A 42,959-nucleotide genomic window follows, 5' to 3' on the forward strand; every position below is an offset into this window, starting at 1 on the left:
CGTTCGTTTCTGAACCCTTCCTTGTCCGCCACGAGCGCGTCGTAGTCGCCCGCAAGCGGGCTCCTACGGTGCTCGCATCATAGGGCGACATGAAAGCGGCCTCGGTATTTCCGGAGCGAGGCACTAGCCTGCCAGCCCTTTGCGCTCGCGGCGCCGCGCGTGCAGGGTCGGCTCGGTGTAGCCGTTCGGTACGACGCGGCCGTTGAAGATCAGGTCGCGGGCGGCCAGGAAGGCGACCCCGTCGAAGTCGGGGGCCATCGGCCGGTAGAGGGGGTCGTCGGCGTTCTGGGCGTCGACGACGGCGGCCATCCGCCGCAGGGTCTCGACGACCTGCGCCTCGGTGACGATGCCGTGGCGCAGCCAGTTGGCGACGTGCTGGCTGGAGATGCGCAGCGTCGCCCGGTCCTCCATCAGGCCGACGTCGTCGATGTCGGGCACCTTCGAGCAACCGACGCCCTGGTCGATCCAGCGCACGACGTAGCCGAGGATCCCCTGGCAGTTGTTGTCGAGCTCGGCCTGGATCTCCTCCGGGGTCCAGGTCGGGGCGGCGACGACCGGGATCTCGAGCAGGGTCTCGAGCCGGGCGCGCCGGCCGCCGGCGGCGATCTCGCGCTGGCGCGCCGCCACGTCGACCTGGTGGTAGTGCAGCGCATGCAGGGTCGCCGCGGTCGGCGAGGGCACCCAGGCGCAGCTCGCGCCGGCCTGCGGGTGGGCCTGCTTGGTCGCGACCATCGCCTGCATTCGGTCGGGCATCGTCCACATGCCCTTGCCGATCTGGGCGTGTCCGGGCAGGCCGCAGGCGAGCCCGTGGTCGACGTTCCAGTCCTCGTAGGCGAGCAGCCAGGGGGCGGACTTCATCTCGCCCTTGCGCCGCACGGGGCCGGCCTCCATCACCGAGTGGATCTCGTCGCCGGTCCGGTCGAGGAAGCCCGTGTTGATGAAGATGACCCGCTCGCGGGCGGCGTGGATGCATGCCTCGAGGTTGAGCGTCGTGCGCCGCTCCTCGTCCATGATGCCGATCTTGAGCGTGTTGCGCGCGAGGCCGAGCGCCTCTTCGATGCGCGCGAAGAGGTCGACCGCGAAGGCGACCTCGTCGGGGCCGTGCATCTTCGGCTTGACGATGTAGAGGCTGCCGGTGGCCGAGTTGCGGTGGCGGGCGAGGCCCTTGAGATCGTGCAGGGCGGCGAAGGCGGTGACCATGCCGTCGAGGATCCCCTCGGGGATCTCGTCGCCGGTGGCGGTGAGGACCGCGTCGGTCGTCATCAGGTGGCCGACGTTGCGCACCAACATCAGCGAGCGGCCCGGCAGCCGCCGCTCGCCGCCATCGGGCCGCGTGTAGCGGCGGTCGGGTTCTAGCGTGCGTGTCAGCATGCGCCCGCCCTTGCTGAACTCGGTGGTCAGGTCGCCCTTCATCAGGCCGAGCCAGTTGCGGTAGACGGCGACCTTGTCGGCGGTGTCGACGGCCGCGACCGAGTCCTCGCAGTCCTGGATGGTCGTGATCGCCGATTCGAGCACCAGGTCCTTGACGCCGGCGGGGCTCGCCTGGCCGATCGGGTGGCCGCGGTCGATCTGGATCTCGATGTGCAGGCCGTGGTGGACGAGCAGCACCGCGCTCGGCGCCTCGCCCGGGCCTTGGTAGCCGGCCAGTTGGGCCGGGTCGGCGAGCGCGGTGGTGCTGTTGTCGGGCAGCGCGACGACGAGCCCGCCGGCCTCGATCCGGTAGCCGCTGGCGTCGGCGTGGGAGCCGCGCACCAGCGGCACCGCCTCATCGAGGAATCCGTTGGCGTAGGCGACGACGGCCGCGCCGCGCCGCGGGTTGTAGCCGCCTTGGCGCTCGCAGCCGTCGTCCGCGGGGATCGCATCGCTGCCGTAGAGGGCGTCGTAGAGGCTGCCCCAGCGGGCGTTGGCGGCGTTCAGCGCGTAGCGTGCGTTGCTCACGGGGACGACGAGCTGAGGCCCGGCGAGCTGCGCGATCTCGGGGTCGACGTCGGTGGTCGACACCGTGAAGGCCTCGCCTTGCGGGATGAGGTAGCCGATCTCGGTGAGGAAGGCCCGGTAGGCGGCGACGTCGTGCGGGAGGCCGCGATGGGCGCGATGCCATGAATCGAGATGCGCCTGCATCGCGTCGCGCACCGCCAGGAGCTCGCGGTTGCGCGGCGCCAGGTCGCGGACGATCTCGTCGAGCTTGGCGAAGAAGTGCCCGGCGTCGATGCCGGTGCCGGGGGCGATCTCCTCGGCGACGAGGTCATAGAGGGGGCGGGCGACGCGCAGGTCGCCGATGGTGACGCGCTCGGTCATGGGGTGGTTCTCCGTCCTGACTCGTGGTGATCGCCGACGAGATGGGGGCGCGGCGGCGCGCCCGCAGCCCAGGGGGCGATAAATCGATCAACGGATTCGATTGGCGCGGCCAATGCGGGCGATGGCCGACGCCTCGCCGGTCGTTCAGCCCGCTTGGGCGTAGAAGGCCGCGATCCGCGCCCAGGCCTCCTCGGCCGTCTCCACGTAGGCGAAGAGTTTGATGTCCCCTGGGCCGATCGCGCCCTCCTCGACCAGGGCCTCGAAATCGATGATGCGCCGCCAGTAGGCCTCGCCGAACAGGAGCACGGGCACCCGGTCGACACGCCGAGTCTGGATCAGGGTCAGGGTCTCGAAGAGCTCATCGAGGGTGCCGTAGCCGCCCGGGAAGGCGACCAGGGCGCGGGCGCGCATCAGGAAATGCATCTTGCGCACTGCGAAGTAGTGGAACTGGAAGCTCAGCGCCGGCGTCACGTAGGGGTTCGGGTGCTCCTCCTGGGGCAGCACGATGCTCAGCCCGATGCTCTTGCCGCCGACGTCGGCCGCGCCGCGATTGGCCGCCTCCATGATCCCGGGACCGCCGCCGGTGACGACGACGAAGTCGCGATGGCCGTCGACCTGCGAGACCCGGGTGATGAGCTGGGCCAGGCGGCGGGCCTCGTCGTAGTAGCGCGCCTTCTCGGCCAGACGCCGGGCGACGGCGAGGCGTTGCGCGAGGGCCTGGTCGTGCGGTGCGGCGCGGGCCGCCGCCTCGGCCGCGGCGAGGCGTTCGCCGGCGGTCTGCGGGTCGGCGATGCGGGTGCTGCCGAAGATGACGACCGTCGAGTCGATCCCTTCCTCCTGCTGGGTCAGCTCGGCCTTCAGCAGCTCCAATTGGAGGCGCATCGCCCGCAGCTCCGGGCGCAGCAGGAACTCGGTGTCGGTGAAGGCGAGGCGATAGGACGGCGAACGGGTCTGTGGCGTGTCCGGTGGCACATGGGCCGCGGTGCCCGCGTCGTCGCGGGCGCTCGGGAAGACGGTCGGGTTCGTGTCTCTCTTCGTCATCCGGGGGCTCCTCGCTATCGCGGCGATCCCGTTCGGGCCGGCGACAGCGCTCGACATGTCGGTGCGACGGAAGATGGGGGCGGGCAGGGGGCGAGGCACGGTGGTGGCGCCGCGTGGGTCGCGGACACGAAAAAGGGCCGGGTGTCGCCACCTGGCCCTTCTGCGTCTTTTGGTACCGGGGGCCGGACTCGAACCGGCACGGTGTCGCCACCGTCAGATTTTGAGTCTGATGCGTCTACCAGTTTCGCCACCCCGGCATCATCCGACGCAGTATAGCGGTTTCCCGTCACAGGGCAAGCACGCACGGACGGCTGACGCGGGCGTCGCTGCGGTATCATCGGCGGCCATGCACCTCACCGATTTCCATTACGAACTGCCGTCGGAACTGATCGCCCAGCGGCCCCTGGCCGAGCGGGGGGCGAGCCGGCTGCTCGCGCTGGACGGCCCGACCGGGCGGCTGCGCGACCTCGTCTTCCTCGACCTGCCCAGGCTCCTGCGCCCTGGCGATCTGCTGGTCCTCAACGACACCCGCGTGATGCGGGCGCGCCTGCTCGGGCGCAAGCCGACGGGCGGGCGCGTCGAGGTCCTGATCGAGCGGCTGCTCGGGCCGGAGGCGGCCCTGGCCCACTGTCGGCCCGGCCGGTCGCTGCACGAGGGCACCGAGGTCGATATCGACGGGGGCGGCCGGCTCGTCGTCGCCGGGCGCGAGGGTGCGCTCTTTCATCTGGTCGCGCGCGATGGCGACCTGCCGGCGTTGATGGGGCGCTGCGGCCATGTGCCGCTGCCGCCGTACATCGAGCGGCCGGACGATGAGGCCGATGTGGAACGCTACCAGACCGTCTACGCCGCGCGCGAGGGGGCGATCGCGGCGCCGACGGCGGGCCTGCATTTCGACGAGGCGATGCTGGCGCGGCTCGGCGCGCTCGGGGTGGGGCTGGCGCGGGTCACGCTGCACGTCGGGGCCGGGACCTTTCAGCCGGTGCGGGTCGAGCGGATCGAGGCCCACCAGATGCACGCCGAGTGGGTCGAGGTCGGGGAGGGGCTCTGCGGCCAGGTCGCGGCGACCCGGGCCGCCGGCGGGCGGGTCGTCGCCGTCGGGACGACCTCGGTACGCAGTCTCGAGACGGCCGCGGCCGATGGGGCGCTGCGGCCCTATCGCGGCGACAGCCGGCTGTTCATCCGCCCCGGCTACCGGTTCCGGGTGGTCGATGCGCTGATCACGAACTTCCACCTGCCGGAATCGACGCTGCTGATGCTCGTGAGCGCCTTCGCCGGTCACGCGCAGGTCATGGCCGCCTACCGGCATGCGGTGGCGCGGCGCTATCGCTTCTTCAGCTACGGGGACGCGATGTTCCTGACGCGGCGGTCGTAAAAAAGGCGCGACGGGGTACGCCGCGCCGAAGAATACCACCAAAGGAGGATGGAGGAGTGTGCCGAACCGCGGCGATGCGATTCGGCACATCGGTATTTTCTTAACTACCGATAAGGGTGTCAACCGATTCGCCGGCGACGGATCAGAGTATTCTCTCTACCTATTTTACTTATTGAAATGTACAACAATTCAATGGGTTGCGATTTCGGGCGGCGCTTGCTCTCCCCCCTGCGTTGCCGGCTGTCGGGTTACGCCCCGGGGGCTAACCCGACCTACGGCCCCGGCGACCTCGCCACGGTCCGCGTCGGGTGAGGCGCGCCGGCACGGCGGTCTCCCGAAGGGATGCTCGGGCGCGTGCCGAAACCCGACATCGAGGGCGCGTCAAGGTCCCGGATAGGGGAGGCCGCAGCCACCGAGACCGCAGTAGCCGCCCGGGTTCTTGGCCAGGTATTGCTGGTGGTAGTCCTCGGCGTAATAGAAGGGCGGCGCCAGGCGGATCTCGGTCGTGATCCGGGCGCGCCCGGCCGCGGTCAGGACCCTCTGGTAACGCGCCAGGCTGGCCTGCGCGGCGGTCTCCTGCTCGGCATTCTCACAATAGATCGCCGAGCGGTACTGGGTGCCGACGTCGTTGCCCTGGCGCATCCCCTGGGTCGGGTCGTGGGCCTCCCAGAAGGTCCTGAGCAGGTCCTCGTAGCCGATCCGTTGCGGGTCGAAGACCACCCGCACGACCTCGGCATGGCCGGTGAGTCCGGAGCAGACCTCCTCGTAGGTCGGATTGGGCGTCAGGCCGCCGGCGTAGCCGACGGCGGTGCTGTAGACGCCAGGCTGCTGCCAGAAGCGCCGCTCGGCGCCCCAGAAGCAGCCGAGCCCGAACAGCGCGAGGACCAGTTCGGGCGGGAAGGGCGGGGCGATCGGGTGACCGTTGACGAAGTGGCGGTTGGTGACCGGCATCGGCCCCGGGCGGCCGGGCAGGGCCTGGTCCGGGGTCGGCAGGGCGGTCTTGGGGCGCGGGCTGAACATCGGCGTCTCCTGCGGCGCGGCGCGCGGGTTTCGTTTTCGGGGCGCTGACGGCAAAATGCGGCCTTTCCCGGCCGAGCCAAGCGAATGCCCCCCCAGCCTTACCGGCTCTTGACGATCGATCTCGACGACACCCTCTGGCCCTGTGCCCCCGTGATCCGGGCCGCCGAGGAGGCCCTCCACGCCTGGCTCGGGCGGGTCGCCCCGCGCCTGACCGAACGTCACGACATCGAGGACCTGCGCCGCCAGCGCCGTGCCCTGATGGCCCGCCGGCCGGACCTGGCCCATGATCTGTCGGCGGTGCGTCGCGAGGCGCTCGCCGAGCAGCTCCTCGCCCACGGCTACCCGGCCGCGCTCGCCGACGAGGGCCTGGCCCTGTTCCGCGCCGAGCGCAACCGGGTGACGCCTTACCCGGACGTGCTGCCGGCGCTGCGCGCGCTCGCCGGGCGCGTGCGCCTGGTCTCGATCACGAACGGTAACGCCGAGGTTGCGCACAGTCCGCTGCGCGGCCTCTTCGAGCGGTCCCTGACGGCTGCCGAGGCCGGCGCCGCGCGGCCCGATCCGGCCCTGTTCCGCCTGGCCCTCGACTGGGCCGGGGTCGCGCCGGGGCAGTGCCTGCACCTGGGCGACGATCCCTATCTGGATGTCGAGGCGGCCCGCGCCTGCGGGCTCGCGGCGATCTGGGTGAATCGCACCGGGCGGCCCTGGCCGGCCGAGCTCGCGCCGCCGCTCGCGATCGTCGCCGACCTCGCCGCGCTGCCGCGCTGGTTCGCCGGAGAGACCCATGCGCTTTGAACTCCTGGCCCGCGACGGTGCTGCACGCCGCGGCCGGCTGACCTTCGCGCGCGGCATCGTCGAGACCCCGGCCTTCATGCCGGTCGGCACCTATGGCACCGTCAAGGCGATGACCCCCGAGGAGCTCGCTGGGCTCGGCGCCCAGATCATCCTCGGCAACACCTTCCACCTGATGCTGCGCCCCGGCACCGAGGTGATCCGCCGCTGCGGCGACCTGCACGGCTTCATGCACTGGCCCGGGCCGATCCTGACCGACTCGGGCGGCTTCCAGGTCTTCAGTCTCGGGGAGCTGCGGCGCATCAGCGAGGCCGGCGTGCACTTCAAGTCGCCGATCGACGGCAGCCCCGTCTTCCTCGGCCCCGAGGAGTCGATGGCGGTGCAGCGGGCGCTCGGTTCGGACATCGTGATGATCTTCGACGAGTGCACCCCGTATCCGGCCGATGCCGAGCGGGTGCGCGCCTCGATGGAGCTGTCGCTGCGCTGGGCGGCGCGCAGCAAGGTGGCCCACGGCGATAACCCGGCGGCCCTCTTCGGGATCGTCCAGGGCGGCATGGACGAGGCGTTGCGCGCCGCCTCGCTGGAGGGGCTCCAGGAGATCGGCTTCGACGGCTATGCCGTCGGCGGCCTGTCGGTCGGGGAGCCCCCGGCCGAACGGCTGCGGGTGCTCGACTCCCTCGCCGGGCGCTTGCCGCCGGAGCGGCCCCACTATCTGATGGGGGTCGGCACGCCCGCGGACATCGTCGCGGCCGTCTGCCGCGGCATCGACATGTTCGACTGCGTGATGCCGACCCGCAACGCCCGCAACGGCCACCTCTTCACGCACCAGGGCGTCGTGCGCATCCGCAACGCCCGCTACCGCGACGACGAGGGGCCGCTCGATCCGCTCTGCGACTGCTACACCTGCCGTCATTACAGCCGCGCCTATCTCCATCACCTGGACCGCTGCAACGAGATCCTCGGGGCGCGTCTCAACAGCCTGCACAATCTCCACTACTACCAGACCCTGATGCGCGGGCTGCGCGAGGCGATCGCCGCCGGGCGCCTGGCGCGCTTCGTCGCGGACTTCGAGGCGTGCACCGCGGCAGGCCCCTGAACCACCGGCGCACGACGCGTCCGTTCCGATCAGCCGCGGGGATACAAGGTCGGGTTGGCCCCCGGGGCGTCACCCGACGGCCGGCCACGCGGCGCCTTCCGAGGCCGCCGTCTGGTTACGGCGCGCACCAGCCTGTCCTTTGTCGGCGACCGCCGTGCCGGCGCGCCTCACTCGACCGACGGGCTGCCGCCCGCAGGGCGTACCTTCAACTTTCGTTGCGCTGTGTCATAATGTCGCGCTGAATTCACACGGTCTGGCAGGGGCTTTCGGGACGACCCGGGGGCCGTGCGCGCCGGACACCGTCATCACCCGAGGACCCTAGCCAATGAGCTTCTTCATCTCGAACGCCTGGGCGCAAGACGCCGCCGCCGCTGGACCGGCCGACCTCGTCATGAGCCTGCTCTTCCCGATCGGCCTGCTCGTCCTGCTCTACTTCCTGATGATCCGCCCGCAGATCAAGCGTCAGAAGGAGCACACGAAGATGGTCGCCGCCCTGGCCAAGGGCGACGAGGTGATCACGGTCGGCGGCGTCGTCGGGCGCATCGCCGAGATCGGCGAGACCTTCGCGATGGTCGAGATCGCCGACGGGGTCCAGGTGAAGGTTCGCCGCCATGCGGTCGAGGCCGTCCTCCCGAAGGGTTCGATGAAGGACCTCTGACGCCTCGCCGACTCCCGTCGTTCCGCCGGCGGTCGGTTCGGTCGCCGGCCGCCCGACCCGGTCGTCGCGGGCCCCTCCCCGGTCGCACCGCGGATGCCCTCATCAAGGGGTTCCAGATGAACCAATATCCATTGTGGAAGAATCTGCTGATTCTGGGCGTCGTCCTGTTCGGCATCCTCTTCGCCCTGCCCAACGTCTTCTCGCAGGACCCTTCGATCGAGATCGCGGCCGCCCGCGGTCACGAGGTGACCGCGGCGACCGCCGACGAGGTCCGCGCCGTGCTGGAGAACGCCGGGGTGCCTTACAAGGTGGTCGAGCCCTGGTCCGAGGGCAAGGTGCTGGTGCGCTTCCCGACCACCGGCGATCAGCTGCGCGGCCAGGAGGCGATCGAGGCCCGCCTCTCCGATCGCTACAACAGTGCGATGACGCTGGTCGCCGATCTGCCTGGCTGGTTGCGGGCCATCGATGCCCAACCGATGTACCTCGGTCTCGACCTGCGCGGCGGCATCCAAGTCTTGATCGACGTCGACATGGAGGCGGCGGTCGAGCAGGGGCTGGAACGCTACACGGGTGATATCCGCAGCCTGTTGCGCCAGGAGCGGGTGCGCTATCTGACGGTGATGCACGAAGGCGGGCAGATCACGGTCAAGTTCGATGATGCCGAAGACCTCGCCGAGGGGCAGGAAGTCGTCGCTCGCGAATTCCGCGAGCTCCAGCTCGATACCGAGAGGGACGGCGAGCGGTTCGAGCTCCACGCCCGACTGAGCCCCGCCGACGAGGAGCAGCTACGCACCTTCGCCCTCCAGCAGAACATCACGACGCTGCGCAACCGGGTCAATGCCCTGGGTGTCGCCGAGCCGATCGTCCAGCGTCAGGGTGAGCGGCGGATCGTCGTGCAACTGCCCGGCGCCCAGGATCCGGCCCGCCTCAAGGAGATCCTCGGCGCGACCGCGACCCTCGAGTATCGCCTCGCCGATACCGAGGGCAGCGTCGCCGACGCCGTCGAGGGGCGCGTGCCGGTCGGCAGCCGGCTCTACTACGATCGCGAGGGGCAGCCTATCCTGCTCCAGCGCAGCGTCATCGTCACCGGCGATCAGATCACGAACGCCTCGTCCGGCTTCGATCAGACCAGTGGTCTGCCCGCCGTATTCGTCAATCTCGATAGCCGCGGCGCCCGGCGGATGCGGCAGGTGACGACCGAGAACGTCGGCAAGCCGATGGCGGTCGTGTTCATCGAGAACCGGACGGTCACGCGGATGATCGATGGTGAGCCCGTCAAGCAGACGGTGCGCACCGAAGAGGTCATCAGCATGGCCAACATCCGCGAGCCCTTCGGTCGGCGCTTCCAAACGACCGGTCTCGACAGTGCGGAAGAGGCGCACACGCTCGCGCTCTTCCTGCGCGCCGGCGCCCTCGCGGCACCGATCCAGATCGTCGAGGAACGCACGATCGGCCCGAGCCTCGGTCAGGAAAACATCGATCAGGGCGTGACATCGGTCCTCTTCGGCCTGGCCGCGGTGCTGGTCTTCATGGCCCTCTACTACCGCGTCTTCGGCCTGGTCGCCAATCTCGTGCTCCTGACCAATCTGGTCCTGATCGTCGCGATCATGTCGCTGCTCCAGGCGACGCTGACGCTGCCCGGCATCGCCGGCATCGTCCTGACCATGGGCATGGCGGTCGATGCCAACGTGCTGATCTTCGAGCGCATCCGCGAAGAGATCCGCAACGGCAGTTCGCCGCAGGCGAGCATCAATGCCGGCTTTGCGAAGGCCCTCTCGACCATCGTCGACGCGAACATCACGACGCTGATCGCGGCGGTGATCCTGTTCAGCTTCGGCACCGGACCGGTCAAGGGCTTCGCGGTGACCCTCTCCGTCGGCATCTTCACGTCCTTGTTCACCGCCATCCTCGGTAGCCGTGCGGTGATCAATCTCATCTACGGCGGTCGGCGCCTCAGCAAGCTGGCCATCTGACGGAGACCTCGCCCATGCGGCTGTTCAAGACACTCGACATCGACTTCATGGGCTGGCGTCGGCCGGCCGTCATCGCCTCCGTCGTGATCTCCGTGCTGCTGGTGGGCTCGATGATCGTGCGTGGTTTCGACTTCGGCCTGGACTTCACCGGCGGGACCGTCATCGAGGTCGGCTACGAGGAGCCGACCGAGCTGGCGACGGTCCGCGAGGCCCTCGAGGGGGGCGGCTTTTCCGGCGCCATCGTCCAGTATTTCGGCTCGCGCCGCGACGTGGTGATCCGCCTGCCGCTACAGGCGGCCGGGCAGGATCCGAGCGCAGAGCTCAGCGATCGGGTCTTCCGCGCCCTGAGCGCCGCGAGCGACGGCGAGGTGGAATTGCGGCGCGCCGAGTTCGTTGGCCCGCAGGTCGGCGAGGAGTTGCGGGAGGACGGAGGGCTGGCGATGCTGTTCGCGTTGATCGGCATCCTCATCTACGTCGCCGTGCGCTTCGAGTGGCGGTTCGCGGTCGGGGCCGTCATCGCGACGATCCACGACGTGGTCGTCACGATCGGCGTCTTCTCGGTCTTCCAGATCGAGTTCAACCTGGCCGTGCTGGCCGCGGTGCTTGCGGTCATCGGCTATTCGGTCAACGACACGGTCGTCATCTTCGATCGGATCCGCGAGAACTTCCGTCGCATCCGCAAGGGGACCGTCATCGAGATCGTCAACCGCTCGATCAACGAGACCCTGTCGCGCACCATCATCACCGGCGGTACGACCTTGCTCGTCGTCCTCGCCCTCTACATCTTCGGCGGCGAGGTCCTGAGCGGCTTTTCGCTCGCGCTGATCATCGGCATCCTGATCGGCACCTACTCGAGCATCTATGTCGCGACGGCCACCGTCGTCTGGCTGGGGATCAGCAAGGCCGACCTGATCCCGCCGCCGAAGGAGGGGGCCGGCGCGGATGCGCGCCCGTAGGGACGCGCCGGACGATGCAACCCTTGCCGCGCGGGGCTCCGGCCCCGCGCTGGCGTTCGGCCAGGACGACCGAGACACGGTCCGCAGCGGCGGGCGCGGTCTGCCCCGCCTGCGTCGTCCGACGCGGAGTCGGCTCGCGATCGCGGGAGATCCACCCCTCGCAGGGCCCCGGATTTTCGACGGCGATCGATGGGCCTCGCGTCGCGTCGCCTGCGGGCCGACATTGCCCCGCGGCCAAGGGCGCCCGATCTGTGTCACCTTCGTGACGATTCGAAAACGACCGGCGCATCTTCTTTTGAACTACGAAACACGCACGGCGGATCCGTTCTGATCCGCCGGCGTCGCCTGCGCCGATGGCACGGCCCGTAGGTCGGGTTAGGCGCGCTGGCACGGCGGTCCCGGTAAAACAAAGGATGGCGCGCGCTGTAACCCGACAGGGGCCTCGGAGGGCGCCACGGTGTCGGCCGTCGGGTTACGCCCCCGCGGGGGACTAACCCGACCTAAGGGCCGCGGCGCCGTGCGAGGGGGCGGGGTTGGGCGCCGTGGGGCGAAACGAAATATTTCCTATTGAAATAAAGGCCGCCGTCTGCATTGACGGTTGCCCCCCCTGTCTCAACAATCTGCGGGCCTTGCCGTAGCCGCATCGCGGCGGGCTTGTCTGCTTGTCAATTCGGCGCCGCGGTCGTCCAGCCAGCCAGAGCCGGAGCGCGCGTGCCCTGCTTATCTGCCGTCCATTCGCTGCCGCGGGCGCCTGAGTGGGCGGATTCTCGTGCGGTTGGACCGCGCCGAATCGGCAAACCGAGTGTCCTCTAATGGAAAGGGTAACTACATGCAAGAAGATTCGGTGGCGGCCATCAAGGGCCATCCGCTGTATGCGGAGCTGGTGGCCAAACGCAAACGCTTCGCCTGGATACTGACGATCCTGATGCTGGCGATCTATTACGGCTTCATCCTGGTGATCGCGTTCGAGCCCCAGTGGCTGGCGCAGCCCATCGCCGAGGGGGCGGTTACGACCATCGGCATCCCGATCGGCGTCGCGATCATCGTCAGCGCCTTCATCCTGACCGGGATCTACGTCTATCGCGCCAATGGCGAGTTCGATCGCATGACCCGCACGATTCGGGAGGACCTGCTTTGAGACGCATCGGTCCCTGGGGCCTTCTGGCCCTCCTGCTCATCCCCGTCGCCCTGGCCGCGGCACCGGCGCTGACCGGCGCGGTCGAGAAGCAACCGGTCAATACCAGCGCCGTGGCCATGTTCCTCGTCTTCGTCGCGGGGACCCTGGGCATCACCTACTGGGCCTCCCGGCGGACCCGCACCGCCAGGGACTTCTATACCGCTGGCGGCGGCATCACCGGCTTCCAGAATGGTCTGGCGATCGCCGGGGACTATATGTCCGCAGCGTCCTTCCTCGGTATCTCGGGGCTCGTGTTCGCCTCCGGTTACGATGGGCTCATCTACTCGATCGGCTTCCTGGTCGGCTGGCCCATCATCATGTTCCTGATCGCCGAGCAGATCCGCAATCTGGGCAAGTTCACCTTCGCCGATGTCGCCTCGTACCGCTTCGGTCAGACCCCGATCCGCACCATGGCGGCGACCTCGTCGCTGGTAGTCGTGGCCTTCTATCTGATCGCGCAGATGGTCGGCGCCGGCAAGCTCATCGAACTGCTGTTCGGCCTCGACTATTGGATTGCCGTGGTCGCCGTCGGCGTGCTCATGATGGTCTATGTGATCTTCGGCGGCATGACGGCCACCACATGGGTGCAGATCACCAAGGCGGTACTGCTCCTCGCGGGGGCGACCTTCATGGCCGGCGCGGCCCTCATGCACTTCGGCTTCTCGCCGGAGGAGATGTTCAAGCAGGCGGTCGCGCACCATGGCAGCGGCGAGTCCATCATGGGGCCGGGCACCCTGGTCAAGGATCCGATCAACGCCATCTCGCTCGGCCTGGCGCTGATGTTCGGCACCGCTGGTCTGCCCCATATCCTGATGCGCTTCTTCACGGTGCCGAACGCCAAGGAGGCGCGCAAGTCGGTCTTCTACGCGACCGGCTTCATCGGCTACTTCTACGTCCTGACCTTCATCATCGGCTTCGCGGCGATCGCGCTGCTCACCCAGCACCCGGAGTGGTTCAAGGGGGGCGCCCTCGTCGATGGCGTCGTGGCCGATCCCAAGGGCCTGGTCGGCGGCACCAACATGGTCGCGATCAAGCTCGCCGAGGCGGTCGGGGGGAGCATCTTCCTCGGCTTCATCTCGGCGGTGGCCTTCGCCACCATCCTGGCGGTGGTCGCGGGGCTGACCCTGGCCGGCGCCTCGGCGATCTCCCATGACCTCTATGCGAGCGTCATCGCGCGCGGCCGCGGCAACGAGGCGACCGAGATCCGCATCTCGCGGATCGCGACCTTCGTCCTCGGTTTGGTCGCGATCGCCCTGGGCATCGCCTTCGAGAGCCAGAACGTCGCCTTCATGGTCGGGCTCGCCTTCGCGGTCGCGGCCAGCGCCAACTTCCCGGTCCTCGCCGCCTCCATCTTCTGGGGCAAGATGACCACCCGCGGGGCGCTTTTCGGCGGCTTCGCCGGGCTGTTGAGCGCGGTGGCGCTGACGGTCCTGTCCAAGGCGGTCTGGGGCGACGTGCTCGGCAACCTGGGCGCCGATGGCAAGCCGGTGGGTCTGGTCCCGTTGGACAACCCGGCCATCGTCTCGATCCCGGTCGCCTTCTTCTGCATCTGGCTCTTCTCGGTCCTGGATCGCTCGGAGCGGGCCAAGAACGAGCGTGCCGCCTACGAGGCCCAGAAGGTGCGTTGCGAGACCGGTATCGGTGCCGACGGGGCCGTCGCGCACTGAGGCCGACCCGGCCGCGGACAGGGATGTCCGCTTCGGGAGCGCCGAGCCCCAGCTCGGCAATCCTCGCTGCGCGTGCTCAGGCTCCAGCACTCGCAGCCTCCCGGGGTAGCGAATCGGCCAAGCGAAGGGTGATGGATTGCAGCACGGCAGGGGCTTGGCTCGAGCTGAGCCGAGCTGGGGCTCGGCGTTCCCAGAGGGCTCGGCGTTCCGGGGGGCGGTATTGTTCAACGGCCGCACCGTTTCGGCCGGCGAAGCAGTTGTCGGCACCGGTTGGTGCCTCCGAGCGGGCGGCCTGCGCGGCGCCCGGCGGACGGGGTCAGGCGGGCAGCGTCTCGTCGAGGAAGGGCCGGATCCGGCCCAGCATCGCCTGATGGACCTTGAGGTTCCCGGCGACTAGATTGCCGGTATGGAGGAAGTTGCCGCCGCCGGCGAGGTCGGTCACGGTGCCACCGGCCTCGGCGATCAGCACGGCACCGCCGGCCAGATCCCAGGGGGCGAGGCCCAGTTCCCAGAAGCCGTCGAGGCGCCCGGCTGCGACATAGGCGAGATCGAGCGAGGCCGATCCGGGGCGCCGGATCCCGGCCGCCTCCTGCATGATGGCCCGCAGCATACCGAGGTAGCGGTCCATGTACTTCTGGTCGCGGAACGGAAAACCGGTCCCGATCAGCGCGCCGTCGAGCCCCGGGCGCTTGCCCACGCGCAGCCGTCGATCGTTGAGGTGGGCCCCTTGTCCGCGCACGGCCGTGAACATCTCCTCCGAGAGCGGGTTGTAGACCAGCCCGAGCTCCAGCTTGCCGCGGTGCTTCAGGCCGATCGAGACCGCGAACTGCGGGAAGCCGTGGAGGTAGTTGGTCGTGCCGTCGAGCGGATCGATGATCCAGACCGTCTCGCCATCGCCGTGCTGGCCGCTCTCCTCGGCGAGGATCGCATGGGACGGATACTTGCCGCGCAGCTCGTTGACGATCGCCGCCTCGGCGGCGCGGTCGACCTCGGTGACGAAGTCGTTGCGGCCCTTGTCGTGGACGGCGAGTTGGTCGGCGCGATCGAAGTGACGCAGCAGCACCCGGCCGGCCTGACGCGCGGCGCGGGTGGCGATATTCAGCATGGGGTTCATGCGCGACACGATACCCGAACCGCCTCGCGGGCGAAAGCTTGACAATCGCCCCCTGTTTTTCTGAACTGGCACGCCCCAGGAGTGCCGCCGATGAATAGCGTTCAATGACCGATCCAGAGACCTCTCCGCTCGCGCGGATCCGCTTCGTGCTCGTCGAGACGACCCACACCGGCAACATCGGTGCCGTCGCCCGGGCGATGAAGAACATGGGCCTGCGCCGGCTGCATCTGGTCAGCCCGCGCCAACCGCCCGACGCCGAGGCGATCGCCCGCGCCTCCGGCGCCGACGACCTGCTGGCCGCCGCCGAGGTCCATCCCGACCTGGTCTCGGCGCTGGCCGGCTGCCGGCGCGTCATCGGCTCGAGCGCCCGTCATCGGGCCGTCGCCTGGCCGCTGGTCGAGCCCCCGGCGGCGGCGCGGCTGCTGCTGGAGGAGGCGCGCCATGGGGACGTGGCGCTGGTCTTCGGCCGCGAGTGTTCGGGGCTCAGCAACGACGAACTGGCCCGCTGCCAGTATCTCGCGCACATCCCGACCGACCCGGACTTCAGCTCGCTGAACCTGGCGGCGGCGGCCCAGGTCTTCGCCTACGAGTTGCGCCGGGTCTGGCTGGAGCAGGCCGACGCGGCGCCGGCGGCGGCCCCGCGCGACCTGGCCCCGAGCGAGGCGCTGGAGGGCTTCTTCGCGCACCTCGACCAGACGCTGCTCGACATCGGTTTCGCCGACCCCGAGCAGTCGAGCAAATTGGGCCGGCGCCTGCGCCGGCTCTTCCAGCGCGCCGAGCCGGATCGCACCGAGCTCAACATCCTGCGCGGCATCCTGAGCGCCGCCCAAGGCCGCAAGTCGCCGGGGCGTTTCGCCCGCGCCGCGGCGCCGGCGCCGCGCGAGGAATGACGAGACCGCGGCCCGGGGAGGGCCATGCCATGTTCGAGCGACTGCGCGAAGATATCCACTGCGTCTTCGACCGCGACCCGGCGGCGCGCACCGTCCTGGAGGTCGTCACGACCTATCCGGGGTTCCACGCGATCCTGATGCACCGCCTCACCCATTACCTTTGGGGACGGGGCCTCAAGTGGCTGGCGCGGGTGCTGGCGAATGTCGCCCGCCTGTTCACCGGCATCGAGATCCATCCGGCGGCCGAGATCGGTCGGCGGTTCTTCATCGACCACGGGATGGGCGTAGTGATCGGCGAGACGGCCGTGATCGGCGACGACTGCACCCTCTATCACGGCGTGACGCTCGGTGGCACCAGCTGGCAGAAGGGCAAGCGCCACCCGACCCTCGGGCGCGACGTCGTCGTCGGGGCCGGGGCCAAGGTGCTCGGGCCGATCCGGATCGGCGACGGGGTGCGGATCGGCTCGAACGCCGTCGTCGTCAAGTCGGTCGACGCCGGGGCGACCGTCGTCGGTGTCCCGGGTCACGTCATCGAGCGCCCGAGCGGCGAGCAGTCGCAGCGCCGGGTGGACACCGCCAAGCGGATCGGCTTCGACGCCTACGGCGCGACGCGCGATGCCCCCGATCCGGTCGCCCATGCCGTCAACCGGATGCTCGACCACATCCACCTGATGGATCAGCGGTTGGAGGCCATGTCCCAAGCCTTGGAGCGTCACGGCATCGGCGGCCACTTCAGCCATCTGCCGGAACTGGAATCCTGCGAGATCCACTCGACCGCGCCGGCCGAGCACGATACCGGCTGCTGAGGTGCGCGCGAGCGGTCTCAGCCCTGGTCCCAGGTCACGTTTGCCTGGGCCTTGGCCGCGGCCTTGAGCAGCGCGATCAGCGGCAGGGCGCGGTGCGCGAGGCTGACGTGGACCTGCTCCTCGTCGCGCGCGCCCTCCTGCGGTGGATCGAGTGGCCGGTCGGGATGCTCGCCGACCGCGGCCTCGAGCCGCGCGAGGGCCTCCGGGATGTCTTCGGCGAGGAGGGCGCCGGGGATGGCGCCGCTGTGGCCCATCAGCCCGAGCAGGGTCTTGGCGACGTGGCCGAACATGGTGATGTCGGCATAGGCGGATGTCTTGAAGGTGATCAGCATTGTGACCTCGCTCGTCTGCGTCTGGCGGTGGATGGCCTCTCGGTGCCCGGTGTGGCAGGCCTTGCGGGGATCGCATCGGGGCCGCCAGGTCGCCCCTGACGTCGCCCTCGCTCGGTGAGATGGGGGCGGGTCGGGCGGCACCCACCCGGCGGCCCCAGGCCCGACCGCTCAGGCGGGGGTGGTGCGGAAGTCGCCCCAGAGGGCCTGGATCGCGGCCAGGGCCGCGAGCGGGGCCGTCTCGGTGCGCAGGATCCGCGGGCCGAGGCGCACGCCGGTGAAGCCGTGCGCGCGGGCCGCGGCGCGCTCCCGCTCGCTCAGGCCGCCCTCGGGGCCGACCAGCAGCGTCAGCGGGCCGGATGGGGGCGGCAGGTCGCTCAGGGCGCGCTCGGCGCGCGGGTCGAGCAGCAGGCCGCCGGGCTGGCGCTCGCCCAGCCAATCGGCCAGGCGGGCCGCCGCGGCCAGCCGCGGCAGTCGGCGCCGCCCGCTCTGTTCGCAGGCCGCGATCAGGATGCCCCGCCAGTGCTGGGCGCGCTTGGTCAGCCGCTCGCCGTCGAGGCGCACGACCGTGCGCTCGGTGAAGAGGGGCTGGACCTCGGCGACGCCCAGTTCGACGGCCTTCTGGAGCGCGAACTCGAGGCGCTCGCCCTTGGCGATACCGATCCCGAGGCGCAGCGTCAGCGGCGGCACCGGCTCGACCTCGCCGGCCGCCTCGATCGCGACGGTCGCCCCGCGGCGGTCCGCATCGAGCAGTCGGGCGCGGTAGTCGACGCCGTCGCCGTTGAAGAGGACGAATTCGGCCCCGGCGGCGAGGCGCAGGACCCCGAGCAGGTGCTGCGTGGGGCCGCCGGGCAGGCGCACCTGTTGGCCCGCCGCGAGCGGTGCGTCGACATGGATGCGGGTCTCGCGCAAGGTCCGCTCCGCGCGCGCTATCGCAGGCCGCGCCAGGCGCCGACGGCGAGCAGGCCCCAGGCGAGGAGGAGCGCGACCCCGCCGAACGGGGTCACGGCGCCCCAGGCGCGCGCGCCGGTGAGGACGAGGGCCAAGAGGCTCCCGCTGAAGACCAGGGTGCCGACGAGGAAGGTCCAGGCCGCCGCGCCGATGAGGCCCAGGCCGGGGCGCTGCAGCGCCAGCAGGCCGCAGACGAGCAGCGCGATCGCGTGCATCCCGAGATAGGTCGTCGCCGTCTCCCAGGTGGCGATGAGGCCCTCGGCGAGGTGGTCGCGCAGCGCATGGGCGCCGAAGGCCCCGAGGGCGACCGAGAGCAGGCCGCCCAGGGCACCGAGGACGAGCCAAACCCTGGCCATCCCGGCCCCGGCGCGGGCCTCGGTGCGGGCGGTCGTCTGGGACGTCTGGGGGTGGGTCATGCGGGTCGGGCGCGGCGCGCGTGGTGGAGTGGATGGGCCTATTTTGACAGCAAGCGTCGGCCGGCACTACCGCGACGGCGGCGGGTCAATCGGGGACGCCGGCGCGCATCCAGCGGCGGACCTCGGGCAGGTGGCGGCGGCTGACCTGGAGGCGCTCGGGGCAGCCGCGCAGGGTCACGAGGGTCGTCCCGTCCAAGGTCCGCTCCAGGCCGGTCACGCGGTCGCGGGCCACCAGCGTGTTGCGGTGGATGCGCAGGAACCGTCCGGGGAATTCGTCCTCGAGCGCCTTCAGCGAGTCGTCGAGCAGCAACTCGCCGCCGTCGTAGTGGACCGTGACGTATTTCTGCTCGGCGAACAGGTAGTGGATCTCCTCGAGGGGCACCCGCTTCAGCCCGCCGCGATAGCGGGCGCTCAGGTGGCGGCGGGGCGGCGCGGTCGTCGCCTCGGCGAGCCCGAGGGCCTGGCGCTGTGGGCGCGTCGTGATCGGCAGTCGCGCGAGCGCCTCGGCGAGGCGCTCGCGGCGCACCGGCTTGACCAGGTAGTCCCGGACCTGGTGGGCGAACGCGGCGAGTGCATACCGGGTGTAGGCGGTGACCAGGATCACGGCCGGCGGGGGGTCGAGCTCGGCGAGGCGGGCGGCGCACTCCAGGCCGTCCATGCCGGGCATCTGCACGTCGAGCAGGACCAGGTCGACCGGGACCTCGGCGCAGAAGGCCAGCGCCTCGTCGCCATCGGCCGCCTCGCCGACGACGGCGTGTCCGGCGTCGAGCTCCTCGATCAGCCGACTGAGCCGTGCGCGTGCCGGGGCCTCGTCGTCGACGACGAGGATCTTCATGGGCGCGCCCTCCACGGGTAGGGGAAGATCAGACTGATCTGGTAGGCGCCCTCGCTGCGCGTCTCGATCACCTGGGCGGCGCCGGGAAACAGGCTGCTCAGCCGTTGCCGGATGTTGCGCAGGGCCATGCGGTTGCCGCTCGTGTGGCGGCCCGCCTCGCCCTCGGCCGGCAAGGTGTTGCGGATCGTCAGCCGGACCTGGCCGTTGCGGTAGTGTCCGGCGATACGGATCAGCCCGGGTCGGCGCGCGGGCTCGATGCCGTGGTAGATCGCATTCTCGACGAGCGGCTGGAGGATCAGCGGCGGCAGTGGCGCGCTACCGGGCAGGCCCTCGATGTCCCACTGGACATTGAGGCGCTCGCCGAGGCGCTGGCGCTCGATGTTGAGGAAGCGGTGCGCGAGTTCCAGCTCGTCGGCCAGGGTCGAGGCCTGGTCCTCATCGGCCAGGCTGGCGCGGAAGAGGTCGGCGAGGTCCTCGACCATCTCCTCGGCCAGGCGCGGATCGGTGCGGGTCAGGTGGGCGATGGTGTTCATGCTGTTGAACAGGAAGTGGGGCCGGATGCGGGCCTGGAGCTTCTGGAAGCGGGCCTCGGCCTCGGCTTCGATCTGGCGGCGCCAGAGGGCGTGCAGGGTCAGGTAGCGGATCAGCAACGCCGCGCCGATGGCGCTGATACCGAGCGTGCGCACGAGGAGGTCGCCGGTGCCGCCGGGCGGGAACAGCTCGGTCCGCAGCGGCGGCGGGACCAGGGCCGCGGCCGCGAGACCGGTCAGCGCCGCGACCCCCTGGATCGACAGCCAGGCGAGGAGCGCGGCGTCGCGGTCGCCGCGGCGCGCCAGCCACGGACGGGCCAGGCATAGGAGCGCGGCGCTCGCGAGCGTGATGGTCTGGGTGTAGAGGGAGAGGGGACCGAGCTGCTCCCAGAACCGGGCGAGCGGGCCGCCGGAGGCCAGGGCCAGCACGATAGCCAGCAGTTCGGCGGTCAGGACGACGCCGAGGACCATCGGCAGGCGGCAGAAGTCGGGGATCAGGCCGTGGCGTGGCGGTGATCTGGGTAGGGAATCCGACGGCATGGCGTCCTGTGGTCCCATCACACGGGTAAAATAGTCAATTTACCACCAGGCTGAGCCATCCATGAACGACCAGAATCCACTCGTCAAGCCTTGGGCCGGTCGCTTCGACGCGCCGACCGATGCCTTCGTCGAGGCCTTCACCGCGTCGGTCGGCTTCGACCGGCGGCTCTACCGCCACGACATCGCCGGGTCCATCGCCCATGCGACCATGCTCGCCCAGCGCGGCGTCCTCAGCGACGCCGAGCGCGCCGCGATCGTCGCCGGCCTGGGGGCGATCCGCGCCCGCATCGAGGCCGGCGACTTCGCCTGGTCGGTGCCGCTGGAGGACGTCCACATGAATGTCGAGGCGGCCCTGACCGCGGCGATCGGCGACGCCGGCAAGAAATTGCACACGGGGCGTTCACGAAACGACCAGGTCGCGACCGACATCCGCCTCTGGCTGCGCGAGGAGATCGACGCCATCGCCGCCGAGCTCGGGCGCCTCCAGGAGGCCCTGCTCGCGCTCGCCGAGCGCGAGGCCGAGACCATCCTGCCCGGCTTCACGCACCTGCAGGTCGCCCAGCCGATCACCTTCGGTCACCACATGATGGCCTGGCTGGCGATGCTCGAGCGCGATGCCGAGCGGCTCGCCGACTGCCGGCGGCGCCTCAATGTCATGCCGCTCGGGGCGGCGGCCCTGGCCGGCACCACCTACCCGATCGACCGCGAGCAGACGGCCCGCCTGCTCGGTTTCGACCGCCCGGCCGAGAACTCGCTCGACGCCGTCGCCGACCGCGACTTCGCGATCGAATTCACGGCGGCCGCGGCGATCCTGATGATGCACCTGTCGCGCTTCTCCGAGGAGCTGATCCTTTGGTCCTCGGCCCAATTCGGCTTCATCGAGCTCTCCGATGGCTTCTGCACCGGCTCTTCGATCATGCCGCAGAAGAAGAACCCGGACGTGCCGGAGTTGGTGCGTGGCAAGAGCGGGCGGATCTTCGGCCACCTGATGGCGCTGCTGACCCTGATGAAGGGTCAGCCGCTCGCCTACAACAAGGACAACCAGGAGGACAAGGAGCCGCTCTTCGACACGGTCGACAACGTCCGGGGGTCGTTGAAGGTCTTCGCCGATATGATGGGGGCCGTGACCTGCGATCGTGACCGGATGCGCGCCGCGGCCCGCCAGGGCTTCGCGACGGCGACCGATCTCGCCGACTACCTGGTGCGCAAGGGGGTCGCCTTCCGCGACGCCCACGAGATCGTCGGGCGGGCGGTCGCCCATGGGATCCGCGAGGGGCGGGATCTGGCCGAGATGGGCCTGGAGGAGTTGCGGGGGTTCTCCGGCGCGATCGACGACGACGTCTTCGCGATCCTCTCGCTGGAGGGCTCGGTGGCGGCCCGCGACCACATCGGCGGCACGGCCCCGGCCCAGGTCCGCGCGGCCATTGCCCGCGCCCGCCAGCGGCTCGCCGAGCGGGCGCGGGGCTGAGCGCCGGTCAGGGCGCGCACCGCCTACGCTGACGGCGTCGCGCCCCGGCGCGCGGGGCGTGGCGACTAGCCTGTGGTCTTGTCGGTGACCCGGATCGCCAGGCCCTCGCCCATCCGGGCGATGGTCTCGTGGATGGTGCAGGCCTCGGCCGCCCGCTTCAGGGCCGCCATGCGCTCGCCGACCTCGGCGTTCGGCAGGTGGATGTCGACGACGAAGTCCTTCAGGTGGGCCGGCTTCTCGCCCTTCTCGAACGACAGCTCGATCGTCATCCCGCTGCTGTCGAGGCCCGCGCGGTTGCAGTACTGGACGACGAAGGCGGCGACGCACGAGGAGATCGAGGCGACGAAATAGTCCGGCGGCGTCGGGTGGCGGCCCTTGCCACCCCACTCGGGGGTCGGCATCACATCGTTCAAGATGCGGTGCTGGCCGACCTCGGTCTCGAAGACCATGTCTCCGGTGTGGTGGGTCTTGATCGTTGGCATGGACGGTTTCACTCCTGACTGAGTTATTTGGCATCGAGGTGCGAAATGATACCGTGAACGGCGCGGCGCGGTCGTTGCGGTATCTTCAGCGGCCGGTGACGCCACGGCCGTGGCCGATTCCTCGCCGTGATCAGGTCGATCGGGTCGGGGTGGCACTCGTCGGGTCTGCGCCACGCGCTTGCTGCGGCTCCGCTGCGATGGCAGAGTAATTCCATGAGCTCGAGTGTCGCCCTCTACGAAGCCCTGACCAGCGCCCCGGACGAGCGCGCCCGCGCGCGCGTGATCGCCGAGGCGTTCGAGCGCCTGGAAGAACGCTATCCGCACCTGCCGGACCTGGCCACCCAGGGCCACGTCCGCGAGAGCGAGTTGCGCTTGCAGAAGGAGATCGAGCGGGTCCGCGCCGAGCTGAAGCTCGACATCGAAGAGGTCCGTGCCGAGATCGAGCGGGTCCGCGCCGAGCTCAAGCAGGACATTGAGCAACTCCGCGCCGAGCTCAAGCAGGACATTGAGCAACTCCGCGCCGAGCTCAAGCAGGACATTGAGCAACTCCGCGCTGAGCTCAAGCAGGACATCGAGCAACTCCGCGCTGAGCTCAAGCAGGACATTGAGCGCGTCCGCGCCGATGTCGAGCAGGTTCGCGCTGCCTCGCGCGAGAGCGAGCTGCGGCTGCTCAAGGAAATCGAGCAGGTGCGCGGCGAAGTGGCGCGCACCAAGGTCGACCTTCTCAAGTGGATCGTCCCCCTGATGTTCGCCCAGGTCGCCGCGATTGCCGCGCTGGTGAAACTGCTCTGAGCCGCCAACTCGGCGTTCCACCCAAGGCCCAGGGCCGGGCGGCGGCCGCCGTAACCCGACAGCGGCCTCGGTCGGTACCGCGTCGCCGGCCGTCGGGTTACGCCCCCGAGGGGCTAACCCGACCTACGGCCCCGGCGATACCGGCGCGCCCCGTGGTCGGGTCAGGTGCGCCGGCACGGCGGTCGCCGAGAAGGGGAACTGGCCAGCGCGCGCCGTAACCCGACAGCGGCCTCCGCTGGCGTCGCCTACTCGATCGCCCCGGGAGGCGGGATTCCCCAGCGCCCCCAGGCGAGGACCGACAGGGGGGCGTTCACCCTCGTCGAAGAAGGCTGCGCAGGCGCTGCCCCTCGGCTGTGAACGTCGTCTCCGGCTGGCGCTGGCGCCTGTGAGCGAATCTGGCTAATCTGAGGCGCCCTTGCAACAGACGAGCCCTCGGCCCCATGACACTCCCCTTCACCGAGCACCCCCTGCGCCATCAGGTCACGGCCGAGTTGCACGCGCGCAGCTATGATCGGCTGAGGGCGCCGGCGCGGATCTCCTACATCGCCTCGGTCTGTGGTGAGCGGGGCTCGGGGCGCAACGTGCGCCACCTGTTGCGACTGCTCGAGCACTATGGCGTGCCGCCGCCGCCGGAGGTCGGGCAGCACTATGCCGCCGATCTCGGGGCGATCCGGCTGCGCTGGGAGCGTCACACCGAGTTCGTCACCTATACCTTCTGCAAGCAGGGGCCCTTCGCCGACCCGTTCGCCGAGCCGGTGCTCGCCGAGCTGCCGCAGGACTGGCTGCGCGACCTGCCCGGGGAGGTCATCGCCGCGACCTCGCTGGCGTTGGAGGGGCGGGATGCGCCCGAGCGTAGCGCCGAGGGGCTCACGGCGCTCTTCGCCGGCAATCCGGTCGTCGGTGCCCAGGTCGTCGGCGGCGCGGGCCGCGCCTGGTCGGACCTGCGCGTGCACGCCGACGGTTGCTCGCGGATCCTGCTGCGCGACGAGGGCCTGTCGGATGGCCAGGCCGGGCGGCTCGCCCGGCGGATCCTCGAGGTCAACGCCTATCGGGCGATGGCCTTCCTCGGCCTGCCGTTGGCGCGGGAGGTGAACGGCACGCTGAGCGATGCCGACCGGCGCCTGGTCGCGGTGGCCGCCCGCATCGCCGATCGGGAGCGCTCGGGCGACCCGCATTCGGAGGCCGATCTGCTCGCCGAACTCTCGACGCTGGCCGCCGAGATCGAGGCCGTGACGGCCCGCTCGGCCTATCGCTTCGAGGCCGTGCGGGCCTACTATCGGATCGTCGAGCAGCGCCTCGAACAGCTGCGCCAGGGGCGGATCGAGGGCCTACAGACCTTCACCGAGTTCCTCGAGGCGCGGCTCGCCCCGGCGGTCGCCACCTGCAATTCGACGCGCGCCCGCCAGCAGGATCTCGCCGAGCGCGCGGCGCGCCTCACCAGCCTGCTGCGTGCCCGCGTCGAGGTAGCCCTCCAGGACCAGAACCGCCGGCTGCTCGAATCGATGAACCGCCGCGCGAAGATCCAGCTGCGCCTCCAGGAGACGGTCGAGGGGTTGTCAGTGATCGCGATCAGCTATTACGGCGTGGGCCTGATCGGCTATGTGCTGAAGGCCCTGGAGGCCAAGGGGTTGCCGGTCGATGCGAGCATCGACCTGGGGCTCGCGGTACCGGTCGTCGTCGGCCTCGCCTGGCTCGGGCTCAGGCTCATGAAGCGGCGCTTGCTGCAGGAACACGGCGACTAGCGCAAGACCGCGCAATTCCCGAGACCGCGCGTCGCTGCCTGCAATCCCCGCGTGGCGCGTGGTAGGAGCCCGCTTGCGGGCGATCTGAGTGACGATTCAAGGACAGCCGGTCCATCTTCTGGGAACTACGAAACACGCGAAAGGGCCGAACTGACACACAAGAATCTGCCGTTTTTTCGCGACCTTCGTGTATTTCGTAGTTTCTTGTCGTCTTCGCGCTTGTGTCGTTCGTTTCTGAACCCTTCCTTGGCCGCCACGAGCGCGTCGTCGTCGCCCGCAAGCGGGCCCCTATCGGCGTTCGCATCATAGGGCGAGTCATAGGGCGACATGAAAGCGGCCTCGGTATTTCTGGAGCGAGGCACTCGCATCGGCGGCCGGCCCAGTACAACGGCCCAGTACAACGGCCCAGTACATCGATCCGGCGCGTGGGCGCCAGGGCAAGGGCTTGGTCGGGTCAGGCCGGTGGCGTCGCCGGTCGGTAGAGGGCCGTGGCATTGTCGTGCAGGACCCGGCGCAGCCCGGCCGGATCGCCGACGGCCGCGGCGAGGCGCGCGAGGATCGGCGGCGGGGGGCGCTCGGTCGCGTCGGCGCCACTCGCTGCCGCCTCGCGTCCCATTGTGGGCGCCCTTTCGTCGGCTGCGGCCTGTCGCATCATCTCGGTTATCCTTGGGGTTCGTGGGAGGCCCGCCGGCAGGCACGCACCTGGGGTGCGCGCGGCGACCCGGCGACTCGCCACGCGTCTCCCCGCCGCGCCTGCGGGCGCCGGTGGGATCGCCTTGAATCTGCCTCGTGAGCGTCCATGAGCGTCCTCCCATCCGCGTTGCGCCCGTCGATCTTCGTCCTCGGCTTCCTCCTCGTCCTCGTCGGCGCCCCGGCCGCCGGCGGGCCGGCCGCGCGCGTCCTGGCGCTGCCCGAGGCGACCCTGCTGGTCGAGGTCGAAGGCCGCCCCGTCATCGCGCGCGATGCCGAACGGGCGATGATCCCGGCCTCGACGATGAAGCTCGTCACGGCCCTGGCGGCGATCGAGCGCTGGGGGCTGGACTACAGGTTCACGACCGAGCTCTATGTCGCCGACGACCAGTGGCTCTGGGTCAGCGCCTCCGGCGATCCCTTCCTCGTCTCCGAAGAGCTCGACCTCCTCGCCCGGTCGCTCGCGCGCGCCGGCGTCCAGCGACTCGCCGGGATCGGTATCGACGACCGCCTCTACGCCCCGGACCTGCACATCCCCGGGCGCTCGGGCAGCGACAATCCCTACGATGCCCCGGTCACGGCCTTCGCGGTCAATTTCAACACCCTCCATCTGCGGGTTGCGGGCGGGGCGCTCGCGAGCGCCGAGGGGCAGACGCCGCTGACCCCGCTCGCGCGCGAGTTCGGTGCGCGGCTCGGTCCCGGCACGCACCGCATCAATCTTCAGACCCGCGAGCTGGCGCTGCGCTATGCCGGCGAGGTGCTCGCGGCGAAGCTCGCTGCGGCCGGCATCGTCGTCGGCCCCGGGCAGCGCATCGGCGCCCTGCCGCGCGGCGCCGAGCGGGTCTTGAGCCATCGCAGCAGCCGCGACCTGCGAGCGGTGCTCGGGCCGATGCTGGAGCATTCGAGCAACTTCATCGCCAACCAGCTGTTTCTGCTGCTCGCCGGCGAGCCCGGTGGGGTGGGCCTCGACATGGCGCAGGCCCAGCGGGCGATGACCCGCTGGCTCGAGGGGCGGTTCGGTTGGCGGGACTTCCGCGTCGAGGACGGGGCCGGCCTGTCGCGCGGCAACCGCCTGAGCGCCCGCCAGTTGGTCGAGGTGCTCGAGGCCTTCGCGCCCTATCGGGCGCTGCTGCCGGTCCAGCCGGGGAATTCCGCGGTGCAGGCGAAGACGGGTACACTGACCGGGGTCAGCACCTATGCGGGTTACCTGCGGCGCGACGGGGGCTGGGCGGCCTTCGCGTTGCTGATCAACCAGCCGGTCGACCCGGCACTGCGACGGCAGGTCGCCGAGGAGCTCGCGCGGACGGCCGATCTCGAAATCATCTGTGCAGGGGGGCGATGCTGAGGATGGACAGGCCTATCGTGATGAGGGCGGGGCGCACCCCGGGGTGCGCCACTGCCTGTCGGGGCTGGATTGCGGTCGCGATCTCGGCGTTGGTCTCCCTGGCGCTGGCCGGTTGCGCGACGGCGCCGCCGGTGAGTCCCGCGGCGCCGTCGGTCGTGGTCGCGCCGCCGCTGGCGGCCGCCGGCGATGGTGCCAACTTCCCGTATCGCAAGGCACGTGGCGGATACCCGTCGCTCGCGCCGCTGCTCAAGCGGGTCACGCCGGCGGTCGTCAACATCTCGGTCGTCTCCGAGGTCGCTGCGCGCGAGCATCCGTTCCTGCGCGACCCGGATTTTCGCAATTTTCTCGAGAAGTTCGACCTGCCGATGCCGAACATCAGCGGCACTGAACGGCGCCAGAGCGTGGGTTCGGGGGTGATCGTCGATAGCAGCCGCGGCTTCGTGCTGACCAACTATCACCTGCTCGAGGATGCCAAGGAGATCACGGTCACCCTCAAGGACCAGCGGAGCTTCCGGGCGCGGCTCCTCGGCGGCGATGCGCGCGCCGACGTGGCCGTCCTCCAGATCGAGCCGGTCGCGAGCGTCAACCTGCGCTTCGGCAATTCCGACGACCTGGAGGTCGGCGACTTCGTCATCGCGATCGGCAACCCGTTCGGCCTCGGCCAGACCGTCACCTCGGGCATCGTCAGCGCGGTCGGGCGCACCGGCATCGCCGGCAGTCGGCTCGGCGACCTCATTCAGACCGATGCCTCGATCAATCCGGGCAACTCCGGCGGGCCGCTGATCAATCTCGCCGGCGAGGTGGTCGGCATCAACTCGGCGCTGATCGGGCCGGCCGGGGGCAACGTCGGGATCGGCTTCGCGGTGCCGAGCAATCGGGCACGCGCGGCCCTCGACCGGGTCCTCGCCGGACGCTGAGCGCCCCAGGGGTTGGCGGCCGATGGCCGCCGGTTTGCATTCGCGTCGGCCTCTGTACTAGGGTGACCAGACAGGCTCACCGTGCGGCGCGCGTCGTGGCCCTTGAATCTGCCCGGTGGCAGTGGCCATGTCTTACGGTAGGCGGCGATTTCAGAACGACCGGCATCTCTTCATCTTGTCGTCCGCGCGCTTGTGTCGGTCGTTTCTGAACCCTTCCTAGGCAGTGCGGCGTCGCGCGTGCTTCCACCCCTTTGCAGTCCTTCCCCACTATCCTTCAGGAGATGTCTATGGCTTCCGCCCAGACCGGCGATACCGTCAAGGTCCACTACACCGGCACCTTGGATGACGGCACCGTGTTCGATTCCTCGCTCGGGCAGGGTCCGATCGAGTTCACGCTGGGCGCCGGGGACGTGATCCCGGGGTTCGACAATGCCGTCCTCGGGATGGACGCCGGCGAGTCGAAGACCGTCGTCATCCCCGCCGGCGAGGCCTACGGCCCGCGCAACGACGAGATGCTCCAGCAGATCCCGCGCTCGGCGATCCCGGCCGAGATCGAGCTCGCCGAGGGCATGATCCTGCATGCCGAGGCGCCGGACGGCAATCGCCTGAGCTTCACCGTCGTGCAGATCGCCGACGAGCAGGTCCTGATCGACGGCAATCACCCGCTGGCGGGTCGCGATCTGACCTTCGCGCTGGAGTTGGTCGAGATCGCCTGATCCGGCGGCCCGCGGCTCAGCGCGCCGCGGGTGGGTCCGGATGGATCCGCACGAGTTCGACGAAGGCGAGGTCGTAGGGGTTGCGCGCATCGCGCGCGCGGACCTCGCGGCGGTTCTCCCGCCAACAGGCCGGGTCCCAGGCCGGGAAGACCGTGTCGCCGGCGATGTCGGCGGCGATCTCGGTCAGGTACAGGCGTTGGGCCAGCGGCAGCATCGCCCGGTACAGGGCCGCCCCACCGATGACCATGAGCTCGGCCGCCCCGGCGGCCGCGGCCAGGGCCTCCTCGGGCGAGCCGACGACCAGGCAGCCCGGGGCGCGATAGCCTGGGTCGCGCGTGACGACGATATGCCGGCGCCGCGCGAGCAGGCCGGGCAGCGATTCCCAGGTGCGCCGACCCATGACGATCGGCTTGTCGAGGGTCAGACGCTTGAAGTGGGCGAGGTCGGCGGGCAGGTGCCAGGGCAGCGCATTGTCGCGACCGATGACGCGGTTGTGCGCCATTGCCGCGATCAGGCTCACGCGCGGCCGTGCGCCGTCCTTGGCGATCCCGGGTCCCGCGGTCATCGGTGCGATGCCATGGCCGGACCCGAGCCTCAGCGGCCGTGGGCGGCGGTGGCGACCAGGGTCGGCGCCGCCCAGAGCCGCTCGAGGTTGTAGAAGTCGCGGACCTTGGGCAGCATGACGTGGACGACGATGCCGTTGAGGTCGACCAGCGCCCATTCGCCCTCGGCGACGCCCTCGCAGCCGAGCGGCGCCTCGCCGGCCTCCTTGGCCCGGTAGGCGACGGTCTCGGCGATCGCCTTGACGTGGCGATCCGAGGTGCCGCTGGCGACGACCATGTAGTCCGTGACCGATGTCTTGCCATGGACATCGAGGACGCTGACGTCCCTGGCCTTCATGTCGTCCAGGGTCGCCAGGACCAGGCTCTTGAGCTCATCGAGCTGCATGCGATCTCCTCTGTCGGGGTTGGGGGTCGGATATCAGGGCGCCAGTGGCGCGTTCGGGGCCTGTGCCCGGCGGTAGAGCCCGGCCTGCTCGATGATCGCGATGACCGGATCCGGGAGCAGGAAGCGGGCGCTGCGGCCGGCGGCGATCAGGCGGCGGATCGCCGTCGCCGAGATCGCCAGTTGCGTCACCTCGTGGCAATGGATGTGGCCGGCCGGCCGTCGCGCCAGGGCCGCGGGGTCCGTCGCCTGTCGTTCGGCGAGTAGGGCGCGCAGGTCGGGGTCCCACTCGGGCGCTGGGCCAGGTCGGGTCATCACGACCAGATGGGCGAGCCCGAGGATCGCGTGCGGGCGGTGCCAGGCGAGGAAGCCGGCGAAGGCATCGCTGCCGAGCAGCAGGCAGAGCGGGCGTCGCGGCCCGAGCTCGGCGCGCAACGAGGCGAGGGTGTCGTGGCTGTAGGAGCCGCCCGGGCGCTCGAGCTCGCGGGCGTCGGCGAGAAAGCCCGGCTGGTCCGCGATCGCCGCCCGTACCATCGCCAGGCGGTGGCGGCCGTCGGCATGGGGCTGGGCGCGGTGGACGGCCTGATTCAGCGGCACCAGGCGCAGCTCGGCGAGACCGAGCGCCTCGGCGACCTCGAGGGCCGGGCGCAGGTGGCCGAAGTGGATCGGGTCGAAGGTGCCGCCGAGGATCCCGATCATGTCGTGCGCGGGCCCGTGCCGCCGCGCCGGGCCGCGGTCCTGCCCTGCACGGGGGTCAGCGCCGCCACCCCTCGGCCCCGCTCCCTTGGGCTGGTGTCCGAGGCGTCATCGGGCCTCAACCCCCGCGCACCTGGCCGTCGCCGAGGACGACGAATTTCTGCGACGTCAGCCCCTCGAGGCCGACCGGCCCGCGGGCGTGGAACTTGTCGGTGCTGATGCCGATCTCGGCGCCGAGGCCGTACTCGAAGCCGTCGGCGAAGCGGGTCGAGGCGTTGACCATGACCGAGCTGGAGTCGACCTCGCGCAGGAAGCGGCGGGCGCGCGAGTAGTCCTCGGTGACGATCGCCTCCGTGTGGCCCGAGCCGTAGCGGGCGATGTGGTCCATCGCCGCGTCCAGGTCGGCGACGACCCGCACGGCGAGGATCGGCGCCAGGTACTCGGCCCCCCAGTCGGCGTCGCTCGCCGCCACGGCCTCGGGCAGCAGCGCGCAGGCGCGCGGGCAACCGCGCAGCTCCACCCCCTTGGCGGCGTAGGCGGCGCCGAGCCGCGGCAGGATCCGCGCGGCGACGCCCTCGGCGACGAGCAGCGTCTCCATCGTGTTGCAGGTGCCGTAGCGCTGGGTCTTCGCGTTGAGGGCGATCGCGAAGGCCTTGTCGAGATCGGCGGCGTCATCGATGTAGACGTGGCAGACCCCGTCCAGGTGTTTGATGACCGGCACCCGCGCGTCGCGGCTGATGCGTTCGATCAGGCCCTTGCCGCCGCGCGGGATGATGACGTCGATCGCCTCGGGCATCTGGATCATGGCCCCGACCGCGGCCCGGTCCGTCGTCGTCAGTACCTGGACGCCGTCGCCCGGCAGGCCGGCGCGCGCGAGCCCGCGGCGGATGCTCGCGGCGATCGCCTGGTTCGACGCGAAGGCCTCCGAGCCGCCGCGCAGGACGCAGGCATTGCCGGACTTGAGGCATAGCCCGGCGGCATCGGCGGTCACGTTCGGGCGCGACTCGTAGATGATGCCGACGACCCCGAGCGGGACGCGCATCCGTCCGACCTGGATGCCGCTCGGGCGGTAGGCCAGGTCGGTGATGGTGCCGACCGGGTCGGGCAGGGCGGCGATCTGGCGCAGGCCCTCGATCATGGCGTCGATCCGTGCCGGTGTGAGTTCGAGGCGATCGAGCAGGGCCGCGTCGAGACCCTTGGCGGCGCCGGCCTCCAGGTCGTGGCGATTGGCTGTCGCGAGCAGGTCGCGCTGGCCATCGAGATCCTCGGCGATCGCGCGCAACGCGGCGTCTTTCGCGGCCGTGTCGGCGCGCGCCAGGTGGCGGGCGGCGGCGCGGGCGCGCGCGCCGACCTCGGCCATGTGGGTGCCGATGTCGTCGATCGCGGTCTCGCTGACCAGCGCCTCGAGCGGTTGGGTGGTGGACATCTGTCGTCGTGACCTCTTGGGCGGGGTGGCGGCGCCACCTGGACCTAGCAACGAATCAAGAACAACCGGCACATCTTCTTAGAACTACGAAACACGCGAAACACGCGAAACACGCGAAACACGCGAAACACGCGAAACACGCGAAAAAACTGAACAAAAATCGACTTATCCGCTGTTTTTCGCGATTTTCGTGTATTTCGTAGTTTCTTGTCTTCCCTGCGCTTGCGTCGGTTGTTTCTGCGCCGTTCCCTAAGGCTGATGGCCGGAGCGGAATAGACGGTCTGTTCATCGACCGGAATCGCCTAAGCGTTCGGCTAGCCTACCAAATTCGGTGGCGGGCGGAAATTCCTCCGCGCGCCGCGGGCCAACCCGTCGGCGATCTCCGCGAGCAGCGGCCAGGGGTCGCCGGGCATCACCCCCTTGATGCAGGCATCGGCGGCGGCGCAGCGCTCGAGCAGCCGGTGCAGGTCCGCGAGCGGCAGCCGGGCGAGCGCCCGCTCGACCTGGGGCTGGCGCGTCGGGCGGACCTGGTGGGCGGCGAAGACGGGTGCGAGGTCTTGGCCGCGCGCGCGGGCGAAGGCCGCCGCCGCGAGCAGGCGGACGTCGCGGGCCAGGCTCCAGAGGACCAGGGGCTCACCGGTGCCGTCGGCAGCGAGCACCGCGAGGATGCGTTGGACGCGTGCCCGCTCGCCGGCCAGGGCCGCGTCGCCCAGCGCGAAGACGTCGAAGCGTGCGCTGTCGCCGACGGCGGCCAGCAGGTCGGCCTCGCTCAGCGGGCCGCCGGCGTGCAGCAGCGCGAGCTTCTCGACCTCCTGGTCGGCGGCGAGCATGTTCCCCTCGGCCCGCTCGGCGAGCAGGGCGGCGACCCCGGGGGCCGGTTGGAAGCCGGCCGCCCGCAGTCGTTCCTCCAGCCAGGCGATGAAGGTGCGCCCGGTCAGCGGCCAGACCTCGAGGATCACGCCGGCCTGATCGACGGCCTGCGACCAGCCGCCCTTGAGCTCCTTGCGCTCCAGGTGCGGGGCGAGGATCAGCAGGCAGTCCTCGGCGGGTGGGCGGGCGCAGTAGGCGCGCAGCGCCGCGCCGCCGTCGCGGCCGAGGCGCGCGGTCGCGATGCGCAGCTCGATGAGCCGGCGGCGCGAGAAGAGCGACAGGGTCTCGCGGGTCGCGGCCAGTGCCCGCCAGTCGAAGGTGGCGTCCTGATCGAGGACCTCGCGCTCGTCGCAGCCGGCGGCGCGGGCCGCGGCGCGGATCGCCTCGGCGGCGTCGCGCAGCTGGAGCGGTTCGCCGCCGCTCAGCAGGTAGACGGGCGCCAGGCCTCGGCGCAGATGGCCGGCGAGCTGCGGGTAGCGCAGGCGCATCGCGGCGTGCGGCGCGCCTCAGCGCAGGGCCGCGCGCAGGCGCAGCACCAGGCGGTCGGCGGCCTCCTCCTCCATGTCCCGGTAGACCATCTCGGTCTCCTCGCGCTTGCCGAGGACCTCGATGTCCGGATTGTCGAAGGTGCGCATTAGGGTCACCTGCTGGGCGGGGACGAGCGGGGCGCCGGCGGCGTCGAGGGCATCGAAGGTCACCTGCAGGCCCAGGTCGTAGGCCAGCACCTTGCCGTTGCGGTCGACGGCGGCGACGCGCGAGTCGCGGTTCTCCGAGAGGATGCGCACGACGGCCCGCGCCGCCTGCCGGTCCTCGGTGATCCGCACCTGGCTGCCCTGGAGGCGATCGAGGAGCGCCCGGCCGGTCGCGGTGCCCGCGTCGTCCTGGATGAAGAGCGGATCGAGCTCCAGGGGGATCTCGCTCGTGCCGCGCAACTGGAAGCCGCAGCCGCCCGCCAGCAGCGCCGCGAGCGCGGCGGCGACGAGGGGGCGCCACGGGACCGACCGGTGGCGGCGCGCGGGCTGCGCCGGCAGCGAGGGCGTATCAGTTGGCAACGATGTTCACCAGCTTGTTGGGGACCAGGACGACCTTGCGTACCGTCTGCGCGGCGATGAAGCGCTGGACGTTGTCGTTGGCGAGCGCCGCCTCTTCGATCGCCGCGCGGGGCGCATCGGCCGGCACCGCGACCTTGCCGCGGACCTTGCCATTGACCTGCACGACGTACTCGACCTGGGCCTGGCGCAGCGCCTCCTCATCGACGATCGGCCAGGGCGCGTTCAGGATGTCGTCGCCGAAGCCGAGCGCACACCACAGGTGGTGGGTGACGTGCGGCGCGATCGGCCCGAGCAGGCGCAGCACCAGACCCAACCCCTCGCGCTTCAGTGCACGCCCCGACGGCCCGTCGTCGAGCTTGTAGAGGATGTTGACCATCGTCATGCAGCCCGAGACGACCGTGTTGAACTGGTTGCGCTCGTAGTCGTAGAGGGCCTTGCGCAGGGTCGCGTGCAGCTCGCGGCGGGCCGCTTGGTCGGCCTCGCTCAACGCAACCTCGCCGCTCCGGGCATCGCCGGGTTCGCCGGCGGGCTCGTTCGCCGCCAGGGCCCAGAGCCGGCGGAGGAAGCGGGCGGCGCCCTCGACGCCCTCGTCGTTCCATTCGAGCGACTGGTCGGGCGGTGAGGTGAACATGGTGTAGAGCCGCACCGTGTCGGCGCCGTAGCGGTCGATCAGGGTCTGGGGGTCGACGCCGTTGTTCTTCGACTTCGACATCTTCTCGACGCCGCCGAAGGTCACCGGTTGGCCATCGGCCTTCAGGACCGCGCCGACGAGCTTGCCCTTCTCGTCGCGGGTGACCTCGACATCGGCGGGGTTGATCCAGGTCTTGCGCCCGTCGGGGCCCTCACGGTACCAGGTCTCGGCGACGACCATCCCCTGCGTCAGCAGTCGCGTGAAGGGCTCGTCGCAGGCGACCAGCCCCTCGTCGCGCATCAGCTTGTGGAAGAAGCGCGCGTAGAGCAGGTGCAGCACCGCGTGCTCGATGCCGCCGACGTACTGATCGACCGGCAGCCAGTACTTGGCCCGCTCATCGAGCATGGCCTGGTCGCAGTCGGCGCTGCAGTAGCGCGCGTAGTACCAGCTCGACTCGAAGAAGGTGTCGAAGGTGTCGGTCTCGCGGGTCTCGCCGGCGGCGAGCTCGGAGAACTCGGGCATTCGTTTCAGCGGTGAGCCCGAGCCGTCGACGACGACGTCCTCGGGCAGGCGCACCGGCAGGTCGGTCTCGGCGCGGATGCCGCCGTCGGCGGTGCGCACGACCGGGATCGGGCAGCCCCAGTAGCGCTGGCGCGAGACGCCCCAGTCGCGCAGCCGGAAGTTGACCCGCCGCTCGCCCTTGCCGCGCTCGGCGAGCCAGGCGGCGATGGCGTCGAAGGCATCCGCCGAAGTCAGGCCATCGAAGGGAGCCGAGTCGAAGAGCACGCCTGGTTGCTCAAATCTGTCGTCCCACTTATCGAACTGCAGTGGATCGAGCACCGGTTGGCCACTCACACCCAATGCCGGCGATTCACCCACGATCGGCTGATTACCAACGGCATCATTGCTACCGGATAGCTTATAGATGTTTCTTCCCTGCCATTCGCGTGGAACGATCACTGGCTTGATAGGAATGCCATATTTCTTCGCGAAATCGAAGTCTCGATGGTCATGGGCCGGGACCGACATCACGGCGCCGGTGCCATAGCCCATCAGGACGAAGTTCGCGGCGTAGATGGGCACGGCCGCGCCGGTGATCGGGTGGATCGCGTCCAGGCCCAACGGATGGCCCTTCTTCTCCATCGTCTCCAGCTCGGCCTCGGAGACGCCGCCGCGGCGGCACTCGTCGATGAAGGCCGCGAGGGCCGGATCGGACGCGGCGGCGCGGCGCGCGAGCGGGTGCTCGGCGGCGACCGCGACATAGGTCACGCCCATGACGGTGTCCGGGCGGGTCGTGTAGATGCCGAGCGTCTCCTCGGAGCCCGCGATGCCGAATTCCATGTAGACGCCCTCGGAGCGCCCGATCCAGTTGCGCTGCATCGTGCGCACCTGCTCGGGCCAGCCGTCCAGGCCGTCGAGTGCCTCGAGCAGCTCCTCGGCATAGTCGGTGATGCGCACCGACCATTGCTCGATCTCGCGCCGCTCGACCGGCGCCCCGGAGCGCCAGCCCTTGCCGTCGATGACCTGCTCGTTGGCGAGCACCGTCTGGTCGACCGGGTCCCAGTTGACGACCGCGGTGGCCCGGTACGCGAGGCCCTTCTCGATCAGGCGGGTGAAGAGCCACTGTTCCCAGCGGTAGTAGTCCGGGTCGCAGGTCGCGAGCTCGCGGTCCCAGTCGTAGCCGAAGCCGAGGCGGCGCAGCTGCCCCTTCATGTAGGCGATGTTCTGGCGCGTCCACTGCGACGGCGGGATGCCGTGCTGGATCGCCGCGTTCTCCGCCGGCAGGCCGAAGGCGTCCCAGCCCATCGGCTGGAGGACGTTCTTGCCGCGCATGCGCTGGTAGCGGGCGATCACATCGCCGATCGTGTAGTTGCGCACATGGCCCATGTGCAGGCGCCCGGAGGGGTAGGGGAACATCGAGAGGCAGTAGAACTTCTCGCGGGTCGGATCCTCGACCGCCTTGAAGCTCTGGTGTTCTTCCCAAAAGGCCTGGGCCGCGGCCTCGATGGCCTGCGGGTCGTAGTCGTTATGCATCGCCGGTGTCTATCTGCCTGGAATGTTTATCTTGCAATTGGAACCGCAAAGGCGCCGAGGACGCAAAGGAAAAAGGCCCGTCGGGCGGATCGTCGAGGTCGGCGACGGATCCGCTAACGGCGCACCATCGGGTGAGCGCTGCAACCACCCCAAGGAACAGTGCAGAAGCAACCGACACGAGCGCGGGGAAGACAAGAAACTACGAAATCCACGAAAGTCGCGAAAAACAGCCGATAATCCTACGCATGTTCAGTTTTTTCGCGTCTTTCGCGTGTTTCGTAGTTCCAAGAAGATGTGCCAGTTGTCCTTGAATCATCCCTCAGTGCAATGATCCTTCGCGTCCTTTGCGCCTCTGCGGTCAATCGGACCTCAGCGCTTGCGCGGCGGCATCAGGTCGGTGATCGACCCGTGGGCCATCTCGGCGGCGAGCGCGATCGTCTCGTTCAGGGTCGGGTGCGGGTGGATCGTCAGCCCGATGTCCTCGTAGTCGGCGCCGAGCTCCAGGGCCAGGACCGCCTCGCCGATCAGCTCGCCGGCGTTCGGCCCGACGATGCCGGCGCCGAGCAGGCGCTTGGTCTCGGGGTCGAAGAGGAGCTTCGTGAGCCCTTCCTCGCGGTGGATCCCGAGCGCCCGGCCGCTCGCCGCCCACGGGAAGACGCCCTTCTCGTAGGCGATGCCCTTGGCCTTGGCCTCGGTCTCGGTGAGGCCCATCCAGGCGATCTCGGGGTCGGTGTAGGCGACCGACGGGATCGCCAGCGGGTCGAACAGGGCCGGCAGCCCGGCGATCACCTCGGCGGCGACCTTGCCCTCGTGGGTCGCCTTGTGGGCCAGCATCGGCCCGCCGACGACGTCGCCGATCGCGAAGATGTGCGGGACGTTGGTGCGCCTATGCGCGTCCACCGCGATGAAGCCGTGCTCGTCGACCTCGACCCCGGCCGCCTCGGCATTGATCAGGCGGCCGTTGGGCCGCCGCCCGATCGCGACCAGCACCTTGTCGTAGGTCGCCTCGCCGGCGTGCTTGCCGGTGAAGACGACCTGGATGCCGTCGCCCGTGGCGGTCATCTTCTCGACCTTGGTCTCGAGCAGGATCCGCTTGTAGCGCTTGCCGATGACCTTCGTCAGCGCCCGCACCAGGTCCGGGTCGCAGCCGGGGATCAACTGCCCCTTGAGCTCGACGACCTCGATCTCGGTGCCGAGGGCCTGATAGACGCTCGCCATCTCCAGGCCGATGATGCCGCCGCCGACGATCAGGAGCCGCTTCGGGATGTCGGCGATCTCCAGCGCGTCGGTCGAGTCCATGACCCGCGGGTCCTCGTGCGGGAAGCCGGGGATGCGCATCGGGCTGGAGCCGCAGGCGACGATGCACTGATCGAAGCTGATCCGGGTGCGCCCGGCGGGGGACTCGACGAGGAGGCGGTTGGGCGATTCGAAGCGCCCCGTGCCCTGGACGACCTCGACCTTGCGCTGTTTGGCGAGCGCCGCGAGGCCCCCGGTCAGGCGCGCGACGACCTTGTCCTTGCCGGCGCGCATCTTGCCGAGATCGATCTCGGGCGGGGCGAAGGTCACGCCCATCGCCGACACCGCCTTGGCCTCCTCGATGATCGCCGCCGTGTGCAGCAGCGCCTTCGACGGGATGCAGCCGACGTTGAGGCAGACGCCCCCGAGCGTCGGGTAGCGCTCGATCAGCACGACCTTCTTGCCGAGGTCGGCGGCGCGGAAGGCGGCCGTGTAGCCGCCGGGGCCGGCGCCGAGCACGGCGACCTCGGCGAGGATCTCGCGCGTCTCGGCCTCGTCGGCCGCGTTCGGCCCCGCGGCGGGTGTCGCGGACGGCTCGCGTGTCGTCGTGGGTGACGCCGTCGGGGCATCGTCGCCCGCCCCGCGCGCCGCCTCGTCGGCCTCCAGCGTCAGGATCGGGTCCCCCGCCGAGATCCGGTCGCCGACCTTGACCGCCAGCGCCTTGACGGTCCCGGCGTGGGGGCTCGGGATCTCCATCGTCGCCTTGTCGCTCTCCAGCGTGATCAGGGAGGTCTCGGCCTCGATGCGGTCGCCCGGGGCGACCAGCAACTCGATCACGCTGACGTCCTTGAAATCCCCGATATCCGGGAGCTTTACCTCGATGGTCTGGGTCATGGGCGGGGCTGTCTCGTCGGTTGCGATGGGCGGGGTGCCGCGCGGATAGGTCGCCGGGGCCGCCGACGGCCCGCGGCCTCTGTTGGCCGGCTATTCTACACGCTCGACGACGGGCTGCGGGCGACGGTCCAGAGACAGGCACGGCCCGGGCCGGCGCGCGGCCGGCCCAAACCCTGTCACAACAGCAGGCGGCGGATGTCGCCGAGGAGGCGGGCCAGGCGCTGCGTGAAGCGCGCCCCCTCGGCACCGTCGACGACCCGGTGGTCGTAGGACAGCGCGAGCGGCAGGATGGTGCGCGGCACGAAGCCGTCGCCGTCCCAGACCGGTCGCACGGTGGCGCGGGCGACGCCGAGGATCGCGACCTCGGGGGCGTTGACGATCGGCGTGAAGGCGGTGCCGCCGATCCCGCCGAGGCTCGAGACGGTGAAGCAGCCGCCCTGCATGTCGCCGGGCAGGAGCTTGCCGGCGCGGGCCTTGGCGCTCAGCTCGGCCAGCTCCCCGGCGAGCGCCAGGACCCCCTTCTTGTCGACGTCGCGCACGACGGGCACGACCAGTCCGTTCGGCGTGTCGACGGCGACGCCGATGTGGGTGTAGTGCTTGAGGATCAGGCCCTCGCCGTCCGCGCTCAGCGAGGCTTTGAGGCGCGGCTGGGCGAGCAGGGCGGTCGCCACCGCCTTGAGCAGGAAGGGCAGGAAGGTCAGCTTGACCTCGCCCTCGCCGGCCTGTTGCTGCGCCCGGCGGAAGGTCTCCAGTTCGGTGATGTCGGCCTCGTCGAACTGGGTGACATGGGGCACCGTCAGCCAGCAGCGGTGCAGGTGCGCGCCGCTGATGCGCTGGATGCGCGTCAGGGGAACCTCTTCGATGGGGCCGAAGCGGGCGAAGTCGACCTCGGGGGCGGCCGGCAGCTGGAACGGCAGCCCGCTCGGGGCGCCGCCCCCGCTCCCGCCTTGGCGCAGGGCCTGCTGGACGAAGCCCTGGACATCCTCCTTGACGATCCGTCCCTTGCGCCCGCTGCCCTTGACGCGGCCGAGTTCGACGCCGAGCTCGCGGGCGAAGCGACGCACCGCCGGGCTCGCATGCGGCATGCGGCCCCGGGCGACGGCGGCCAGGTCGGCCGGCCGTGGCCGCAGCGGCGCTGGGCGGGCGGCCTTGTCGCCGGGGCGGCGCGCCTCGGTGATCTCCGGGGGGGGCTCGGGCGCGTTCGGCGCGTCAGGCGCCTCTGGCGTGGCGCCTCGCTCCTCGACGCCATGTCCCGTTTGGGTCGTTTGCGGCGCTTGGGCCGGCGCCGTATCCGACGCCGAATCGGGCGCCAAATCGGGCCCCGACCGCGGCGGCGCGTCGGCCTCCGCCCCCTCGTCGACCTCCAACGCCAGCAGCGGGTCGCCGGTGCTGATCCGGTCGCCGACCTTGACGCGTAGCGCGTGCACGATGCCGCCCTTCGGTGCCGGGATCTCCATCGTCGCCTTGTCGCTCTCCAGCGTGAGCAGCGATTGCTCCGGCGCGATGCGCTCGCCGGGCGCGACCAGGATCTCGATGACCGGGATCTCGGAGAAGTCCCCGACATCGGGGAGCAGGATCTCTTCTACGGTTGCCAAGCTGAATCCTCCTTCGCCCTCGTTAAAGCCGCGCGCTCAGACCGTGACCGGGTTGGGCTTGGCGGGGTCGATGCGGTATTTCTCGATCGCCTCGGCGACGGTGCGGGCCGGGATCTCGCCGTCGTCGGCGAGGGCCTTGAGGGCGGCGAGCGCGATGTAGTGGCGGTCGACCTCGAAGAACCGCCGCAGCTGCCGGCGCATGTCGCTGCGACCGAAGCCGTCGGTGCCCAGGACCCGGTAGCGGCGCGGCACGAAGGGGCGGATCTGGTCGGCGTAGGCGCGCTGGTAGTCGGTCGCGGCGACGATCGGCCCGTGCGTGTCACCCAGTTGGGTCTCGACGTAGCTCGCCCGGGGCGGCTCCTGCGGGTGCAACAGGTTCCAGCGCTCGGCATCCAGGCCCTCGCGGCGCAGCTCGTTGAAGCTGGTCACGCTCCAGACGTCGGCAGCGATCGCGAAGTCCTTCTCCAACAACTCGGCGGCGGCCAGGGCCTCGCGCAGGATCGTGCCGGAGCCCAGGAGCTGCACGCGCTGCGCCCGTTCGGCGCCCCGGCGGAACAGGTACATGCCCTGGAGGATGCCGTCCGCGACCCCCTCGGGCATGGCCGGCTGGACGTAGTTCTCGTTCATCGCCGTGATGTAGTAGAAGCGGTCCTCCTGCGCCTGGTACATCCGCCGCAGGCCGTCCTGGACGATCACGGCCAGTTCGTAGGCGAAGGCCGGGTCGTAGGCGTGGCAGTTGGGGATGGTCGCGGCGATCAGGTGGCTGTGCCCGTCCTGGTGCTGGAGGCCCTCGCCGGCGAGCGTCGTGCGCCCGGCGGTGCCGCCGATCAGGAAGCCGCGGGCGCGCATGTCGCCGGCCGCCCAGATCAGGTCGCCGACCCGCTGGAAGCCGAACATCGAATAGAAGATGTAGAAGGGGATCGTCGCCTGGCCGTGATTGGCGTAGGCCGTGGCCGCGGCGATCCAGGAGGAGATGGCGCCGGCCTCGTTGATCCCCTCCTGGAGGATCTGGCCCTGCTTGTCCTCGCGGTAGTACATGACCTGATCGGAGTCGACCGGCTCGTAGAGCTGACCGACCGAGGAGTAGATGCCGAGCTGGCGGAACAGCCCCTCCATGCCGAAGGTCCGCGCCTCGTCCGGGACGATGGGCACGACGAGCCGACCGATCGCCTTGTCGCGCAGGATCAGCGTGAGCAGCCGCACCAGGGCCATGGTCGTCGACATCTCTTTCTCGCCGCTGCCCTCGAGCAGGGGCGCGAAGGCCTCGAGCCCGGGCACCTCGAGCCTCGGGGCGCTGGTGTGGCGGGCCGGCAGATAGCCGCCGAGGGCCTCGCGGCGCTCGTGCAGGTACCGCATCTCGGGGCTGTCCGGGGCCGGTTTGTAGAAGGGCGTGGCGGCGATCTGATCGTCGGAGATCGGGATGTTGAAGCGGTCGCGGAAGGCCTTCAGCGCCGTCTCGCCCATCTTCTTCTGCGAGTGGGTGATGTTCATCCCCTCGCCGGCGACGCCCATGCCGTAGCCCTTGACCGTCTTGGCCAGGATCACGGTCGGCTGGCCGCGATGGGCCATGGCCGCGGCATAGGCGGTGTAGATCTTGACCGGGTCGTGGCCGCCGCGGTTGAGCCGCCAGATGTCGTCATCGTTCATGTTCGCGACCAGGTCGCGCAGCTCCGGGTACTTGCCGAAGAAGTGCTCGCGCGTGTAGCGCCCGCCGCGCGCCTTGTAGATCTGGTAGTCGCCGTCGACGCACTCCTCCATCCGCTTGAGCAACAGGCCGCTCTTGTCGCGGGCGATGAGCGGGTCCCAGTAGCTGCCCCAGATGACCTTGATGACGTTCCAGCCGGCGCCGCGGAAGACGGCCTCGAGCTCCTGGATGATCTTGCCGTTGCCGCGCACCGGCCCGTCGAGGCGCTGGAGGTTGCAGTTGACGACGAAGATCAGGTTGTCGAGGCGCTCGCGGGCCGCCAGCGAGATGGCGCCGAGCGACTCGGGCTCGTCCATCTCGCCGTCGCCGAGGAAGGCCCAGACCTTGCGATCGCCCGTGTTGACCAGCCCGCGGTCCCTCAGATAGCGCATGAAGCGCGCCTGGTAGATGGCCATCAGCGGGCCGAGCCCCATCGAGACGGTCGGGAACTGCCAGAAGTCCGGCATCAGCCAGGGGTGGGGGTACGAGGAGAGCCCCTTCCCGTCGACCTCCTGGCGGAAGTGGTAGAGCTGCTCCTCGCTGATACGGCCCTCGAGGAAGGCGCGAGCATAGATGCCCGGCGCCGAGTGGCCCTGGATGAAGAGCAGATCGCCGCCATGGTCCTTCGAGCGGGCGCGGAAGAAGTGGTTGTAGCCCACGTCGAAGAGGGTCGCGACCGAGGCGAAGCTCGCGATGTGGCCGCCGAGTTCGGTCGAGAGCCGGTTGGCCTGGACCACCATGGCCATCGCGTTCCAGCGCACGAAGGAGCGGATCCGCCGCTCCATCGCCCGGTCGCCGGGCAGGTGCTTCTGGTGCTGGAGCGGGATCGTATTCAGATACGCGGTGTTGGCGCGGTAGGGGAGGTAGGCCCCGGAGCGGCGGGCCTTGTCGATCAGCTGCTCGAGCAGGAAATGGGCGCGCTCGACGCCCTCTTGTTCCAGCACGGCCTGCAGGGCATCGAGCCACTCCTGCGTCTCCTGCGGGTCGATGTCGGGCTTGTTGCTCATGGTCGTTCCTGAGGCGTTGGATCCGGCGCCGCCGAGGCGGCGCCCCGAAAAAAGGCCCCATTATATCGCAGTCGACCCTTAATCAATCATTAGAATTTATCTTTGCAATGGAGCGACGCGATGGGGGGCGTAGATCCCTCGCGTCACGGTGACTGGGGGCTCGACGGTCACGACCCCGCCGGCCAGCGCCAGGGGGCGGGCCGATCGACGCGGACCCGGGCGCGGTGGGGGCGTTCGGTGGCAGGGGGTGGCACGGTCGGCGGCTGTCGCGCTGACCCG

At 70.1% G+C, this 42,959-nt stretch carries 37 protein-coding genes and 1 tRNA gene; 16 read left to right on the forward strand and 22 right to left on the reverse strand.

Annotated elements, in window-relative coordinates; all coding sequences use genetic code 11:
• Positions 1–123 precede the first annotated feature (123 nt).
• The 3 genes from CKO41_RS11230 to CKO41_RS11240 all read right to left on the reverse strand — a co-directional run bounded on the left by CKO41_RS11230 (position 124) and on the right by CKO41_RS11240 (position 3,596).
• Entirely contained in the window at positions 124–2,298 is a 2,175-nt protein-coding gene (locus tag CKO41_RS11230; RefSeq protein ID WP_200254708.1) for a malate synthase G, read from the reverse strand.
• A gap of 144 nt (positions 2,299–2,442) precedes the next feature.
• Positions 2,443–3,339 carry an LOG family protein gene (locus CKO41_RS11235; protein ID WP_200382293.1) on the reverse strand — a complete coding sequence of 299 codons (897 nt, stop codon included), beginning with the start codon at positions 3,337–3,339 and terminating at the stop codon, positions 2,443–2,445.
• A 170-nt stretch (positions 3,340–3,509) separates the two neighbouring features.
• Positions 3,510–3,596: transfer RNA gene (locus CKO41_RS11240), tRNA-Leu, on the reverse strand.
• A gap of 89 nt (positions 3,597–3,685) precedes the next feature.
• On the opposite strand from CKO41_RS11240, the gene queA reads away from it, so the two are divergent.
• Positions 3,686–4,711: a tRNA preQ1(34) S-adenosylmethionine ribosyltransferase-isomerase QueA gene (gene queA, locus CKO41_RS11245; RefSeq protein ID WP_200255495.1), complete on the forward strand. Its 1,026-nt coding sequence runs from the start codon at positions 3,686–3,688 to the stop codon at positions 4,709–4,711.
• Between the two features lie 381 nt (positions 4,712–5,092).
• On the opposite strand, the gene msrA is transcribed toward queA, so the two are convergent.
• On the reverse strand, positions 5,093–5,731 hold the full coding sequence (gene msrA / locus CKO41_RS11250; RefSeq protein WP_200382295.1) for a peptide-methionine (S)-S-oxide reductase MsrA: 639 nt from the start codon (positions 5,729–5,731) through the stop codon (positions 5,093–5,095).
• A gap of 84 nt (positions 5,732–5,815) precedes the next feature.
• On the opposite strand from msrA, the gene CKO41_RS11255 reads away from it, so the two are divergent.
• From CKO41_RS11255 to CKO41_RS11285, 7 genes are all read left to right on the forward strand, one after another.
• A complete protein-coding gene (locus CKO41_RS11255) occupies positions 5,816–6,523 on the forward strand; it encodes an HAD family hydrolase (RefSeq protein ID WP_200382297.1) in 708 nt (235 codons plus the stop codon).
• A complete protein-coding gene (gene tgt, locus CKO41_RS11260) occupies positions 6,513–7,616 on the forward strand; it encodes a tRNA guanosine(34) transglycosylase Tgt (RefSeq protein ID WP_200254878.1) in 1,104 nt (367 codons plus the stop codon). The genes CKO41_RS11255 and tgt overlap by 11 nt, the downstream gene beginning before the upstream one ends.
• 325 nt (positions 7,617–7,941) lie before the next feature.
• Positions 7,942–8,274, forward strand: coding sequence for a preprotein translocase subunit YajC (gene yajC / locus CKO41_RS11265; RefSeq protein ID WP_200254876.1), 333 nt, complete (start codon positions 7,942–7,944; stop codon positions 8,272–8,274).
• Between the two features lie 116 nt (positions 8,275–8,390).
• The gene (gene secD, locus CKO41_RS11270) at positions 8,391–10,247 is read left to right on the forward strand and encodes a protein translocase subunit SecD (RefSeq protein ID WP_200254874.1); all 1,857 of its coding nucleotides are present in this window, start codon (positions 8,391–8,393) and stop codon (positions 10,245–10,247) included.
• A 14-nt stretch (positions 10,248–10,261) separates the two neighbouring features.
• Positions 10,262–11,203, forward strand: a complete 942-nt coding sequence (secF, locus tag CKO41_RS11275; protein WP_200254872.1) for a protein translocase subunit SecF — start codon at positions 10,262–10,264, stop codon at positions 11,201–11,203.
• Positions 11,204–12,032: 829 nt separating this feature from the next.
• Positions 12,033–12,341 carry a DUF485 domain-containing protein gene (locus CKO41_RS11280; protein ID WP_200251216.1) on the forward strand — a complete coding sequence of 103 codons (309 nt, stop codon included), beginning with the start codon at positions 12,033–12,035 and terminating at the stop codon, positions 12,339–12,341.
• Positions 12,338–14,047: a cation acetate symporter gene (locus CKO41_RS11285; RefSeq protein ID WP_200251214.1), complete on the forward strand. Its 1,710-nt coding sequence runs from the start codon at positions 12,338–12,340 to the stop codon at positions 14,045–14,047. Before CKO41_RS11280 ends, CKO41_RS11285 begins: the two co-directional genes overlap by 4 nt.
• Positions 14,048–14,363: 316 nt before the next feature.
• Here CKO41_RS11285 and CKO41_RS11290 read toward each other — a convergent pair whose 3' ends face one another.
• Entirely contained in the window at positions 14,364–15,161 is a 798-nt protein-coding gene (locus tag CKO41_RS11290; protein ID WP_200251212.1) for an inositol monophosphatase family protein, read from the reverse strand.
• A gap of 104 nt (positions 15,162–15,265) precedes the next feature.
• Here CKO41_RS11290 and CKO41_RS11295 point away from each other — a divergent pair, with 104 nt between their 5' ends.
• Positions 15,266–16,051 carry an RNA methyltransferase gene (locus CKO41_RS11295; protein ID WP_200382299.1) on the forward strand — a complete coding sequence of 262 codons (786 nt, stop codon included), beginning with the start codon at positions 15,266–15,268 and terminating at the stop codon, positions 16,049–16,051.
• A 29-nt stretch (positions 16,052–16,080) separates the two neighbouring features.
• Positions 16,081–16,857: a serine O-acetyltransferase gene (gene cysE / locus CKO41_RS11300; RefSeq protein WP_200251209.1), complete on the forward strand. Its 777-nt coding sequence runs from the start codon at positions 16,081–16,083 to the stop codon at positions 16,855–16,857.
• Between the two features lie 17 nt (positions 16,858–16,874).
• Here cysE and CKO41_RS11305 read toward each other — a convergent pair whose 3' ends face one another.
• The 5 genes from CKO41_RS11305 to CKO41_RS11325 all read right to left on the reverse strand — a co-directional run bounded on the left by CKO41_RS11305 (position 16,875) and on the right by CKO41_RS11325 (position 20,458).
• A complete protein-coding gene (locus CKO41_RS11305) occupies positions 16,875–17,189 on the reverse strand; it encodes a DUF1840 domain-containing protein (RefSeq protein WP_200251207.1) in 315 nt (104 codons plus the stop codon).
• A 168-nt stretch (positions 17,190–17,357) separates the two neighbouring features.
• Positions 17,358–18,098 (reverse strand): 16S rRNA (uracil(1498)-N(3))-methyltransferase, encoded by a 741-nt coding sequence (locus CKO41_RS11310; protein ID WP_200251205.1) that lies wholly within the window; start codon positions 18,096–18,098, stop codon positions 17,358–17,360.
• A 17-nt stretch (positions 18,099–18,115) separates the two neighbouring features.
• Positions 18,116–18,553 carry a DUF423 domain-containing protein gene (locus tag CKO41_RS11315; RefSeq protein WP_242464272.1) on the reverse strand — a complete coding sequence of 146 codons (438 nt, stop codon included), beginning with the start codon at positions 18,551–18,553 and terminating at the stop codon, positions 18,116–18,118.
• A gap of 85 nt (positions 18,554–18,638) precedes the next feature.
• On the reverse strand, positions 18,639–19,388 hold the full coding sequence (locus CKO41_RS11320; protein ID WP_200251203.1) for a LytR/AlgR family response regulator transcription factor: 750 nt from the start codon (positions 19,386–19,388) through the stop codon (positions 18,639–18,641).
• Positions 19,385–20,458, reverse strand: a complete 1,074-nt coding sequence (locus tag CKO41_RS11325) for a sensor histidine kinase (RefSeq protein ID WP_200382301.1) — start codon at positions 20,456–20,458, stop codon at positions 19,385–19,387. The genes CKO41_RS11320 and CKO41_RS11325 overlap by 4 nt, the downstream gene beginning before the upstream one ends.
• Positions 20,459–20,519: 61 nt before the next feature.
• Between CKO41_RS11325 and argH the strand changes: the two genes are divergently transcribed.
• On the forward strand, positions 20,520–21,926 hold the full coding sequence (argH, locus tag CKO41_RS11330) for an argininosuccinate lyase (RefSeq protein ID WP_200251197.1): 1,407 nt from the start codon (positions 20,520–20,522) through the stop codon (positions 21,924–21,926).
• 65 nt (positions 21,927–21,991) lie between these two features.
• Here the strand turns inward: argH and CKO41_RS11335 are convergent, their stop codons facing one another.
• Positions 21,992–22,408, reverse strand: a complete 417-nt coding sequence (locus CKO41_RS11335) for an OsmC family protein (protein WP_200251195.1) — start codon at positions 22,406–22,408, stop codon at positions 21,992–21,994.
• Between the two features lie 213 nt (positions 22,409–22,621).
• Here CKO41_RS11335 and CKO41_RS11340 point away from each other — a divergent pair, with 213 nt between their 5' ends.
• Together CKO41_RS11340 and CKO41_RS11345 are read left to right on the forward strand one after the other, a co-directional pair.
• Complete coding sequence (locus CKO41_RS11340; protein ID WP_200382303.1) at positions 22,622–23,200, forward strand: coiled-coil domain-containing protein; 579 nt, start codon at positions 22,622–22,624, stop codon at positions 23,198–23,200.
• Positions 23,201–23,640: 440 nt separating this feature from the next.
• Positions 23,641–24,942 (forward strand): DUF3422 family protein, encoded by a 1,302-nt coding sequence (locus tag CKO41_RS11345; RefSeq protein WP_200251191.1) that lies wholly within the window; start codon positions 23,641–23,643, stop codon positions 24,940–24,942.
• Positions 24,943–25,396: 454 nt separating this feature from the next.
• Here the strand turns inward: CKO41_RS11345 and CKO41_RS11350 are convergent, their stop codons facing one another.
• The gene (locus CKO41_RS11350) at positions 25,397–25,597 is read right to left on the reverse strand and encodes a hypothetical protein (RefSeq protein WP_200251189.1); all 201 of its coding nucleotides are present in this window, start codon (positions 25,595–25,597) and stop codon (positions 25,397–25,399) included.
• Between the two features lie 144 nt (positions 25,598–25,741).
• Here CKO41_RS11350 and CKO41_RS11355 point away from each other — a divergent pair, with 144 nt between their 5' ends.
• The 3 genes from CKO41_RS11355 (at position 25,742) to CKO41_RS11365 (ending at position 28,610) form a co-directional block, all read left to right on the forward strand.
• On the forward strand, positions 25,742–26,977 hold the full coding sequence (locus CKO41_RS11355; RefSeq protein ID WP_200251187.1) for a D-alanyl-D-alanine carboxypeptidase/D-alanyl-D-alanine-endopeptidase: 1,236 nt from the start codon (positions 25,742–25,744) through the stop codon (positions 26,975–26,977).
• A gap of 2 nt (positions 26,978–26,979) precedes the next feature.
• Entirely contained in the window at positions 26,980–27,894 is a 915-nt protein-coding gene (locus CKO41_RS11360; RefSeq protein WP_242464274.1) for a trypsin-like peptidase domain-containing protein, read from the forward strand.
• Between the two features lie 287 nt (positions 27,895–28,181).
• Positions 28,182–28,610, forward strand: coding sequence for an FKBP-type peptidyl-prolyl cis-trans isomerase (locus tag CKO41_RS11365; protein WP_200251186.1), 429 nt, complete (start codon positions 28,182–28,184; stop codon positions 28,608–28,610).
• A gap of 16 nt (positions 28,611–28,626) precedes the next feature.
• Here the strand turns inward: CKO41_RS11365 and CKO41_RS11370 are convergent, their stop codons facing one another.
• The 10 genes from CKO41_RS11370 to aceE all read right to left on the reverse strand — a co-directional run bounded on the left by CKO41_RS11370 (position 28,627) and on the right by aceE (position 42,680).
• Complete coding sequence (locus tag CKO41_RS11370) at positions 28,627–29,175, reverse strand: dihydrofolate reductase (RefSeq protein WP_200251184.1); 549 nt, start codon at positions 29,173–29,175, stop codon at positions 28,627–28,629.
• A 29-nt stretch (positions 29,176–29,204) separates the two neighbouring features.
• Positions 29,205–29,558, reverse strand: a complete 354-nt coding sequence (gene rsfS, locus CKO41_RS11375; RefSeq protein WP_200251182.1) for a ribosome silencing factor — start codon at positions 29,556–29,558, stop codon at positions 29,205–29,207.
• A 33-nt stretch (positions 29,559–29,591) separates the two neighbouring features.
• Complete coding sequence (gene nadD, locus CKO41_RS11380) at positions 29,592–30,254, reverse strand: nicotinate-nucleotide adenylyltransferase (RefSeq protein ID WP_200251180.1); 663 nt, start codon at positions 30,252–30,254, stop codon at positions 29,592–29,594.
• A gap of 115 nt (positions 30,255–30,369) precedes the next feature.
• Positions 30,370–31,677: a glutamate-5-semialdehyde dehydrogenase gene (locus CKO41_RS11385; RefSeq protein WP_200251178.1), complete on the reverse strand. Its 1,308-nt coding sequence runs from the start codon at positions 31,675–31,677 to the stop codon at positions 30,370–30,372.
• A 314-nt stretch (positions 31,678–31,991) separates the two neighbouring features.
• Positions 31,992–33,035 carry a DNA polymerase III subunit delta gene (gene holA, locus CKO41_RS11390; protein ID WP_200382304.1) on the reverse strand — a complete coding sequence of 348 codons (1,044 nt, stop codon included), beginning with the start codon at positions 33,033–33,035 and terminating at the stop codon, positions 31,992–31,994.
• 18 nt (positions 33,036–33,053) lie between these two features.
• Positions 33,054–33,599, reverse strand: coding sequence for an LPS-assembly lipoprotein LptE (locus CKO41_RS11395; RefSeq protein ID WP_242464277.1), 546 nt, complete (start codon positions 33,597–33,599; stop codon positions 33,054–33,056).
• Positions 33,589–36,264: a leucine--tRNA ligase gene (gene leuS / locus CKO41_RS11400; RefSeq protein WP_200382305.1), complete on the reverse strand. Its 2,676-nt coding sequence runs from the start codon at positions 36,262–36,264 to the stop codon at positions 33,589–33,591. The genes CKO41_RS11395 and leuS overlap by 11 nt, the downstream gene beginning before the upstream one ends.
• A 369-nt stretch (positions 36,265–36,633) precedes the next feature.
• Positions 36,634–38,394: a dihydrolipoyl dehydrogenase gene (gene lpdA / locus CKO41_RS11405; protein ID WP_200382306.1), complete on the reverse strand. Its 1,761-nt coding sequence runs from the start codon at positions 38,392–38,394 to the stop codon at positions 36,634–36,636.
• A gap of 176 nt (positions 38,395–38,570) precedes the next feature.
• Positions 38,571–39,989 carry a 2-oxo acid dehydrogenase subunit E2 gene (locus CKO41_RS11410; RefSeq protein ID WP_200382312.1) on the reverse strand — a complete coding sequence of 473 codons (1,419 nt, stop codon included), beginning with the start codon at positions 39,987–39,989 and terminating at the stop codon, positions 38,571–38,573.
• A gap of 36 nt (positions 39,990–40,025) precedes the next feature.
• A complete protein-coding gene (gene aceE, locus CKO41_RS11415) occupies positions 40,026–42,680 on the reverse strand; it encodes a pyruvate dehydrogenase (acetyl-transferring), homodimeric type (RefSeq protein WP_200382314.1) in 2,655 nt (884 codons plus the stop codon).
• Positions 42,681–42,959: the final 279 nt, after the last annotated feature.

This window comes from Thiococcus pfennigii (assembly GCF_016583835.1).
Taxonomy (GTDB): domain Bacteria; phylum Pseudomonadota; class Gammaproteobacteria; order Chromatiales; family Chromatiaceae; genus Thiococcus; species Thiococcus pfennigii.

What these genes read in the sequence shown, in the direction of transcription:
- CKO41_RS11235 (WP_200382293.1), bottom strand. Translation starts at nt 3,339, where the DNA reads ATGACGAAGAGAGACACGAACCCGACCGTCTTCCCGAGCGCCCGCGAC.
- CKO41_RS11365 (WP_200251186.1), top strand. Translation starts at nt 28,182, where the DNA reads ATGGCTTCCGCCCAGACCGGCGATACCGTCAAGGTCCACTACACCGGC.
- nadD (WP_200251180.1), bottom strand. Translation starts at nt 30,254, where the DNA reads ATGATCGGGATCCTCGGCGGCACCTTCGACCCGATCCACTTCGGCCAC.
- lpdA (WP_200382306.1), bottom strand. Translation starts at nt 38,394, where the DNA reads ATGACCCAGACCATCGAGGTAAAGCTCCCGGATATCGGGGATTTCAAG.
- CKO41_RS11340 (WP_200382303.1), top strand. Translation starts at nt 22,622, where the DNA reads ATGAGCTCGAGTGTCGCCCTCTACGAAGCCCTGACCAGCGCCCCGGAC.
- msrA (WP_200382295.1), bottom strand. Translation starts at nt 5,731, where the DNA reads ATGTTCAGCCCGCGCCCCAAGACCGCCCTGCCGACCCCGGACCAGGCC.
- CKO41_RS11290 (WP_200251212.1), bottom strand. Translation starts at nt 15,161, where the DNA reads ATGAACCCCATGCTGAATATCGCCACCCGCGCCGCGCGTCAGGCCGGC.
- CKO41_RS11345 (WP_200251191.1), top strand. Translation starts at nt 23,641, where the DNA reads ATGACACTCCCCTTCACCGAGCACCCCCTGCGCCATCAGGTCACGGCC.
- leuS (WP_200382305.1), bottom strand. Translation starts at nt 36,264, where the DNA reads ATGCATAACGACTACGACCCGCAGGCCATCGAGGCCGCGGCCCAGGCC.
- CKO41_RS11320 (WP_200251203.1), bottom strand. Translation starts at nt 19,388, where the DNA reads ATGAAGATCCTCGTCGTCGACGACGAGGCCCCGGCACGCGCACGGCTC.
- cysE (WP_200251209.1), top strand. Translation starts at nt 16,081, where the DNA reads ATGTTCGAGCGACTGCGCGAAGATATCCACTGCGTCTTCGACCGCGAC.
- secD (WP_200254874.1), top strand. Translation starts at nt 8,391, where the DNA reads ATGAACCAATATCCATTGTGGAAGAATCTGCTGATTCTGGGCGTCGTC.
- CKO41_RS11325 (WP_200382301.1), bottom strand. Translation starts at nt 20,458, where the DNA reads ATGCCGTCGGATTCCCTACCCAGATCACCGCCACGCCACGGCCTGATC.
- tgt (WP_200254878.1), top strand. Translation starts at nt 6,513, where the DNA reads ATGCGCTTTGAACTCCTGGCCCGCGACGGTGCTGCACGCCGCGGCCGG.
- CKO41_RS11355 (WP_200251187.1), top strand. Translation starts at nt 25,742, where the DNA reads ATGAGCGTCCTCCCATCCGCGTTGCGCCCGTCGATCTTCGTCCTCGGC.
- CKO41_RS11280 (WP_200251216.1), top strand. Translation starts at nt 12,033, where the DNA reads ATGCAAGAAGATTCGGTGGCGGCCATCAAGGGCCATCCGCTGTATGCG.
- CKO41_RS11350 (WP_200251189.1), bottom strand. Translation starts at nt 25,597, where the DNA reads ATGATGCGACAGGCCGCAGCCGACGAAAGGGCGCCCACAATGGGACGC.
- argH (WP_200251197.1), top strand. Translation starts at nt 20,520, where the DNA reads ATGAACGACCAGAATCCACTCGTCAAGCCTTGGGCCGGTCGCTTCGAC.
- holA (WP_200382304.1), bottom strand. Translation starts at nt 33,035, where the DNA reads ATGCGCCTGCGCTACCCGCAGCTCGCCGGCCATCTGCGCCGAGGCCTG.
- yajC (WP_200254876.1), top strand. Translation starts at nt 7,942, where the DNA reads ATGAGCTTCTTCATCTCGAACGCCTGGGCGCAAGACGCCGCCGCCGCT.
- CKO41_RS11305 (WP_200251207.1), bottom strand. Translation starts at nt 17,189, where the DNA reads ATGCTGATCACCTTCAAGACATCCGCCTATGCCGACATCACCATGTTC.
- CKO41_RS11370 (WP_200251184.1), bottom strand. Translation starts at nt 29,175, where the DNA reads ATGACCGCGGGACCCGGGATCGCCAAGGACGGCGCACGGCCGCGCGTG.
- CKO41_RS11295 (WP_200382299.1), top strand. Translation starts at nt 15,266, where the DNA reads ATGACCGATCCAGAGACCTCTCCGCTCGCGCGGATCCGCTTCGTGCTC.
- queA (WP_200255495.1), top strand. Translation starts at nt 3,686, where the DNA reads ATGCACCTCACCGATTTCCATTACGAACTGCCGTCGGAACTGATCGCC.
- CKO41_RS11360 (WP_242464274.1), top strand. Translation starts at nt 26,980, where the DNA reads ATGGACAGGCCTATCGTGATGAGGGCGGGGCGCACCCCGGGGTGCGCC.
- CKO41_RS11385 (WP_200251178.1), bottom strand. Translation starts at nt 31,677, where the DNA reads ATGTCCACCACCCAACCGCTCGAGGCGCTGGTCAGCGAGACCGCGATC.
- rsfS (WP_200251182.1), bottom strand. Translation starts at nt 29,558, where the DNA reads ATGCAGCTCGATGAGCTCAAGAGCCTGGTCCTGGCGACCCTGGACGAC.
- aceE (WP_200382314.1), bottom strand. Translation starts at nt 42,680, where the DNA reads ATGAGCAACAAGCCCGACATCGACCCGCAGGAGACGCAGGAGTGGCTC.
- secF (WP_200254872.1), top strand. Translation starts at nt 10,262, where the DNA reads ATGCGGCTGTTCAAGACACTCGACATCGACTTCATGGGCTGGCGTCGG.
- CKO41_RS11315 (WP_242464272.1), bottom strand. Translation starts at nt 18,553, where the DNA reads ATGACCCACCCCCAGACGTCCCAGACGACCGCCCGCACCGAGGCCCGC.
- CKO41_RS11230 (WP_200254708.1), bottom strand. Translation starts at nt 2,298, where the DNA reads ATGACCGAGCGCGTCACCATCGGCGACCTGCGCGTCGCCCGCCCCCTC.
- CKO41_RS11255 (WP_200382297.1), top strand. Translation starts at nt 5,816, where the DNA reads ATGCCCCCCCAGCCTTACCGGCTCTTGACGATCGATCTCGACGACACC.
- CKO41_RS11335 (WP_200251195.1), bottom strand. Translation starts at nt 22,408, where the DNA reads ATGCCAACGATCAAGACCCACCACACCGGAGACATGGTCTTCGAGACC.